Origin of the sequence: Kineosphaera limosa NBRC 100340 (genome assembly GCF_000298215.1) — a bacterium.
In the GTDB taxonomy this organism is placed as follows: Bacteria; Actinomycetota; Actinomycetes; order Actinomycetales; family Dermatophilaceae; genus Kineosphaera; species Kineosphaera limosa.
The window spans coordinates 1-54796 of sequence record NZ_BAHD01000001.1; the positions used below are offsets into that span (position 1 = coordinate 1).

Sequence of the window (54796 nt, forward strand, 5' to 3'; positions counted from 1 at the left end):
GACCGCCTCAGCGGCGACGGACCCCTCGACGGGTTGCTGCAGGGTCTGTTCAGCAACCCCGTCGGCGACTGGTTCTTCATGATCTCGCTGCTGCTCATCGGCGTGGCCTTCATCGCGGGTGCAGGCCTGCGGCTGGCCGGCATCGGCGGTGCGATCCTCATGGCGATGATGTTCTTCGTCGCTCTGCCCACTGCCTCGGCCATGGTCGATGGCGAGTTGGTGCGAGGAGCGACCAACCCGATCGTCGACGCCCACTGGATCGAGGCGCTCGTGCTGCTGATCTGCGCCGCCACGCTGGCCGGTGACACCGCCGGCCTGGGCAAGTGGTGGGCCCGGCAGGGCATCGTCCGCAAGTTCCCCTGGCTGCGCTGAGCTCCCCTGCAGCTGCTCCCGTGCAGCGGCTGTAGCGCTTCATCGAGGACGGCCCGGCGGGCAGCGCGACCACGTCGCATAGCATGACGACTGGTCGGCACCCGCCCGGCCGTTCTGCCGTTCTCCCCAGCTGACAGGGGGCGTCACATCGTGACCGACCACCACCCGACCGCCGTCATCGTGCTCGCCGCCGGGGAGGGGACGCGGATGAAGTCCGCCCGGCCCAAGGTGCTCCACATGATCGGCGGGCGCTCGCTGCTGGGGCACGCGATCGCCGCCGCGCAGGGACTGAGCCCGACCCACCTGGCGGTCGTCGTGCGGCACGAGCGCGATCGCGTCGCCGACCACGTCAAGCAGGTGTGCCCGCAGGCGGTCGTCGCCGACCAGGACGAGGTCAAGGGCACCGGCCGCGCCACCGAGTGCGGGCTGGAGGCGCTGCCGGCCGACCTGAGCGGCACCGTGCTCGTCACGTACGGCGACGTGCCGCTGCTGACCACCACGGCCCTGCAGGAGCTCGTCGTCGCGCACGAGCAGACGGCGTCTGCTGTGACGGTCATGACCGCCCGCGTGCCCGACCCCACCGGCTACGGCCGGGTGCTACGCGACGAGACCGGGCAGGTCGTCGGCATCGTCGAGCAGAAGGATGCCGACGAGGCGCAGCGGGCCATCGACGAGATCAACTCCGGTATCTACGCCTTCGACGCCGCCCTGCTGCGCTCGGCGCTGGCTCAGGTCGGTACCGACAACGCCCAGGGCGAGAAGTACCTGACCGATGTCGTGGGCGTCGCCCACCGCGAGGGCCGGCGCGTCGGCGCGCACGTGCTGAGCGACCTGTGGCAGACCGAGGGCGTCAACGACCGCGTGCAGCTCGCGGCCCTGGGGGCCGAACTGAACCGCCGCGTCGTCGAGCGGCACATGCGGGCCGGCGTCACGGTCGTCGACCCGGCCACCACCTGGATCGACGTCGAGGTCGCCATCGGCGCCGACACGACGATCCTGCCCAACACGCAGTTGCTCGGCGCCACGACGATCGGTGCCAACGCGACCATCGGCCCCGACACCACGCTGACCGACATGGAGGTCGGCGACGGCGCGACGATCATCCGCACGCACGGCAGCCTGTCGGTCATCGGCGAGGGTGCCGGCGTCGGGCCGTTCGCCTATCTGCGCCCGAACAGCCGGCTCGACGCCAAGGGCAAGATCGGCACGTTCGTCGAGACCAAGAACTCCACGATCGGCGCCGGCAGCAAGGTGCCGCACCTGACGTACGTGGGCGATGCGACGATCGGCGTCGGCAGCAACATCGGCGCCGCCAGCGTGTTCGTCAACTACGACGGGGTCAACAAGGCCCGCACCACGATCGGCGACCACTGCCGCCTCGGCAGCGACAACATGTACGTCGCTCCGGTCACCGTCGGCGACGGTGCTTACAGCGGCGCCGGCACGATCATCCGCAAAGACGTGCCGCCGGGGGCGTTGGCGATCAGCGTCGCCCCGCAGCGAAATATGCTCGGGTGGGTGGTGGCCAATCGGCCGGGCACAGCGGCCGCCGAGGCTGCGCAAGCCGCCGCGACGGACGAGGGCGAGGGCGAGCCCGCATGACCAGCCTGAAGCGCACCACCGAGAAGAACCTCATGCTGCTCAGCGGGCGGGCGCACCCTGAGCTGGCCCAAGAGGTCGCCGACTGCCTCGGCATCACGCTCGTGCCGACGACCGCGTACGAGTTCGCCAACAGCGAGATCTACGTGCGGTTCGAGGAGTCGGTGCGCGGCAGCGACGCCTTCGTCATCCAGAGCCACACGGCGCCGATCAACGAGTGGATCATGGAGCACCTCATCATGGTCGACGCGCTGAAGCGGGCGTCGGCCAAGCGGATCACCGTGGTGCTGCCGTTCTACGGCTACGCGCGGCAGGACAAGAAGCACCGCGGGCGCGAGCCGATCTCCGCGCGGCTCATGGCGGACCTGTTCAAGGCGGCCGGGGCGGACCGGTTGATCTGCGTGGACCTGCACACCGCGCAGATCCAGGGCTTCTTCGACGGGCCGGTCGACCACCTGCAGGCGATGCCGATCCTCACCGACTACGTGCACGACAAGTACGGCGATCAGCCGATGACGATCGTCTCGCCGGACGCGGGGCGCATCAAGGTCGCCGAGCAGTGGAGCAAGCGGCTGGACGGGGCGCCGCTGGCGTTCATCCACAAGACCCGCGACATCAGCCGCCCGAACCAGTCGGTGGCCAACCGGCTCGTCGGCGAGGTCGAGGGCCGGCTGGCGATCCTCGTCGATGACATGATCGACTCCGGCGGCACGATCTGCCAGGCCGCCGACGCGATCATGGAGGCCGGCGCCACCGGTGTCGTCATCGCCGCGACCCACGCGATCTTCTCCGACCCGGCGACGCAGCGGCTCCGGGCGAACGTGGCGCAGGAGGTCATCGTGACCAACACCCTGCCGCTGCCGCCGGAGCACCAGTTCGACAAGCTCACCGTGCTCTCCATCGCGCCGCTGATCAGCCAGGCGATCCACGAGGTCTTCGACGACGGATCCGTCACCCGCCTCTTCGACAACGGCGAGTAGCTACCGCGCCTGTCTCCCTAGGGCCGGTCGCCCGGGTTGTTGCGCGTCGAGGGCTGCGGTCGCGGCGCCGGTGTCCGGGAGAGGCGAGGGGCCGGAGCCGGCTGGGTCACCCCGTCGACCTGCACGAACGCCTCCCTGTCGCGCAGGTGCGGGTGGGCCGCCGCCTCCGCGTAGGTCAGCACGGGGGTGACGCAGGCGTCGGTGTCGAAGAAGAGCTGCGCCCACTCGTCCCGGGTGCGGTCGGCGAAGGCGTCGGTCAGGGCTGTGCGCAGCTCACCCCACCGGTCCCGCTCCCATTGGCCGGGCAGGTCGGCGGGGTCGAGCTGCAGTCCGGCGAGCAGCGCGGCAAAGAACTTCGGCTCGATGGGGCCGACCGCCACGTAGCGGCCGTCGGCGCAGGCGTAGGTCGTGTAGAAGGGCGCGGAACCGTCGAGCAGGTTGCTGCCGCGGCCGCTGTGCCAGGCGTCTTGGGCGCGCAGCGACCACTGCATCTGGGCGAGCACGCTGGTGCCGTCGACGATCGCGGCGTCGACGACCTGCCCCCGACCCGACCGCTCCCGCTCCCATAGGGCGGCGAGGATGCCGGTGACGAGGAACATCGATCCGCCACCGAAGTCGCCGACGAGGTTCAGCGGCGGCATGGGTGGGCCGTCGCCGGGGCCCATGTTGTCGAGCACGCCGGTGACCGAGATGTAATTGATGTCGTGGCCCGCGCGGTGGGCCCACGGTCCGTCCTGCCCCCAGCCGGTCATGCGGCCGTAGACGAGCCGCGGATTGCGCTGCAGGCAGACGTCAGGCCCCAGGCCGAGTCGCTCCAGCACCCCGGGGCGAAAGCCCTCGACGAGGACGTCCGCCTCGTCGAGCAACCCCAGCACCTGCGCCACCCCGTCGGCGGATTTCAGGTCGGCGGTGACGATCCGCCGCCCGCGCAGCATCGCGTCGTCGCTCGGGCGGACTCCCGGGAACAGCTCGGGCGTCTCCTCCCGCTCGACCCGCACGACGCTTGCGCCGAGGTCGGACAGCACCATGGCGGCGTGCGGGCCGGGGCCGATGCTGGCGAGCTCGACCACGCGCAGTCCGGCCAGCGGGCCCGCTGCGGGGGAGGGTGAGGCGTGCTCGTCGAGGGGCATGCGCGCATCGTGGGTGGTGCGGGGGCGCCCCGTCAACAGGGTGCGGCCGCGCCACGTCGACAGGGGTGCGGCCGCGCCACGTCGACAGGGGTGCGGCCGCGCCACGTCGACAGGGGTGCGGCCGTGCCTCGCCCCCATGGCACGGTAGGGAGGGCGACGCCTGAGCCGTCGCCTGCAGCGATGCCGGTACCAGCCGCGTCGACGCAGCAGCGGACGAAGGAGTCACAGCACATGGGCAAGCTCGACGGCAAGGTCGCGATCGTCACCGGGTCGGGGCGGGGCATCGGGCGCGAGATCGCGCTGAAGCTCGCCGGCGACGGGGCGGCCGTCGTTGTCAACGACCTCGACGAGGCTCCGGCGGCGGAGACGGTCGCGGCCATCGAGGCGCTGGGGTCGCGGGCGGTTGCCTGCGTGGGCAGCGTGACGGACGACGGTTTCGCGGAGCGTTACGTGCAGGCGGCGGTCGACGCCTTCGGGGGGCTCGACATCGTCGTCAACAACGCGGGCTACACGTGGGACGCGGTGGTGCAGAAGATGTCGGACGAGCAGTGGGACGCGATCCTCGACGTGCATCTCAAGGCCCCGTTCCGCATCCTGCGGGCGGCGCAGCCGGTGATCTCGGCGGCGGCCAAGGCGGCGCAGGCGGCGGGGGAGCCGGTGCCGTGCCGCAAGGTCGTCAACATCTCCTCGATCGCCGGGCTGGGTGGCAACGTCGGTCAGGCGAATTACGCGGCGGCCAAGGCGGGCGTCACCGGACTGACGAAGACGCTGGCTAAAGAGTGGGGCCGGTACAACGTGACGGTCAACGCGGTCGCGTTCGGCCTCATCCTCACTCGCCTGACGACCGGCTCCGCCGGAGACAGCTCGATCGAGGTCGAGGGCCGCCACATCAAGGTCGGGATGAACCCCCAGCTCATGAGCACGATGGAGGCGATGATCCCCCTCGGTCGCGGCGGCACCCCGGCCGAGGCGGCCGGCGCCGTCTATCTGTTCTGCATCCCCGAGTCCGACTACGTCTCCGGCCAGACCCTGGTCGCCGGCGGCGGCTTCGTCATGTGAGTTCGCCGGCCAGCAGCGGGCGTAGGCGCCGGATGGCGTCGCCGATGTCGGCGGCCGAAGGGGTGGCGACGTAGCTGATCCGCAGATGCGGGCTCGGTTCGCCACTGGGGGAGTAGCTGGTGCCCGGCGTCAGCGCGACCCCGGCGCTCAAGGCGGCGGCCGCGAACTGGCCCGCCTCGAGGTGGGCGGGCAGCCGCAGCCACAGGTGGTAGCCGCCGCGCGGGCGCAGCGGCAGCGCGTGCGGTCCGAAAACCTCGCGGACCGCGTCGACGGCGACGGTGCGGCGGTGGGTGAGTGCGGCGGCCAGCGTCGCCAAGTTGCGCCGCCACGCGGGGGCCGTCACCACCTCCAGGGCCGTGAACTGCAGCGGAGCCGGCACGAACATCGTGTCGATGATGTGCGCCGCCCGCAGCCGAGCCATGACGGGACCGCGGGCGGCCAACCCGCCGACCCGCAGGTTGGGGGACGTCACCTTCGTCAGCGACCGAATGTGGATGACGACCCCGTCGGGATCGTCGGCGATGAGCGGCGGCGGCAGGGTGGGTGTGTCGGTGTGCCTCATGTGCCGGGCGTAATCGTCTTCGACGATGAAGGCCCCGTGGCTGCGGGCGATCCGCAGCAGTTCGCGCTGCCGCTGCGGGGTCGTGCAGGCGCCGGTGGGGTTCTGGAAGAGCGGCTGAGTGACGATGATCCGCGCGCGGGTGCGGGCGACGGCCTCCTCCAAGTACTCGGGCACCGGGCCGTGGGTGTCGATCGGCACCGGGATCGGGCGCAGCCCGGTGGCGTGAACTGCGGCGATCGTGCCCGGATACGTCGGTGTCTCGACGATGACCGGATCGCCCGGCTGGCCGAGCGCGCGCAGCACGGTGCCCATCGCGCCCTGCCCGGCGCCGCACACCAGCACGTCGTGCCGGCCCAGGCCCCCGCCGATGTCGGCCGCGAACCAGTCCCGCAACTCCGGCAGCCCACCCACTGGTGGGCGATCCCAGGCCGCCGGCCGGCGCGCGGCGCGGGCTAGGGCGCTGCCGAGGGAGCCGATCGGCTGGAGGTCGGGGTGCAGGTAGCCGCCGTTGAGGTCGGCGACCTCGGGGCCCGGCGAGGAGAGCGTGCCGAGCATCGCCGCCCCGCCGAACGATCGCGCTCCGTGATCGATGCCGGGTGTCGGCGCCAAGGCTGCCTCTTGCCAGGAGGTGTCCCCGACGGCCGGTGCCGGCCTGGTCGCGGTGCGGAAGGTGCCGGCCCCCGGCCGCGACTCCACGAGTCCTCGTTGGGTCAACAACGCCAGCGCCTGGGAGACAGTAGTAGCGCTCACCTCGAACCGCCGGACGAGCTCCCGATGCGTCGGTATCCGCGAACCGGCAGGCAGAGGATCGATCTCCGTCGCGAGAGTGGCGGCCAGTTCAACCGAACTGCTACTGTCATTCATGAGTAGCAATAGTAGCGCTATCGCCCCGACCTCAGTATCGCCACTGGTCGGCGGAACCGCCCTAGCGGGCCTCGGAGTGTTGAGCTTCTCGTTGAGCTTTCCCGCCACAGTTGCCGCGCTCGGCGGCTTCGGACCCTGGACCACCTCGGGTCTGCGTGGGGTGCTGGCAGCCGCGCTCGCGGCAACCGCGCTACTGGCGTTTCGGGTGCCGCTGCCCCAGCGCCGCGACTGGCCCGGCCTGGCCGTCGTCTCTCTCGGCTGCGTTCTCGGATTTCCGCTGCTCACGGCGCTCGCCCTGCAGACCTCCTCGACGGCCCATTCCGCGGTCGTCATCGGAGCCCTGCCCATGGCCACCGCGACCATCGCGGCGCTGCGCACGGGCCGGCATCCGAGTCCGGTGTTCTGGGCAGCGGCTGGGGCCGGAGGCGCCATCGTCGTCGCGTTCGCGCTCACCCAGAGCCACGGCCGGCCCACGCTCGCCGACCTCTACCTGCTGATCGCCCTCCTGGGCTGCGCCGCCGGCTACGCCGAGGGTGGTCGGCTGTCGGCCCACCTGCCGTCGTGGACCGTCATCGCCTGGGCCGTCGTGCTCGGTGCCCCGCTGAATCTGTTGATCTCGGGGGTGGCGCTCGCGCACGAGCCGGTGCACGTCACCTTCACCGCGCTGCTGGGCCTGATCTACATCGCGGCGATCTCCCAGTTCGGCGGCTTCGTCCTCTGGTACCGCGGCATGAGCCTCATCGGCGTGGCCAAGGCCAGCCAGCTGCAACTCGCGCAGCCGCTGCTCACCCTCGTCTGGGCCGTGCTGCTGCTCGGCGAGCACCTCACCCCGGCCGTGCCGCTGACCGCCCTGGCCGTGCTCGCGTGCATCGTCGTCACCCAGCGAGCCCGGGCGGCTTAGGTGCTGGCCGCGCCCCGGGATGTGGATGCCGCGGCCAACAGCAGGTCCGTGTGCCCGAAGTCATCGCCCTTGAACAGCAGTTCCTCGCCGGATTCGGCCGCGAGCGCATAAGTCAGGCAATCGCCGAAGTTCAGCTGGGCCGGGGACCCGGAGCCGCGCCCGTAGCGCCGGTAGGCGGTTCGGGCGCGGGTGGCCTGGCGAGGGGTGACGGGCGCGGTCTCGACCTCTAGTTCGGCCAGAAGCGCGTCGAGTTCCCGGCTGAGCTGCGTCGACCTCCGATCCGCGACAATCCCGGCTTCGGCGATGGTGGCGGCGCTGGCCTGACACTTGCTGGTCAGCATCGCCTCCACAAAGGCCGACCGTTCCGGCTCGTCGAAGACGACGGCCAGCAGCGCCGAACTGTCGACGATCACCGCGGGAGGCCCGTGACGTCGTCGTAGAGATCCTCCACGCGCGTGATGTCGGGTGCGTCGGGGCCGGAGGTGGTGCGGCTGACCTCGACATCGATGCGAGCCAGGCGCCGGTTGATGACGTCCAGTCGCTGCGCACGTCGGTCCTGCGCGGGGTCGACTCCGTGCTGGCTCAGCAGGAGGAGCAGCGCCTCCTCGATCGCGGAGGTCTGCGACTGGCCCGTCACCGCAGCCGCGCGCCGCGCGAGGGCGTGTACTCGCTCGTTCTTGATGTTCAGGCCCACGGTAGAAGGCTACCTGTCAAGGTTCTCTACCGTCTACCGCTCGTTCACCGCCGAGAGTGCTAGGCGGGGCGGGCAGGATGTTGCCCGGTGGGCCGAGCGGCGGAGGGTGGTGCGTGGGGGCTCCGGCCGCCAAACCTTGGGTGCTAGGCGGGGCGGGCAGGATGTTGCCCGGTGCGCCGAGCAGCGGCGGTCGTCGCGCGGGCGACGCGACGGATTTCGGCCCGGAGGCGGGGTGCGGCTAGGATCGTGAGGTTGCCTCGGCGAGGGCCGCGGCGCGACCAGTGAGTCTCCCAGGTCTGCGCTGCGCCGTGATCGACGCGGTGGCGGATCGCCGGCCTGTTGTGGCCGGGCGGGACTGCCGACCGTGCCGCGTCCCGCGTCGAGGCCGCCGCGGCATCCCGGCGACGGGAGCCCCCAGGGGGCGCCGCGAAGCCCGACACAGATCCGCTCACCAAGGAGTTCCCGCATGTCCGACCGCGCCACGCTCGTCACCCAGGAACGCACGGAGTTCGGCAAGGGCGCCGCCCGCCGCATCCGCCGCGCCGACAAGATCCCCGCCGTGCTCTACGGCCACGGCACCGACCCCGTCCACCTGACCCTGCCGGGCCACGACACGATGATGGCCACCAAGGTCGCCAACGCCGTCGTCGAGCTCGACATCGACGGCAAGAAGCAGCTCGCCCTCGTCAAGGACGTGCAGCGCGACCCGATCAAGCCGATCATCGAGCACGTCGACCTCGTCGTCATCCGCCGTGGCGAGAAGGTGCAGGTCGACATCGCCGTGCACACCACGGGCGAGGCGGCCCCCGAGACCGTCGTCACCGTCGACGCCCAGACCGTGCTGGTCAGCGCCGACGCAACCAAGATCCCCGAGAGCGTCGAGGTCTCCGTCGAGGGCATCGAGGCCGGCACGCAGATCCTGGCCGCGCAGCTCGACCTCCCGTCCGGTGTCGAGCTGCTGACCGACCCCGAGACGCTCATCGTCAACATCACCCAGGCCCAGTCGCAGGAGGCCCTGGAGTCCGAGCTCGCCGAAGCCGAGGCCGAGGTCGGCATCGAGCGCGAGGAGAGCGACGAGGAGGCCGCGCAGGCCCCGGCCGAGGCTGCTGCGGAGTCCAGCGACCAGGAGTGAGGTCGCGCCGGGTCGTCCCGGCTCCGCGTCACACGAGGGCGCGCACCCCGACCGGGTGCGGGCCCTCGGCGCGTTCGGGCCACCTACGATGGCGGTCATGGACTCCTGGCTGGTCGTGGGGCTGGGCAACCCCGGCCCGAAGTATGCGGGCAACAGGCACAACGTGGGGGCGATGGTCGTCGCCGAGCTGGCCCGCCGCGGCGGGGTAACCCTCTCCCGGCACAAGACCCGCGCGAGCGCCGGCAGCGTGCGCTTGGGCACTGCGCCCGGAGGTGCGCCGGGTCCGCCGGCGATCGTCGCGGTGCCCAGCAGCTATATGAACGAGTCGGGTGGGCCCGTCTCCGGTCTGTTGCAGTACTACTCGTGCCCCACCGACCGGCTTGTCGTCGTGCACGACGAACTCGACATCCCGTTCGGGCAGGTGCGGCTCAAGCGCGGCGGCGGTGAGGGGGGACACAACGGCCTGCGCTCCATCTCCAATTCTCTGGGCACTCGCGACTATCTGCGCGTACGGGTCGGTATCGGCCGCCCCCCGGGTCGGATGGACGCGGCCGACTTTGTTTTGCGCGATTTTTCGCCGACTGATCGCAAGGAGCTTCCGTTCCTTCTCGACGACGCCGCGGACGCCGTCGAGATGCTGGCCGATAGTGGCCTGACCAGCGCACAGCAGCGTTTTCACGCTCCCTGACATTCGTTCAGAACATTCGATGAAAACAATTCTTGGACAGTCGTTTTCATGTTCTTGGGGTTGGCGGACCCGAGCATTCATATGAGACAGTCGAACGAGTCAGTGCGTTGACGTTCGGCTTCGTCGGGCTGCTTGGGGGAGCGGTTTGGGGTTGGAGCTCGCTGGCGGCAGACACCTATCTGTCGCTTGTGGCCGCACGTTTGTCCCACCCCTGATTTGTGTCCCCGGAGGGTCCGCTTTGTCCGTCCACGAGCGTCAGCAGCACGATGTCTCGCGCCCCCGTCACCGTGCGCGTCGTCGTCCGTCCGTCGAACGTCTCGTCGTCGCCCGCGCGACCGACGAGCCCTTTGCCCCCACCCTGGCGGCCACGGCCGCCGACCGCCCGGCCGCCGGTGCCTGGGCCCGCACCTACCTGCGTCGCGTCGTGGCGCTCGACCTGTTGGTGGGCGTCATGGGCACTGCCCTGGCGACCACGGTGCGCTTCGGCGATCACCCGTCCTCCAGCTATCAGCTGCTGTTGGCCCTCATTCCGTTGGCCTGGGTGGGTGCGTTGTCGATGGCCGGCGCGTACGCCCGTCGCCACCTGGGCGTCAGCGGCGAGGAGTATCGCGCGGTGGGCCGAGCCACCGTCGGGCTGCTGGCGGTGCTCGCGGTCGCGGCCTTCCTGGCCAATGTGCAATTGGCCCGCTTGTACGTGTTGTACCTGCTGCCGGCGCTGTTCGTCGGCGGGCTGCTCGTGCGGCGCTTTCTGCGCGCCTGGCTCATGCGCAAGCGGGTACAGGGGCAGTTGATGCAGCGCACGGTCGTCATCGGCCGGGCCGACGCGGCGACCGCGCTGCTGCGCAGCATCCAGGCCGAACCGAGCCAGGGGCTGAAGCCGGTGGCGGCCTGCGTCAGCGGCCTCGATGCCCACTGGGACGCCCGCAGCACGATCGACGGCGTGCCCGTCATGGGGAGCCCGCGCGACGCCCTGGCCGCAACCGACCTGTACAACGCGGAGGTCGTGGCGGTCGCCTCGCATCCGGATCTAGCCGGTAAGTCGCTGCGTCGGCTGGCGTGGGCGCTGGAGGAGCGCGGCGTCGAGCTGATCGTCTCGCCGGGGCTACTCGACGTCGCCGGGCCGCGCCTGTCCATCCGGCCGTCGACCAATCTGTCGCTGCTGCACATCGAGCGGCCCGCTCACACGACCCGGTCGATGCTGCTCAAGGGTGCGATGGACCGCATGCTGGCCGGCCTGCTGCTGCTGGCGCTGTCGCCGCTGCTCATCACTATTGCGTTGGCGGTCAAGTTCGGGCAGCGCGGCGACCGTGGCCCGGTGTTCTTCCGCCAGCGTCGGGTCGGGGTGCGCGGCGAGCTGTTCGAGATCTACAAGTTCCGCACGATGGTCGTCGACGCCGAGACGCGGTTGGCGGCCTTGGCCAAGCTGAGCGACGGCAACGGGGTGCTGTTCAAGATGCAGGCCGACCCGCGGATCACCCGCGTGGGACGACTGCTGCGCCGGTACTCCCTGGACGAGCTTCCCAGCTCATCAACGTGCTCAAGGGCGACATGTCACTCGTCGGACCGCGGCCGCCGCTGCCGGCCGAGGTGCAGCAGTACGAGCCGGATGCGCTGCGTCGCCTGCACGTGCGGCCGGGCATGACCGGCCTGTGGCAGGTGTCGGGACGATCCGACCTGTCGTGGGAGGAGTCGCTGCGCCTCGACCTGCGCTACGTGGACAACTGGTCACCGATCGGTGACCTGCACATCTTGTTTCGGACCTTTCGGGCGGTTACGGGCGGATCGGGCGCCTACTGAGGGCCATGACCTCGGTCACATATGGGTCTTCAGCGCCTGGTAGATGCGGGGTTATCCCGGAAAGGGGTACGCACCCCTAGTGCGCATCCTGGACGAAATGTACTGTGCCCGTAGTGAGCTCAGCGGCTGGGCTGGTGCGTAACCGACTTCGATTCGCAAAGAGTTGAAGGTTGTGGCATGCTTCGCACCCCGCTAAGGTCACAAGCGTCCAGGACGCTAGTCCAGGACATTGTCATTGGGGGTCCCGGGGGCGGGGTCCTCCTGCCCGCCGGTTCTGAGGCCGGTCCTGCCAGGGAGCTCTACGTGTCCGCTACCGCGCCGCCGCAAGTCAACCCGGTAACCCGTGCGCCCGGTCGACACCGCGCGGCGCAGCGCTCCCGAGATTCGGGAGTTGTCCCTGTTCCCCTCCTGGATGAGGACAGGTCGACTGGTCGCTCAGCGGGTGTGCGCACGTGGCACTCGCGGTACCAACTCAAGCTCATCCCGACCGACCTGATCATTGCGCTCGCGGCAGGGCTGGCGGGCCTGGCGACACAGCTAGATCAAACGCTCCCCGCCTTAGCGTTTTACGCCCTTGGTGTGCCGACTGTCGGACTCGTGTGGCTGTTGGCGCTGTGGATGGCGGATGCCTACGGTCGGCGGCGCCTTGCGCAGGGCAACTACCAGTTCCGCGCGCTGGCCAGAGCTGCACTGGGGATCCTGGCCACTGTGGCGATTGTCGCCTATGTCACCAACCTGGGCTTGTCCCGGGTGTACGTGTTCACGGTGATGTCGATCCTCGTCATCGGTTCGCTCGCCGCCCGCCTCGTGCTGCAGCGGTGGCTGTTGCGCATGCGCTGCCAAGGGCGGCTCATGCAGCGCACGGTCGTCGTGGGGCGCGCGGACTCGGTCAGCGCCCTCATCCATTCGCTGAACTCCGAGCCCGCGCAGGGTCTGCTTCCTGTCGCTGTGTGCGCCACCGATCTCAGTGGCGCTCCGCTGAGCGTCGGCAAGATCGGCGGCGTGCCGGTGCTCGGGCCGCCGACCTTGGCCGTCGATGCCGTCGACCTCGCGGACGCGGAGGTCGTCGCTGTCGCCTCCCACCCCGATCTGGCCGGCCCCGCCTTGAGACGACTGACGTGGGCTCTGGAAGACCGTGGGGTCGAGCTCATCGTCGCGCCGGGTCTGCTCGACGTTGCCGGCCCCCGTCTGTCGATCCGACCCTCGCAAAACCTGTCGTTGCTTCACGTCGAGCGACCCGCCGCCACCCCCGTGCACGTGATCTCCAAATCCATCATGGATACCTGCGTCGCCGCGATCATCGTCGCCCTGCTCAGCCCGGTGCTGGTGGCGATCGCCGTGGCGGTCAAACTCGGCGATGGCGGCCCCGTGTTCTTCCGGCAGCAGCGGGTGGGGGTGCGCGGTCGCCCGTTCGCCATGCTGAAGTTCCGCACGATGGTTGTTGATGCGGAGTCGCGGCTGGCGACCTTGGCGGCCAGCAGCGACGGCAACGCGTTGATGTTCAAGATGAAGGACGATCCGCGGGTGACGGGCATCGGCAAGTACCTGCGCCGTTACTCCCTCGACGAGCTGCCGCAGATGTTCAACGTGCTGCGCGGCGAGATGTCGCTCGTGGGACCTCGGCCGCCACTGGCCCGCGAGGTCGATCAATACGAGCCGGACGCCCACCGTCGCTTGCGGGTCAAGCCGGGCATGACGGGTCTGTGGCAGGTCAGCGGCCGTTCCGACCTGTCGTGGGAGGAGTCGCTGCGCCTCGACCTGCACTACGTGGACAACTGGTCGCCCGCCGGTGACCTGCACATTCTGCTGCGCACGGTGAAGGCGGTCGTCGCGGGGTCCGGCGCCTACTGAGTTGCGGTCCTGCGCCAGACTGCCGTCATGACGCGAACGTTCCAGGGGTCGATCGCTGCCGCCCAGCGGCTTGCCCACCTGGTGCCGGGCGGCGCCCACACCTACGCCAAGGGGCCCGACCAATACCCGGCGGACTGCCCGTTGGTCATCGAGCGCGGTCGGGGCGCGCACGTCTGGGATGTCGACGGCAACGAGTACGTCGAATACGGGGCGGGCCTGCGGTCGGTCATTCTGGGGCACGCGCATCCGCGGGTCGACGAGGCGGTGAGCGCCGCGCTGAGGCAGGGTTTGAACTTCGTGCGCCCGAGCCGGCTGGAGCTGGCCGCTGCGGAAGACTTCTTGGCGGCCGTGCCAACGATGGAGATGGTGAAGTTCGCCAAGAACGGATCGGACGTCACCACCGCGGCGGCCAAGCTCGCCCGGGCGGCCACGGGCCGTGATCTCGTCGCGATCTGCCGCGACCAGCCGTTCTTCTCCACCGACGACTGGTTCATCGGCACAACGCCCATGGCCGCCGGCGTGCCGGAGTCGACGCGCGAGCTGACGGTCAGCTTTCCCTACGGTGACTTGGAGTCGCTGCGGGCGATGTTCGCCCGCTACCGCGACCGGGTCGCCGCGATCCTTCTGGAGGTCGAGGCGGGCGCCAGCACTGCGCCTCCGGGCTACTTGCAGTCGCTCATCGACCTCGCGCACGAGCACGGCACGCTGGTGATCTTCGACGAGATGATCACCGGGCTGCGCTGGGCCCTGGGTGGCGCGCACAGCCTGCACGGCGTGGTGCCCGATCTGTGCACTTTCGGTAAAGCCCTGGGCAACGGCTATTCGGTCTCGGCGCTCGCGGGCCGCCGAGAGATCATGGAGCTGGGCGGCCTCAACACCGACGCCGATCGGGTGTTCCTGCTCTCCACGACGCACGGGGGGGAGAGCACGGGTCTGGCCGCGATGCGCGCCACCCTGCAGGTGCACCGCGAGGAGGAGGTCGCGGCACGACTGATGGCGATCGGCGGACGCCTGCGCGCGGCCGTCGAGGAGGTCGTAGCGGAGGCGGGTCTGAGCGACTACGTGCAGGTGCGCGGCCGGGACTGCAACCTCGTCTACGTCACCCTTGACGGGCAGGGCCAGCCCTCGCAGCCCTTCCGCACACTGTTCATGCGACAATTCATCCACCACGGCGTCGTCGGTCCCAGCTTCGTCGTCAACACCGCCCTCACCGACGCAGACATCGAGGCGACCGCCGCCGCCGTGCGCGCCGCTCTGCCCGTCTACGCTGCGGCGCTGGAAACCGGCGACCCGACCCCGTATCTGGGTGGGGCCAGCGTCAAGCCGGTGTTCCGCGCGAAAGCCTGACCAGCCGATCAGTCGACGTCGGTGAGGGTTGGCAGCGGCACGACGAAGCGGGCGTGCAGGCCGCGGTCGCGCAGGGAGCCAACGACCTCCGGCGCGATATCCCAGGTGAGCACGGCGACCACATCAGGCGCGGCGGCCACCAGCTCCTCGGGAGAGACGATCCGGATGTGCGCGCCGGGCAGCCGCCGACCCTGCTTGCCGGGGGAGAGGTCGGCGACGAGCGGCACGAGGTCGGCGCCGATGCCGGCGACGTTGAGAAAGGTGACTGCCTTGGATCCGGCGCCGTACGCCGCGACGGAGCGGCCGGCCGCCTCCTCCTCCAGGAGGTCGCGCAGGCCGTCGGTGGCCGCTCGGGCCCGCGCAGCGAGGCTTTCGTAGCCGGTCGGCGTGGTCGCCAGCGCGGCTCGTTCCGCAGCCAGGATTCGCTCGACGTCGCCGCTGGGGTGTGCTGGTGCGTGTTCGGTGCGGCGGGCGACGACGACGAGGCAGCCGCCGAAGACGTCCTCCTCCCAGGCGTCGACGACGGTCAGCCCGTGCCGAGCGCAGGCCGCCGACCAGGAGTGCAGCGAGAAGTACAGCGGGTGCCCGTGGCGGACGGTGTCGAACTGGGCGTCGAGCAGTTGGCGCAGGGCGTGGTGAAACTCGATGACGAGCAGCCCGTCGTCGCCGAGCGCCGCGACGCGCTGAGCGAGCTCGGGCTCGAGGTCGTCGGCGTGGATGATCGACTGGTTGTCGATGACGAGCGCGGCACCGCCCTCGACCGCCACCCCGCCGTGGGCGTCCAGTGCGGCGGTCCACGAGCCGCCGTGGTGGCTGGCGAACTCTCGGTAGGTCCAACTTTTGGGCAGGTCGAGACGATCGAGCAGGCGGTCGATCACCTCTACGGCGTGCCGTTGTAGGGTCGCCGATTCGACGGCCAGCGGCTCCTCGGGCGCGGGGGAGTCGTGATCAAGCTGCAGCAGCGCGCACTCGCCGCACAGCAGCAGACCGAGCGGCCACCGCGGATCGGGGCCGGGGTCGTCGGCCGGCGGAAAGTGGTCGCACGCGGGCTGCGGGCCCAGGTCGAGGACGCTCGCCAGGTCGTCGCTGCCGCAGCCGCGGCACCGGGTCACCGGGGTCGCCGCTCCAAGGGTTGCGTCGCTCATCAGGCACCTGCGCTCAGGTCGACGGTCAGCTTCTCCACCCGAAACGCCTCGGCGTAGGGCGCCCGGCACTCCATGCCGCGCAACCGCGCCAGGGCGGAGAACGTCTCGGCGTCCCACCAGTCCTTGCCGCGCTGGCTCACGTAGTGCTCGTCGAGCACGGCCCACTTGGCGTCGATCTGCGCCCGAGTCAGGGGCACATACACGTTGGGGCGGGACGTGCCCAGGTCGCCGTCCCACTTGGGGATCTCGAAGTGCCACACGAGGTGGTCGCGAAAGGCGGTGGGGGCCAACTCGCCGAGCAGCCGGTGGTCCTGATGCGCGTCGTACCGCTGGTGCGTCAGCACGAGGTCCCAGGGCTGGCGCGCCAGGTCGGCGAGCACGTCCTTGACCTCGTCGAAGTGCGACGGGAGCCGGGTGTCGGGCAGGTCGTGCACCGTCACCTCGATGTCGGCGGGGTTGGCCAACGCGGCCAGGCAGGCGCGGGACTCGGCGGCCCGCTCCGGCACTGAGGTCAGGATCACGGCGGCGAACTGTGTGTCGGGCCGCTGCTGCGCGAGCGCGGCGACGGTGCCGCCGGCGCCGATCTCGATGTCGTCGCAGTGCGCGCCGAGCAGCAGCACGCGCAGTGGCCGATCCAGCTGCGGCAGTGGCACATTCAGCATGTCAGCGGCCCGACAGGGGTGCGACCGCAGCGAGTTCGTCGAATCCGGGGACGGGGCCGCCGACGCCGGCCGGGCACGAGGCGGAGACGCTGTCGGTGGCCCAGACCCGCCACGGCGCCTCGCCGGAGCGGGAGAGCTGTTCGAGTTGCTCACGCTCCTTGACCGTGTCGGCCGGCATCCAGAATCCGTCGTAGGGGTAGGCCAGCACCTTGCCCTGGTGGGTGAGGTCGGTGAGGGTGTCGCCGACGAGATCCTTGCCCGGCTGCAGGTGGTCGAGCAGTTCGCGACGCATGACGAAGTATCCGCCGTTCTCGCGGATGTGCATCGTCGACAGCGAGCGGATGTCGGTGACGGTGTGCGCGCCGTTAGGGTCGTCGGCGTCGTCGACGTCGACGATGTGGAACGCCGATTGGGGCGGCACGGCCAGCAACGAGGCGAGGGCGGTGGACCGCTCGAAGCGCTCGATGACCTTGTCCAGCGGCGCGTCGGTGAGCACGTCGGCGTAGTTGGCCATGAAGAACTCGTCGTCGCCGAGGTGCGCGGCGACGCGGCGCAGGCGCTCCCCGATGGGGGTCTCGATGCCGGTGTGTACGAAGGTGATCTTCCAGTCGGCAACGTCCGTGGTCAGCGGCCTGACCTGGCCGTTCTCGATGACGAAGTCGTTGGAGTGGGTTTCGTCGTATTCGGTGAAGTAGCGGGAGATGTGCCGGGCACCGTAACCCATCGCGAGGATGAACTCCTTGTGGCCGAAGTGCGCGTAGTAGCGCATCACGTGCCAGATGAGCGGCCGGTTGCCGACCATCGCCATGGGTTTGGGCAGGTCGTCGACACCGTCGCGCATCCGCATGCCGTAGCCGCCGCAGAACAGCACGACCTTCATGACTGGGCTCCTTCTCCCGACGCTCCGGGTTCGACGATCTGCAGGTGCGGAATGGCGAAGACGAGCTGGCCGCCCCAGTCGGCGACGTAGTGCAGTTGCGCGGAGATCTCGGCGCGCAGGTTCCACGGCAGCACGAGCACGTAGTCGGGGCGGGCGGCCTCGATGGCCTCGGGCGGGAGCACGGGGATGCGGCTGCCGGGCAAGAACTTGCCGTGTTTGTGGTGGTTGCGGTCGACGGTGAACTCGAGCAGGTCGGGCCGGATGCCACAGTGGTTCAGCAGGGTGTTGCCCTTGCCCGGGGCGCCGTAGCCGACGACCCGCTCGCCCTGCTCCTGGGCGTCGAGCAGGAAGCGGAGCAGGTCGCGCTTGACGACACGCACTGCCTCCTCGAAGCCGGCGTGGCCGGCGAGGCTGTGCAGCCCGGCGGCCTCCTCGCGGGCCAGCAACTCGGTGACGGCCGCGCTGGGCTCGCCGGCGGCATCGGCGTGCTGGCAGTAGATGCGCAACGAACCGCCATGCGTGCTCAGCTCGTCGACATCGACGACCGTCAGGCCGCCGAGGGCGACGGCGCGCTGGGCGGTGAGCAGCGTGTAGTACTGAAAGTGCTCGTGGTAGATCGTGTCGTACTGGCGCTCGTCGATGAGCCGCGCCAGGTGCGGAAACTCCATGGTCAGGGTGCCGGTGGGGGCGAGCAGCGCCGCGAGACCCTTGGTGAAGTCGGCCAGGTCGGGCACGTGCGCGTACACATTATTGGCGACCACGAGGTCGGCGCGCCGATGCCGGGTCGCGATGTCGGTGCCGGTGGCCTCGCCGAGAAAGACGACCTCGGTCTCGATGCCTTGCTCGCGCGCGGCGGCCGCGGTGTTGGCTGTGGGCTCCACGCCCAGGCACGGGATGCCGGCGTCGCGGAAGTGTCGCAGCAGGTAGCCGTCGTTGCTGGCGACCTCGACGACGAAGCTGCTCGGCCCCAGCTCCAACCGCTCGATCATCGCCTCGGCGTATCGCCGCGCGTGCTCGATCCACGAGGTGGAGAAGGAGGAGAAGTACGCGTACTCGTCGGTGAAGATCTCCTCGGCGGGGATCACCTCGGGCAGTTGCACGAGCAGGCACTCGTCGCAGATCCGCACGTGCAGCGGATAGGCGCTCTCCCCGCGCTCGCTCTCCTCGCGGGTGAGGATCGCCTCGCAGGGAGGCGATGCCCCCAGATCGACGAAGGTCGTGGTCAGCGGGGCGCCGCAGATGCGGCAGGGGAGCGAGGCTGAAGACTCAGGCATGGTTGGGCTATTCAACCGTCCTGGCGGCCAGGCCCGCCACATAGGTGCGGAGTCGGTCCTCCTCGCTCGCCGGGGTGAACCCGGTGGCGACGATCTTGTTCAGTTGTAGGGCGCTGTGCGTCGGACGTGGTGCCATGTTCTTGCCCTCGCCGTAGACAGCGGTACTCACCGGCGACACGTCGGCGCGGTCGCGGCCGCGCAGCTCGAAGACGTCGGCGGCGATGTCGGCCCAGGAGCGGGCCGGGCCGGTGTTCGTCAGGTTGTAGGTGCCGTAGGCGGGGCGGGTAGCCAGCAGGTGCGCGATGCCTTCGGCGAGGTCGGCGGTGAAGGTGAGGCGGCCGAATTGGTCGTCGACAACCGTCGGGCTGATGCCCTTGTCGGCCAGCATCGCCATCGTCGCCACGAAGTTCTTGCCCTCGCCCACGACCCACGTCGTGCGCACGATGTAGTGGCGCTCGTAGCTGGCGACGATCGCGTCACCGGCCGCTTTGGTCTGCCCGTAGACGCCCAGCGGGGAGAAAGGCTCGTCCTCGTCGTGCTCGGTGGCGACGCCGTCGAAGACGTAGTCGGAGGAGACGTGCACGATCGGGATGCCGTGCTCGCGGGCCCGCGCGACGATGGCGGCGACGCCGGTGACGTTCGCGGCCCAGGCCTCTCGGCGACCCTCGGCGCTTTCCGCGGCGTCGACCGCTGTGTAGGCGGCGGCGTTGACGATCGCCTGCACCTGCGACAGGTCCAGCGCCGCGACCGAGGCCGGGTCGGTGAGGTCGCATTCCGCCCGGGTGAGGGCGCGAACGTCCGGCAGGGTCGTCGCCAGAGCCTGTCCGAGCTGACCGCCGGCGCCGATCATAAGCGTCACCGGTTGCGGCACCAGACGCGACTCGATGAGCAGCGGATGGCTCTTGTCGGCCTCCGAGAGAATGGCGTCGGCCAACGGCACCGGCCAGTCGATGCCGAGGCTCTCGTCGTGCAAGCCCACGAACGTGTACTGGTCTCGGGCCGCCGGACTCCAGTGGTCGTTGACCAGGTAGCTGTAGGCGGTCGCCGGCTCGAGGGTCTGGTAGGCGTTGCCGACGCCCCGGGGCACGAACACCGCTCGGCCAGGGGTGATCTCGCTCGTGACGACCCGCCCGTGGCTCTCGCCCTCGCGCAGGTCGACCCAGGCACCGAAGACCCGGCCGGTGGCTACCGAGACGAATTTGTCCCAGGGCTCGGCGTGGATGCCGCGGGTGACGCCTACCTCGTCGTTGAACGACACGTTCTGCTGCACCGGCCAGAAGTCCGGCAGCCCGAGCGCGGTCATCTTGGCCCGCTGCCAGTTCTCCTTGAACCACCCCCGGTTGTCACCGTGGACGGGCAGGTCGACCAGCAGCAGGCCGGGGATGTCGGTGGTGTGCACGGCGAGATCGGTCACGCCAGAGTCTCTCTCGATCGGGGCAGGGTTTCTGCGCGAAGGCTACTGGCCGGTGGCGGCGTACCTGGCCTCGGTCGCGGCCTTCTGCGGCCGCCACCAGTCCTCGTGCGACCGATACCACTCGATGGTGTCGGCGAGGCCGGAGGGGAAGTCGGAGAATTGCGGCCGCCAGCCGAGCTCATCGCGCAGCCGGCTGGCGTCGATCGCGTACCGCAGGTCGTGGCCCGCGCGGTCGGTCACGTGGTCGTAGGCGTCGGCGGGCTGCCCCATGAGCTGCAAGATCAACTCGACGACGCTCTTGTTGTCCTTCTCGCCGTCGGCTCCGATGAGGTAGGTCTCGCCGATCTCACCCGCCTCGATGATGCGCAGCACCGCGGAAGAGTGGTCGTCGGCGTGGATCCAGTCGCGCACATTCAGTCCCGCCCCGTACAACCGCGGCCGCACCCCGTCGATGACATTGGTGATCTGGCGCGGGATGAACTTCTCGACGTGCTGGTAGGGCCCGTAGTTGTTGGAGCAATTGCTGATCGTCGCGCGCACCCCGAACGAGCGGACCCACGCCCGCACGAGCAGATCGGAGCCGGCCTTAGTGCTCGAGTACGGGCTCGAGGGGTTGTAGGGGGTGCTGGGCGTGAACTTGTCCGGATCGTCGAGTTCGAGGTCGCCGTAGACCTCGTCGGTCGAGATGTGGTGGAACCGCACGTCGTGTCGACGGGCGGCCTCCAGCAGGGCGTAGGTGCCGACGATATTGGTCTGCACGAACGGCCACGGCTCCCGCAGCGAGTTGTCGTTGTGCGACTCGGCGGCGAAATGGACGACGACGTCATGGGAGCCGACGAGCTCATCGACGACCTCCGGGTCGGCGATATCGCCGACGACCAGGCGGCACCGTTGCTCCGGCAGATCCTCCAGCGTGCGGCGGTCGCCGGCATAGGTTAGTTTGTCGAGCACGGTCACGGTGTGCTCAGTGTGTGCCAACGTGTGCCGGACGAAATTGGAGCCGATGAAGCCGGCTCCGCCGGTGACAAGATAGCTGGCCATGCCTTACATCTTAGGCGTGCGCCAAAGGTATCTCTGGCGTGCGTCGATATGGAGTCATGCGCGGAATCATCCTGGCCGGGGGTACGGGCACCCGTCTGCACCCCATCACGCAGGGCATCAGTAAGCAGCTCGTGCCGGTCTACGACAAGCCGATGATCTACTACCCGCTGTCGACGCTCGTGTTGGCGGGCATCCAGGACGTGTTGGTCATCACCACCCCGCACGAGGCGTCAGGTTTCGAGCGACTGCTCGGCGACGGATCCAAATTCGGGCTCGCGATCACGTACGCGCAGCAGCCGTCGCCCGACGGACTGGCCCAGGCATTCACCATCGGCGCCGACTTCATCGGCGGCGAAGAGGTCGCCCTCGTGCTCGGCGACAACATCTTCTACGGCCATGGCCTGGGCACCCAGCTGCAGTTGGTGCGGGGCCTGAACGGCGGGGTCGTCTTCGCGTACTGGGTCGCCGACGCCACCGCCTACGGCGTCGTCGAATTCGACGAGGCCGGCGTGGCCCGCTCCATCGAGGAGAAGCCCGCGGCGCCGAAATCCAACTACGCGGTGCCAGGGCTCTACTTCTACGACAACGACGTCGTGCAGATCGCCCGCGACCTGGCGCCTTCGGCTCGCGGGGAGTACGAGATCACCGACGTCAACCGCCACTACCTGGCCCAGGGTCGACTCAAGGTCAGCGTGCTCGAACGCGGCACCGCGTGGCTCGACACCGGCACCTTCGACTCCCTGCACGACGCCGGCGACTTCGTCCGCACCATTCAGGCCCGCCAGGGGCTGAAGATCGGCTGCCCGGAGGAGGCCGCCTGGCGCATGGGCTTCCTCGACGACGCAGGCCTGTCCCAACGGGCCGACGCGTTGGCCAAGTCCGGCTACGGCACCTACCTGCACGGCCTGCTGGCCCACGGCCGGGGTCGTTGACCACTGCCGTCCGTACGTACGTCCAGATCCTGGCCGTTGTGCTGACTGTCGACGGTTGCTGTCGCGACCGCAGCGCTCGGCAGGGACGGCAACCGCCGCGCCGGCGGTCAGGCCTGCTGGAACTCCGGGACTGGCGCCGCTGACTCGGCCTGCGTCGAGGCGAGGACGCCCAGGCTGGCGGCGAAGGTGAAGAGCATGGACTCGGCCTCGCTGCAGGTGCCGGCGCGGCGGCAGTGGGCCGCGCGCTCGAGCACCGCGGGCACGTCGACGAGGTCGCCCGGGGCCCGCGCCATGAGAGCCGTCAGGGCGTCGAAGGCGCTCGGGTCGCGCAGTACGAACCGGACGTCGACCCGGAAGGCTGCCTTGGCGAAGTCGAGTTGCGCCAACGCCGGATTGTCCTGCGCGAGTCGGGCGAGCAGGCGGCGGACCGGCTGCTTACCGTTACCCGGCGCGACGAAGTCGGCGGGGGAGTGACTCAGGGCCAGTTCGGCGACGCCCGCAGACAGATACGGCGGGCGCAACTCCACCGACTCCTCCATCCACGCGTGATCGCCTTGCACCGTCAGCAGGTAGGCGCCGAGCAGGTCGCGCAGGTCGTCGTCGCGGCGATCCAGGAGCGTGGCCTCGATCGTCGGCACGTCAGGAGTGTGCGCGTCGGCGTCTGCAGCCGAGTCGGGGATCCGCTCGCAGTCGGGTGTCGTCGCGGACTGGGCGGCGGATACGGTCAGGCTCGGCGCGAGCAGACCAGCGACAGGGCGCAGCAGGTCGCCGCGGCCCGTGGGAGTGCCGGAGGCGAGACGCACGAGCGACCTCCAGTAGCCGCGCGCCCAGCGGGGGCCGCGCTCGGCGTCGAACTCCGGCTCACCGAAGGCGGCCCAGTCCAACTCCGTGACCGGGCCGAACAGTCCGGCGCGCGCCGCGAGGATCCGGTAGGAGTCGTAGCCCGCGAACAGCTCGTCGGCGCCCTCGCCTGACAGCACCGCTCGGATCCCCTCGTGCCGCGCGCGGCGCGCCAGGGCCGTCATACCGACCGGGCCGAGGCGCACCAGCGGCACCCGGCGGGTGGCGACGTAGTCGCGCAACACCGACACGGTCTCCGCGGGGGTCACGGTGTGCTGGATGAGGTCGAGGCCGGCGGCAGCCGCGACCTGACGTTGCCGCGCACCGACCACCTCGTCGCCCTCGAGCACCAGGCCGATGCCCCGGTCCGCGCCGAGGCGAGCGGCGATCGTCGCGATGATCGTCGAGTCGATCCCGCCGCTGATCAGGCACGACACCGGGGTCGTCGAGCGCATCCGCGCCCGAATCGACTCAGTCAGCGCGGCCTGTAGTTGCTCCGCGAGCCCCTCGTCCGACTCGGATTCGGCTCCGGCTCGGGCCGCGGCCTGGCCAGCAGTCGCCGGTCGGGTCGCGAAGGCCTGGGCGGCCCACGAGTGCTGCTCGAACGAGCCGTCGGGTTTGGCGACGATCACCTCGCCCGGCGGCACCTGGGAGACGCCCTCGACGGCGGTCTGCCCATCCGTCGGCGCCCAGGTCGTCAACACCCCCCGCAGGCCCGCCGTCGATAGGGGCCAGTCGCCCCCGGCAAGCGCCAACAGGGACTGAAGGTTCGACGCCAAGGCCACCCCACCGGCCACCGGCGCCACGTACAGCGGGGCGATGCCGAAGCGGTCCCGCGCGGCGACGAAGGGCTCGCCGGCCGCGGTCCGCAGAACAGCGGCGAACTGCCCGTCGACAGCTGCGAAGAACGCATCTCCCTCGGCCCGCAGGCCCGCGACCAGCGCCTCGATCTCCGAGGCGCCGGGCAGGCCGAGTCGTTCTTGCAGCGCCGGCAGGTTGAACAGCTCACCGTTGAAGACGCCGAACCCCCCGGCGTCGTCGGTGTACGGCTGATGCGCCGCGCCCTCCTGCCAGTGGATCAGACGGGAGGAGGCGACGATCGCCTGTTGGCTGTGCCACCACGCGGACTCATCGGGCCCGCGCCGGCGCAGCGCCTCCTGCACGACGGCCACGCGCTGCTCCCAGTCGGGGGCACCGCGGGCCGCTTGCACCGCGTCGGGTCCCACGACGACGGCGAAGCCACACACCTCAGATCCGCTCGTACAGCTCGCGGATCGCGCCCAGGTTGCGGAAGTCGGTCGCCTGGGCGTCGTCGAACGCCTCCTCCTCCTGCCCGGTCGCCTCGATGAGCGACTCCAGGATCGCCACGATCGACAGCGAGTCGAGCATGCCGTCGCGCGGCAGATCGTCGCTGGCACGCACCTTCTCGGCGTCGAAGGCGTAGAAGACGTTGTCGAGCAGCTCGATCTCGACCGTGTTCCAGTCGGGCTTCATGGCTGGTCTTTCCCCTTTGCTGGCAGTGCTGGTTCTGCTGGTTGGTGGTGTGTGATGGAGCTGGTCAGGGACGCAGGCTTCGGTTGCGCTGGTAGCGCAGCGAGGCGGCCAGGCCCGTGGCGGCCTGGCGCAGCGCCGCCGCCTTCCAGCCCGGCGCGTGTTCCAGCGCCGCCTGCACGGCCTCGTCGCTGGGAACGCTCTCGCCGTCGCCCACCAACTGACGCAGCACGTCGGCCGGGAGGGCGTAGTAGTAGTCCTCCTGCGACTGCGCCAGCGCGTAGGTGTCGGTCGTGGGGGTGCGCTCGATGATCTGCTGCGGCACGCCCAGCTCGCGGGCGAAGGCATAGACGGCCGGCTTGGTCAGGTCGCCGATCGCGCAGATGTCGGCGGCGTCGTCGCCGTACTTGACGACGAATCCGGTGTCCAGCTCGTCGCCGTTGCTCGCGCCCACGACCGCGTAGCCCAGCGCCTCGGCCTCGGCGTAGGCGAAGAGCATGCGGGTGCGCTGCTTGCGGTTCTGGTACGCGATGAGTGCCCGCAGATCCTCCACGGACATCCGCAGGGTCTTCTCGGGGCTGCCGTGCCGCGGGCCGATCGCCACCTCGTAGACCAGCGCGCCGAGGCGCTTGGCCACGTTGTTCGCGGCGTTCACTGAGTAGGCGTGCGTCGCCGGGTCGTAGCCCGGCTCGTACTTGCGGATGAGCTCGTTGATCTGCTCGATCGGCTGCTGCGCCTCGATGCTCGCCCCGATCGAACGCTCGACGAGCCGCACTCCCGCGTTGCTCGCAGCGGCCTCGACGAAGGCCAAGGTGTCAGGGCCGGTCGAGGTGTCGGGCAGGTACAGCGCGACGACATTCTGCGTGCCGAGCGCCCGCGCGCACAGGTGCAGGACCACCGTGGAGTCGATGCCCCCCGACAGTTGCACCACCGCGCCGCGGCGCCCGAGCCGGTGCACCTGCTCGGTGATCCACTCACACCGCTGCTGTACCGCCTCCGGTGCTGCGACCTCGGTCCCCTCCTGCGTGCTCACCTGCGTCACTTGCCACTCTCCTTAGCCGTCAATCGGTCCACGTACTTGATGTCGAACAGGGCAGCCAAGCTGCCGAACTCGGCGTGCAACGCCCGGCGGATCGGGGCGGTGCTGCGCGGTGCCGGACCGTCGGGCACCAGCTCGACGACCGGCACGACGTCGCCCCCCAGCCGGCCCGGGCGGGTGCTCACGCCGATGAGCAGCGGGGCCACCGCCTCATGCACGATCGCGGCGACGCGGCGCGCGTCCACCTTCGTGCCCGCCACGTTGACCACGTTGTCGGCTCGGCCCGCGTGATGCCACAGTGTTGTGTGTGGCCCTGCGTCGATGCGGTGACCTAGGTCGCCGGTCGGCACCAGCTCGGTGCGCCCCGCGAAGGGCTCCAACGCCTCGTAGGGGGCGCGCAGACAGTAGGTCATCGCGTGCTCGCTGCGGGCCAGAATCGGCCGGGAGTCCGATCGGTCGTCTCGCGAGGTCGGCTCGCCCGCAGAGTTCGCGTCGCCGGCACGGGTGTCCGCCGGCGGCGCGTCATCGGCGAGCGCGAGCGTGACCCCCGGGATAGGGCGGCCGATGAGGCCCTCGGTGAAGTCGCCCGCCGGACCGTGCCAGGTGGCAAGGCGCGGCCCCATCTCCGCCTGCCCGTACATGTTCGTCAGCTGCAGCCGCGGGAATCGGCGCGCCAACGCGGTAGCCGAGGTGCCGGAGAGACGCCCACCCGCGATGAGTAGCCGCCCGAGCCGGTCGCCGGGGATCGTCGACGCCAGTAGCAGCGGAGTGTGCTGCGGCAACGCATAGAGGGCCAGCGGCTTATCGTCGTCCGCCAGCAACGGCTCAAGCCCCGGCAGGCCCCAGTCGGCGTCGGTGAAGGTGACGGGCAGGCCGGCGAAGTGGTGGGAATTGACGATGCTCAGCCCATAGGCGAAGCGCATCGGCGGAAGCGCGGCCCACACGAACTCGCGACCCAACTCCAGGACGTCGCTCACCGCCTGCGCGTGCGAAAGCACCTGCTCGCGCCGGTAGACCACGCACTTGGGTGAGCCCGTCGACCCCGAGGTGTGGTAGGCGAACACGGCCTCGGGCTCAGGGTCGGGCAGCACCGCCGCGCTGTCGCTCGGCGGATCGGTGACGCTGTGTAGGTCGGCGTTCTCGTGCAGGTCGGTGACGAGCAGCGGATCGGGGGCGAGTGCGGTCAAGGTGGCCGTCACCCGCTTCAGACCCTCGAAGGCCGCGCGCGGACGCACCACGATCGAACGGCCCTCGCCCAGCGCCCGCAGGTAGGTGGTCAGCGCACCCGTGGTTGCAGGATCGGTGTGCCGCACCGCCGGCGTGTGGTCGAGGGCGCGGGTCGCGGGCGTGAGCGTCATCGGTTGCCGGCACCTTCTGCATCGGCGCGGCGAGGCGCCAGCGCGGCCAAGGCGGCGGTGCGCTCGCGCAGGAGGCGCAGGGTGGCGTGCTGCGCACGCTGGGCGAACAGGCTGTGGTCGACGTCGACATCGCGCACGACGGTCAGGGGCAGCCCGCGTTTGCGCGCCCGGCGCAGCGACCGACGGCCGCCCTTGCCCACCCAGATGCGGTGATCGTGCGGGCCGTAGAGAAGCGTGAGGATGAGGCTCGCAGGCACCTGCCGCAGCATCGGGTCGGCCAGATCCAAGGGCACGTCGTGACGCAGCGCCGAGCGCAGCCGCGGATAGCGGATGGCGAGCTCGGTGAACGCGTAGTCCTTGGCGCGGGCGATCCGCTCGCCCAACGTCAGGGCCGGCGCGGACTCTTGGGCCTCCTCCGGCTCGGCGGCCTCGTCGGCGCTGGGGGCCGGAGCGCTGCGATCGGCGGCTTCTTGCCCGTGGTAGTGGGCGTAGAAGGCGTCGGTGTAGACGGCGGGGTCGGGGTGCCAATGCACGGTGTTGACGCCGAGAAGCTCGGTCAGCGGGGCCTCGTAGCCCGGGCCGGCGGCCCGCATGAGCGCCCACGCTCCGGCGCACACGCCTACCGCGAGCACGGGCAGGCCCGTACTGGCCAGCTCGCGCACGGCGGTCGCGACATCCTCGATCGCCTCCGGCACGTAGGGGCGCGGCTCGGGGGCCAGGTCGGGATCGGCGTCGTCGCCGATGCCGCCGCGGTCGGCGCGCAGCGACACGACGCCACGAGTCGCAAGGTCGCGAGCGGCGCGGGCCCACATGCTGCCCGGCCCGGCCTTGACCTCGGCGCCCATCGCGGTGAACAGCACCGCGACCTGCGGGTCGCCCGCAGCAGCCTGGGTGCGGATCGCGGGCAGGCGGTTGGGGCCGACCTCGCAGAGCGTCTCGGTGATGTCGATCGGCGCGCCGTCGGGCCCGGGCTGTCGCACGGTGGCGACCGTCTGCGGCTGCCACGCCGGCAGAGGCCTGGCCGGACCGAGCCGCAGCCCTGCGACGATCTCGGTGAGCACCGACAGCGGCACGTGCGCGAAGTACGGGGCGCCCAGCACGAGGCGCATGGCCGCGCGACGGTCGGGCTCGGTGCGGATGGCGTCGTCGGGACCCAGCTGAGCGGGTTTGGGTGCCGCTAATCCGCGAACAGAGGCGACCTGTTCGGGGTCAAGTACCGCACCGTCCAACTCCACCTGTCCGGGCCCCGTCGGGACGGGCACGGAGGTGCGGCGGATGAGCGCGTGGTTACGGACGAAAGCTGCGCCGGATACCGGCTCCCAGTAGAGGCGTTGCCCGGGGCCGGTCAGCTCGCGCGGCACCCGCGCGAGCACCGCCGCACCCAGCCGCAGACCGACGATGTGGACGGGCGCCTCGGGGCCGACAATCCGCCGGGCGTGTGCGACGACGGCCGCGAGCTCCTGCTCCCAGGCAGCTGCCGGATCGGTCGCGGCCGCTCCCGTGGCGCTGGTGGAGTCGCCGTCACCGGACCAGGAGAACGTGTAGGCGAGCAGGCCGGCCTCGCGCGCGCGAGCGGCCAGAGCACGGGTCGTGCGGAACGAGACAACCGCCTCGCGGTCGAAGGAGGGGGCGATGACCAGGGCGCCACGAGCCTGCCGGTCGTCGGGCTCGTCCACCCGCACGGACAGCCAACGTTCGCCGACGGGCAACCAGGTCAACACGCGATGCTGCAGCCGGGCGGATCGCTGCGACGCCTCCTCGGGCTGCTCGACCGACCGAGCCGATGCCGACCTCAGATCCAGCGCCATGATGTGCCCCCAATACGGAAAAATGCGGAACTGCCAAAGCAGCGCCGCTGGTGTTCCCGGTCCCCAATTGCTTCGATCCGGTAGCGCTCGCGTTCCCCATGCGCCACTCGGCTCTGCCTTTGACACTAGCAGCGCCGACTGTGGGCTGTGGGCGGGAACTTGGACGCTTGTCTCAGAGTGCCGTACGTGCGCTGCGTTGGAGGCTCCCCGTTGGACGGTTAGACGGACTGCCGGGACGGGTTGTCGGTGCTGGGATCTACCCTGGGCGCTGTTCCGCTCGACTCCTCGCGAAGGCCCGTAACTCCATGTCGTTGTCCCGGTTGCTGCCGGCGCTGTCCCAAGACCGCGCGCTGGCTCGTCTGCTCGAGTTGGCCGTGCAGGCCCGCGCCCATCAGTTCGTCGACGTCACCGTCGCCGAGGGGGCGCGGCCGGCGGTGCTGGCTGCGCTGACAGGGCCGTTGTCCGAGGGCGACCCCGTCGTCGAAGCACCGGTCGGCAACGGCTCGTCGCCGGAGCAGGCCGCGCCCGTGGTGCTCGCGGTGACCGCCACCAACCGCGCCGCCGAAGATCTCGCCGGTGCCCTGGCCGCCTACTTGCCCGCCGGGGCGGTCGCCGACTTCCCGAGTTGGGAGACTCTGCCGCACGAACGGCTCTCCCCGCGCAGCGACACGGTCGGGCGCCGGCTGGCCGTGTTGCGACGCCTGGCCCACCCCGGTCGCGTGGGGGCGCCCGACGGACCGCTACGGATTGTTGTGGCCCCCGTGCGCTCGCTGCTGCAACCCATTGCCAAGGGTCTGGGTGACCTGGCTCCGGTGTACCTCGAGGTCGGGGGCGAGTACCCGCTGGGCGAGGTCGTCGAGGCGCTCGTGGCCGCCGCGTACACGCGGACCGACCTCGTCGAGCGGCGCGGCGAGTTCGCGGTGCGCGGCGGGGTGCTCGACATCTTTCCGCCGACCCACGACCAGCCGCTGCGGGTGGAGTTCTTCGGTGACGAGGTCGAAGAGATCCGGCCGTTCAAGGTCGCCGACCAGCGCAGCCTCACTGCCGAACAGACGGGCCAGGCGTTGCCGACGAGCCTGTGGGCGCCGCCGTGCCGCGAGATCCTGCTCAGCGACGACGTCCGGGCCCGCGCCCGCGACCTCGCCGACCGGTTGCCCGGGGTCGCCGACATGCTCGGCAAGCTCGCCGAGGGCATCGCGGTCGAGGGCATGGAGTCCCTCGGTCCCGCTCTCGTCGAAGGTATGGAGTCGCTGCTCGACGTGCTGCCGCGCGGCTCGGTCGCCGTGCTGCTGGACCCCGAGCGAGTGCGCACCCGTGCCCACGACCTCGTCGCCACCAGCGAGGAGTTTCTCGAGGCCAGCTGGTCGAACGCGGCCGCCGGCAACGCCATCCCCGTCGATCTGCGCGGCCTGTTGGGGCAGGGCAGCTACCACACGCTCGCGCAGGTCCGCGCGTACGCGGCGGCCCATGGCGTCCCCTGGTGGTCCCTCAGCTCGTTCGCGCACGCCCCCATCGACGCCGAAACCGCCGACGGCTCGGCCGACGGTGCCGCCCCTGACGGTCCGGCGGCCCTCGCGCACGAGGGGGACGACGCGGACACGCTGTATCTGCGCACCGACATAACCCCGGTCACCGCCTACCGCGGCAACACCGAGCAGGCGCTGAGCGATGTGCGCGGCTGGGTCGACGCTCAGCACGCCGTCGTGCTCGTCACCGCCGGTGCGGGCCTGGGTAAACGCGTCGGCGAGGTGCTCGCCGAGAAGCAGATTCCCTATCGGCAGACGCCGGATGCGCAGCCCGAAGCCGGTCTGGTCGACGTCACCAGCGCCCTCGTCGGACACGGCTTCCAGTCGCCGAGCGCGGGCCTCGTCGTGCTTACCGAGGCTGACCTCATCGAGGGCAGCGGTGCTGCGGCCTCCACCAAGGACATGCGCCGCATGCCCAGCCGCAGGCGCAACCAGGTCGACCCGCTGTCGCTGCGCCCCGGCGACCACGTCGTGCACGAGCAGCACGGCGTCGGTCGGTTCGTGCAGATGATGCAGCGCACCGTGCAGGGCGCCACCCGCGAGTACCTCGTGCTGGAGTACGCCCCGAGCAAGCGCGGCCAGCCCGGCGACCGGCTGTTTGTGCCCACCGACCAGCTCGACCAGGTGACCCGCTACGTCGGTGGTGAGGCTCCCACGCTCAACAAGCTCGGCGGCTCGGACTGGGCCCAGACCAAGTCGCGGGCCCGCAAACACGTCAAGCAGATCGCCGGCGAGCTCATCCGCCTCTACAGCGCCCGCATGGCCACCAGCGGGCACGCCTTCGGCCCCGACACCCCCTGGCAGCGCGAGCTCGAAGACGCGTTCGCCTACATCGAGACCCCCGACCAGCTCTCCAGCATCGAAGAGGTCAAGGCCGACATGGAGAAGGAGGTCCCGATGGACCGCCTGATCTGCGGCGACGTCGGCTACGGCAAGACCGAGATCGCGGTACGCGCCGCGTTCAAAGCGATCCAGGACGGCAAGCAGGTCGCCGTACTCGTGCCGACAACCCTGCTCGTGCAGCAGCACTTCCAGACGTTCTCCGAGCGGTATGCGCAGTTCCCCGTCGTCGTCAAGGCGCTCTCGCGGTTCCAGAGCGACAAGGAGGCCAAGGCGGTCATCGACGGGCTCGCCGACGGCAGCGTCGATCTCGTCATCGGCACCCACCGCCTGCTGCAGCCCAGCGTGCGTTTTAAGAACCTCGGCCTCGTCGTCGTCGACGAGGAGCAGCGCTTCGGGGTGGAACATAAAGAGCAACTCAAGGCGATGCGCACCAACGTCGACGTGCTCGCGATGTCGGCCACACCGATCCCGCGCACCCTGGAGATGGCGGTCACCGGCATCCGGGAGATGTCGACGCTGGCGACCCCGCCGGAGGAGCGGCACCCGGTGCTGACCTTCGTCGGTGCCTACGACGAGAAGCAGATCGTCGCCGCGATCCGCCGCGAGCTACTGCGCGAGGGCCAGGTGTTCTTCGTGCACAACAAGGTGAGCTCGATCGAGAAGGTCGCCTCCCGCATCCGCGAGCTCGTGCCCGAGGCCCGGGTCGCCACCGCCCACGGCAAGATGGGCGAGCACCGGCTCGAGCAGGTCGTGCTCGACTTCTGGGAGAAGCGCTTCGACGTGCTCGTCTGCACGACGATCATCGAGACCGGCCTGGACATCTCCAACGCCAACACGCTGATCCTCGACCGCGCCGACACCTTCGGGCTCTCCCAGCTGCATCAGTTGCGCGGGCGCGTCGGGCGCGGCCGCGAGCGGGCGTACGCGTACTTCCTGTACCAGCCCGAAAAGCCGATGACCGAAACCGCACACGACCGGCTGGCCACGATCGCCAGCAACACCGACCTCGGTGCCGGCATGCAGGTGGCCATGAAGGACCTGGAGATCCGCGGCGCCGGCAACCTGCTCGGCGGCGAGCAGTCCGGGCACATCGCCGGCGTCGGCTTCGACCTGTACGTGCGCCTCGTCGGCGAGGCCGTCGCCAACTACCGCGGCGACGGGGAGACCGCGCCGGTCGAGGTGAAGATCGAGTTGCCGGTCGACGCGCACCTGCCGCACGAGTACGTGCCGGGGGAGCGGCTGCGGCTGGAGGCCTACAAGAAGCTGGCCGCCGTGCAGGACGAGGCCGAACTCGCGGAGATCCGCGCCGAGTTGCTCGACCGCTACGGGCCCATGCCGGAGCCCGTGGAGGTTCTCTTCGAGGTCGCGCGGCTGCGCACCCTGGCCCGCCGCGCAGGCGTCGCCGAGATCGGGGTGCAAGGCAACCGCATCCGACTCTCGCCCGTGGAGCTGCGCGAATCGCAGCAGCTGCGGCTCGAACGGCTCTACAAGGGCACCCTCGTCAAACCCGCCATCCGCCAGATCCTCGTGCCCGCGCCGAAGACCGCCCCCGTCGGCGGCCGCCCGCTGCGCGACCGCGAGATCCTCGAATGGGCCGGCACCCTGCTCACCGAGGTGCTCATCGACACCCCTGTCGGCGCCCGCTGACCGGCGGCTCGCGACGGGTGCGAGCCGACCGACAGCCCCAACCCGGCCAGGCCTGCGTGAACGCGCGGCCTCGTGTTGTTGAACCCCAAATGAACCAACCAGGGGTGCCGTGGGCTGCCGCTGCCAAGTGATCCAGGCCACACCCAGCGACTTCGCAGGGTGCTGACCCCTTCGACCGGGCCGGGTGAGGCGCCCGTCGCGGCAGGGAAATTCGCTGGTCAGCGCCCCATCGGACGGCGCCGCCGCGCGCTCTTCTTGCGCGGCATGGATGCAAGGACGCGCAGGCCACCTGGCGTTTTTCCTTAACCTGAACGCGTCTTGGACGAACGTTCCGGACGAGCGGTGAGAACTGGGGAGGGCTCATCGCAGCGCAGGCGGGGGGCCGGCGTGGACACGTCATCGGGGGAAATCATGGCAATCACGACAGAGACGGAGCAGTGTCGCTCCCGCCTGGATAGCCAGGCACCGAAGCTGCACCGGGCACGGGTCGTTGACGATCCTGCACCGAACGCCACCGGCAGCCGGCGCGCTCGCGGTTGGCATGTCTCGTACCTACAGCGCGTCGTACCGCTCGACATCATTGTCGCCCAGCTCGCCACGATCGGTGGGGCCCTGACCCGCACGGGGGAGGGGGAGGCCGTGGCGTACCTCGCCTTCGCGCCGGTCGTCGTCGTCGCCTGGCTCCTGCTGCTCACCGGCAGCGATGCCTACGGGCGGCGCCGGGTGACCATCGGATCCGAGCAGTTGCGCGCCGTCGGGCGCGCGGCCGTCCTCGGCGTCGCCGTCGTCGCCGTTCTCGCCTACGGCACGCACTTCGCGGTGGCCCGCAGCTTCCTGCTCGTCACGGTCGCCGTCCTCGTCGTGGGCAGTGTGTCGGCGCGGCTCGGCGCCCGCGCCTGGCTGCGTCGACGGCGCAGCCAGGGCAGGCTCGCCCAACGGGCCGTCGTCGTCGGCCGCGCCGACTCGGTGGCCGAGCTCATCGCCAGCCTGCGCGACGACGCCTACCAGGGTCTGCTCCCGGTCGCCGCCTGCGCGTCGCCGGTCGAGGGGTCCGACGGCCCGATTACGGGCAGCATGATCGGCGACTCCATCGACGACGTCGCGGTCATCGGCCGCCCCGACAACGTGCTCGAAGCCGTCACCCAGTGCCACGCCGAGGTCGTCGTCGTCGCGGCGCACCCCGACCTGTCCGGGCCTGTGCTGCGTCGCCTCACCTGGGCGCTGGAAGAGCGTGGCATCGAACTCCTCGTCTCGCCCGGCATTCTCGACGTCGCCGGGCCTCGGCTGTCCATCCGCCCGAGCACCCAGCTCTCGCTGCTGCACGTCGAGCGGCCGGCCCGCCCGCGCTTCCACGACCTCGCGAAGGCCGCGATCGACCGCGTCGCCGCAGCTCTCCTCCTCCTGCTCATCGCGCCGGTCCTTATCGCAGTGACGATCGCCATCCGCCTCGACGACGGCGGCCCGGTCCTCTTCCGGCAGCGCCGGGTCGGGGTGCACGGCGAACACTTCTCGATGTACAAGTTCCGCACGATGGTGCCCGACGCCGAGGCGCGCCTCGAGGCGCTGCTGCAGGCCCAGCAGTTCGAAGGGGTCCTCTTCAAGATGGACCGAGACCCGCGAATCACCCGGGTCGGCGGGTTTCTGCGGCGCTACTCGATCGATGAGCTCCCGCAACTCCTCAACGTGCTCTTCGGTCAGATGTCGCTCGTCGGGCCCCGACCGCCGCTGCCGCGCGAGGTCGACCAGTACGAGCCCGATGCTCTGCGCCGCCTGCGGGTCCGCCCCGGCATGACCGGACTCTGGCAGGTCAGCGGCCGCTCCGACCTCACGTGGGAGCAGTCCCTGCGGCTCGACCTGCACTACGTGGACAACTGGTCGCCCCTGGGTGACCTGCACATTCTCTGTCGCACGGTGAGCGCGGTCTTCCGCGGCTCCGGCGCCTACTGACACGCAACACCAACGGATTGGGACCAGGGGGAGAAGGAACGACATGACGATGACAAAGGGGGCGGCGCAGGTGACGGGAGAACCTGCGGCCGCCGGCAGGCCGCCCACACTGGTGGGGGTGCACAAGCCGATGAGCGGTGCACCCGCCTACTCGCGCTATATCAACCGGCCGTGGGGGCGGCGCATCGCGCTGCAGGCCTACCGGTTCGGTCTGACGCCAGACCAGGTGACGGCGATCAGCGCCTTGTTCACCCTCAGCGGGCTGCTCGTGCTTGCGCTCGTGCCGTCGCAGGTGTGGACCGGCCTGGCCGTCGCCGCCCTGCTCGCCACCGGCTACGCCGTCGACTCCGCGGACGGGCAGCTCGCCCGGATGCGCGGCGGCGGTAGCCCCGCCGGCGAGTGGCTCGACCACATCGTCGACGCGTTCAAGGGCAGCGCGATCCACCTGCTCATCGCGATCCACCTCTACCGGTTCACCGACCTGCCGCACGCCGTGCTGCTCATCCCGCTGGCCTTCGCGGTCGTCGACACTGTGCTCTTCTTCGGGCAGCTGCTCACCGACTTCCTGCGCCGGCTCAACCCGGTAGGGGCCCCGGCGAAGCAGACCTCGACCTCGGCATGGCGCTCGCTCGCCGCGCTGCCCTCGGACTTCGGGCTGCTGTGCTGGCTTTTCGTCCTCCTACCGTGGGCGGGGCTCTTCGTTCCCGTCTACGCGCTGCTGGGGCTGGCGTGCGCACTCTTCCTCGCCGCCTCGCTCGTGCGGTGGCGACGTGGATTCATCGCGGCCGCCGGGCAGCAGGCGCGAGCGGCGCAGCACGAGGGGGCGCGGGCATGACCGGCACGACACCAGTTCGCGGCTACGTCTCGGGCGTCTTCGACATGTTCCACGTCGGGCACCTCAACATCGTGCAGGGCGCCCGCCGCCAGTGCGACTACCTCATCGCGGGCGTCGTCACGGACGACGTCGTGCTGCGCGCCAAGGGCAAGGAGCCGATCATCCCGCTCGAGGAGCGGATGGCGATCGTCGCCGCGCTGCGCGGCGTCGACGAGGTCGTCATCGACCGGCACGTCGACAAGTTCGAGACGTGGCGCGAACTGCGCTACGACGTGATCTTCAAGGGCGACGACTGGCGGGACACTCGTCGGGGTCGCCTCCTGGAGACCGAGCTCGCCGAGGTCGGCGCCCGGATCGAATACCTGCCGTACACCCAGCACACGTCGAGCACCAAGCTGCGTGAACTCGTCGACCGCGCGCTCGCAGGACCGCGCCTGGGGACGGTGTCGGCATGAGCACGCGCACTCCGCTCGACACCCGCCCTACCGTCCGGCTGCTCGGCACCCACGGGGTGCCCGCCGCCTACGGCGGTTTCGAGACGGCGGCCGAGCAGATCGGCTACTACCTACGCGACCGCGGCTGGCGCGTCGTCGTCTACTGCCAGCAGCCCGGCTCCGGCCAAACCCACACAGATGTGTGGCGCGGGATGGAGCGCGTGCACCTGTACGAGGAGCGCGAGGGTTGGCTCGGCACCGCGTCGTTCGACCTCGCGAGCATCAAGCACGTGCTCGCTCACACCGGCGAGAACGGCCCGATCGACGTCTGCCTCACCTTTGGCTACAACACCGGCGTCTTCAACCTCGCCCAGCGACTGCGCGGCATCCCCAACGTCATCAACATGGACGGGATGGAGTGGACCCGGCGCCGCTGGGGCGTGGTCAAGCAGGGCATTCTGCTGGCCAACGAGCGGTTCGCCGGCGCCGTCGGAGACGTCCTCGTCGCCGACCACCCGGTCATCGCGCGCTACCTGTCCCGACACTTCGGAGCGCGGCGCGTCACGACGATCACCTACGGCGGAGTACCCGTGCACCACGCGTCGACGCAGCTGGTGCGCGACCTGGGCCTGGAGCCGGGTGGGTACGCCAACGTCATCTGCCGACCCATCCCCGAGAACTCACTCGTCGAAATCGTTCGAGGCTGGTCGGCTCGCCACCGCGGCATGCCGCTCGTCGTGTTGGGCAACTTCACCCGCGACGACGACTACCACCGCGAGGTGCTCGACGCCGCCGGCGACGAGGTCGTCTTTCCGGGCGCGATCTACGACCCCGCGACCGTCCAGGCCCTGCGCTTCCACAGCGCCCTGTACTTGCACGGGCACACGGTCGGCGGCACCAACCCCTCGCTCGTCGAGGCCATGGCCGCCGGCAGCGCCGTCGTCGCCCACGACAACCACTACAACCGGTGGGTCGTCGATGCCGGTGCCCGCTTCTTCCGCACCGAACACGACCTCGACGACACGCTCACCGCGCTGCTTGCCGACCCGAGCGAGCGGGCAGCCATGGGCCGCGCCAGCCGCGACCGCTTCGAGGCCGAATTCACGTGGGAGCGCATCGGCTCCCAGTACGAAGAAGCCCTGCTGCGCGCCCTGCGCCGGCACGGCCACACGCTGACGCTGCCCTCCTCGTCGGCCGAACAACACACACAGCACGTCACGACACAGGCGCACGGAGGGGTAGTCGCATGATCACAGTTGCATTGGCAGGACTCGGCAAGATGGGGCTCTCGCACCTATCGATCATCCGCCCGCATCCGCTCGTCGAGAGCATCGCCGTCTGCGATCCGTCGGCGCCCTTCCTGGGCGTGCTCGCCGGGCGTACCGACGTCGCAACCTTCACGGACTACGAGCGCATGCTCGATGAGGCGCGGCCCGATGCCGTCGTCATCGCGACGCCGTCGTTCCTACACGCCGACATGGTCCGCGCCGCCCTGAGCCGCGACATCCACGTGTTCTGCGAGAAGCCGCTCTTTCTCGACACTGCCGACGGCGTCGAACTGACCGCTGTGGCAGCTGAGCGAAGGCTTGTCACACAGGTCGGCTACCACAACCGCTTCGTGGGCACCTTCGCTGAAGCCAAGCGCCTGCTCGAGCTCGGCGCCATCGGCACGGTGACCAAGGCCCTGGCCGAGGCCTACGGGCCGGTTGTCACCAAACCCACCAAGGGCGGCTGGCGCGACCAGCGCGCCGCCGGCGGCGGCTGCCTCTACGACTACGCAGCGCACCCGGTCGACCTGCTCACCTGGTACTTCGGCCCCGTGGTCCGGGCTTCCGGCAGCCGCCTCGACGGTGTCTTCTCGACGCAGGTTGACGACACGGTCTCCTCGACGTTGGAGTTCGGCTCCGGGACGAGCGCTCAACTGTCGGTCAACTGGTCGGATGAGTCGCAGCGCAAGATGACGACGAGCGTCACGCTGTGGGGCACCAAGGGGCGTATCAAGGTCGACCGCCAAGAGATCCAGGTCTTCCTGCGCCCCGGCGCCGAGGTGCCGCAGGGGTACACGGACGGCTGGAACGTGCGGTACACGACCGAGCTCATGCCGGCGCCGTGGTTCTACGTGCGAGGTGAGGAGTACAGCCACCAGATCGACACCTTCGTGCGCCGGGTCGAGGCAGCCCGCGCGAGTGCGCCCGGGACGGGTGCCGGTCTCGAGGGCGTCAACACCTTCGCCTCGGCGAGTGTCACCGACGAGGCGCTCGCGAAGATCCTCGCCGACTCTCGCGGCGAGTCGACGGAGAACCAGACGCGGCCGGCACCACGTCGAGTCGCGCCGGCGGCCCCGAAACGAGGCCTCCTCGGGGGGCTGCGGCGCGCTCTCCTGCGGGCCGTCCTCGCAGCGCCCAGATCCCGGGCTCGTCGCGCGGCGCCCCCGGCCAGCCCGGCGGCGCGTCCGAGCGCTCCCGCTCCGATCGCTCCCGTCACCCCGACCGACACCGCGAGCACCACACTGGCCGCTGTCACACCGATCGCCCCGGCCGCTGACACACCCACCGCCACGACCACCCAGGGGGGTACCCGATGACCACGCAGACCTCGACCCACGCTCCGCTGCCGCGGCTCATGCTCGGCGACAACCAGTTCTTCGGCGTCAACCACATGTCCGAGGAACGCGCCCGCGCGCAGCTCATGCGCTTCCAGCGGGACGACGCGATCGCCGACGTGCTCGCCACCGCGTGCGAGCTCGGCATCTCGACGTTCATGTGCACGACGCACGACCGGATGGCGCAGGTGAGTGACCTCGTTCGGGCCGACCCGGCCCGCTACCCGGGCATCAGCTTCCAGCCGTGCATGCCGTATGCGCACAAGTACGCCAACGCGGTGACCGAAGACGGCTTCCTCGGCGCGATCAAGCGCTTCTTGCCCTCCGACGGCCTGCTGGGCACCACCTTGCGGGGTGCCAAGTCCGTGGCCACCGGCGACGTCGACGGCCTGGCCACTCTGCTCGTCGACGCCGAGATGAAGATGTTCGAGGGGCTCTCGACCCCGGTGATCTGGCTGCAGAACGTCATCGTCGACCTGCTCGTCGGGCTCGGCATGGACGACGCGCTCGCTGTCTTCGCCGCGCACGTCGAGAACAAGTACGGCGCGCAGGCCGGCTTCATCACGATGAATCTGCCGCAGACCCTCGACGCCCTCGACCGGGCCGGCGTCGTCAACCCGGTCGTCTGCGCCAACATCAACAAGGCCGGTTTCCGGATGTCGGGCGGCATCGAGGCCTACCAACAGGCCCTGCAGCAGCGGCCCTTCCGCGGCGTCGCGATGTCGATCTTCGCCTCCGGGGCCATCCCGCCGCGGGAAGCAATCAGTTGGATCTGCCAGCAGCCGAATATTGAGTCGGTGGTGTTCGGTGCGTCGAGCCGCGCCAGCTTGACCTCCACGAAGGAGCTGATCGATGAGTACTGGGTCGGCCCACGGCCTCTCGGGGCGCAGACAGCGGCCTGAGGAAAGTGATCGCGTGCTGCCTCCGACGGACAGCGGGCCGATCTGGCCCAGCATGACTGTCGGGGAGCAGATCGGAGGGGTCTCGTGACACTCGACGCACTCGTCCTTCTTCTGTGGCGCCGCGCCTGGGTGCTGGTGATCGGGGCGATCCTGGGCGCCAGCGCCGCCTTCGGCGCCACTTCGATGATGACGCGGGTCTACTCGGCCACTGCGACAAGCTTCGTCACGGCCGTTCCCGCCCCCGGCAAAGCCGCCTCCTACGAGAGTGCCCAGTTCGCCGTCTCGCGGGCCAAGTCCTATCCGCAGCTGCTCAAGAGCCCCGAGGTGCTGCAGGCAGTCATCACCGAACTCCGCCTGTCCGACACGGTGCCCGAGCTCGCCAAGGCCCTGTCCGCCGAGAACCCTGTCGATACGTTGCTCGTTCAGGTGACCGCGGAGGCGGGGTCCGCGGAGCAGGCCGCGCAGATCGCCAACTCCGCGGCCAAGCACATGTCGCTGCGTATTCAGGAACTGGAGACCAGCGGAGGTAAGCGGACCTCACCCGTCGACGTGCAGGTCGCCGTGCCCGCCACGGCTCCGCAGGTCGCTGCGTGGCCACGGCCCGTCGTCAACTACGTGCTCGGCGGGGTCGTCGGCGGCGTATTCGGTGCCTTCATCGTGCTCGCTGCCGACGCGCTGCAGCGCGCTCGCCGCGCCCGGGATTCGGCCCGCGCCAAGGCGCGCTCCGCACGCACGTCCCGGGCCGACGCCCACGAGCAGCAGGCGAAGGCCGCCGCGACGGGCACTGCGTCGAATGCAGCGTTGTCAGGAATGGCGAGAACGAGCGCCCGAACAGGGGCCGCCGGGAGCGGCGGCCTGACGACGACAACCGGCCTCGGCGGAACGACCGGGCTGTCCTCGTCCGGCGCCGACCCCGCAGCCCCGACGGCCGCACACAGCATGCCGCCTCTGTCCATCTCCCGTTGACGATGCCGACCCCCGTCGACGGCGCCCCAGGCTCGTCAACCGTCGACAAGGTAGCCGCACCCGGCACCGACGCCTCGGGCGAGCCGGATCAGGATCGGTTCGCCGCGCCGCACCTGGCGCTGACTCTGCTCCTGCTCGTCATCGGCGTCGTGCCGTGGCGCGCAAAGGCGTACTTCGACGGTTCAGGCGACCCGGTCGTCTTCGCAAAGGCCGCGGTCATCCTCGCTGCTCTCTGCATCGCGCTCGCGCCCCGGGACACGGCGGTCCAGCTGCGTCGGCATCCGGTCGCGGCGGCGCCTCTCCTCTTTGCAGGGTTGTATCTGCTCATCACCTGTCTCGGCGCGTTCACCGCCGGCGGCATCGTCGCGACCGGCGTCGTCGCGGCGCGCGTCGCCCTCGTCGTGGCGACGCTCACGTTGCTCGCGAGCCGATACGGCATCGAGCGCGTCGCGGCCTGGCTCTACCGCGTCCTGCTGGCCGTCGTCGTCGTGTCGGTCGTCACGGGTCTCCCCAGCCTCGCCAGCGGGCGTCTGCACGGAGGGCTGCCACCCCTGCATGCCAACGAGATTGCTCTGCTGGCCGGATTGTGTCTCGTTTGGATCTGGGCGCGATTCGTGCGCGGGGAAGAATTGGCGCGGCACTATCCGAGCGCCGCGGCACTGCTAGGAATCCTCCTGCTCACCGGCTCACGGACCGGGCTCATCGCAGTCGTCCTCGCCCTGGTCGTCATGCTGACCCGGCTGACCCGGCTCAGCTACTCGGCGCTGGGCGTCGGACTCGCCGCGATCCCCATCGTCACCTACCTGCTGCTGTCGACCGATGCCGCCGAATCCACTCTCTCCCGCGGCGGCTCCGAGGAGGTCGGCACACTGAGCAACCGGACCATTGCTTGGAGTGCGGCGATCCATGGGGTCAACTCCTGGCACAGCGCCCTGCTGGGCAGCGGTCTCGCGACGAAGAAGATCCCCGTGCCCGGCCAGTGGTGGAACACCCAGATCCTCGACAGCAGCTGGGTGTCCGCCCTTGTGCAGGCGGGGATCTTCGGCTTCGCCACTGTTCTGATCTGGTTCGTGGTGACGCTCGTCGCGGCGCTGTGGCACCGGGGTCCCTTGGCCACAGTCTGGATCGGGTGGATGAGCTTGCTTGCCGTGCGCGGGGTGCTCGAGAGCGGGCTGTTCGACGCGACCACGTCGTTCATCGCGTTCTTCGTGGCGTCGCTGGGATGCTGGCGGTTCACACGCGACGCCGAGGGTGATCCAGCGACGGTCCAGCCGCAGATAAGGCCGTGAGCAGCCAGTAGCGCTCGGTTTCGGGTAACCCCGAGACGGAGTCGAGGCGCCCGTGCGGTGAGTAGAGCAGCTCGACCTGGGTGCCATAGGCGCCGACGCATCGAGCCTTGTGTGCGAGATCGACACCCGCGGTGACCTCCAGCGCGCGCAAGCCGTGCTGCCCAACAAGGTCGGTGACGCTGCGGTCCGCCGGTGCTCCCCACAGATACGGGACCTCCTCGTAGAGCACGACCCCACAACCCTCCTGTGCCAGCGGCACCAGGGCGTCGCGGACGAACAGGTGGTCGACGTGGGCCGCCGGCAGGGTGTTGCGGGCCATCCACCGGGCCCGGGCGTTCAGCAGCGCTTGGCCGGCGGGTCCGACGAGCTGGCGCAGCCGACGTCGGCGCGCGCCGCCCGGGGTGCCGAAGACGGCGGATGTCGGCGGCGGTGCGCCGGCGCCGGCGGGGACCGCGACGATTCCGTTCCCGACTTCATTGAGCCAGGAGCGCACCGCCTCACGGATCGTGTCGGCCTCCGCGGCGGGGCGGGGGCCGTCGAGGTATTGCTGGTCGATCAAACCCAGAGAATGGTGGGCGCACCCGGACCGTCGCATCGCCTCGTCGTTCTCCGCACGCCGCAACGCCATTGCCTCGGCTGAATCGCGCAGCGAGCACACGAGATCCCATGACGTGACGACCGGCCGCTCGGGCTCGCCGTCGAAGACCGTCAGTACGGACGTGCTCGTGCCGGAGGTGGCCAGCGCGAAGGCAGACAGGAGCGCGTCGTCGAGGTGCGGCGCGACGACGAGCACCGGCAGCGAGCCGACGAACGCCGGAAGGCTTGGGGTCACGCTTGAGCCCCCCTCGGATCGCCGGGGGTGGTGACCCTGACCCGGCGTAGCGAGATCGGGCCGCGCCGACCGTCGCGGCCGATGTGCACGTAACCGCCGCGGTATGCCGTGTGCGTGCTCTTCAGCACCTCGACCCCGGCTCGGGAAACGCTGATCGAGGTCGGGGTGACGGCAATCCCCAAGCGCTTCCACCCCGGGACAGGCACGTCGACGGGTGTCGGTTCGATGCTCGCCTGCGCGAGGGTGCGCCGTGTCGGGGTGGTCCCGCCGTCGTCGGCGAGCAACGCCGCGTAGCCGTCGGGGCGCAGCACCACCCGATAGCCGGTCGAACCGGCCTCGGCGGTCGGACCGACGTACCGGTCGTCAGCACGGCCGAAGGCGACCGTCAGTGCGTGCTCGGGGGTCGCGGGCGCATCGAAGCGGTAGTCGAACTCGAGCTGATAGCTCCCGTCAGGCGGCGCGACGGGGCAGAGCTGGCCGAGCAGCAGGTACGACGACTCGCCGGGCACGTCGAGCCGGATGACGCCCGCATCGGTTGCCGGATCGCCCCACCGCACGCCGAACTTCTCGCTGTAGGGAAAGCGGGTCAGCTCGCCGCTGGCCAAGGCGCCCTTGGCCCAGGTGTCGGCCTGGGCCGAAGCAGTGGTGCTGCTCACGTATCCGATGTCGGGGGTGATCAGGCCCTGAGCGCCGAGGGACAGGAAGTGCAGGGCCTCGCTGCGCCGCATCACCGGGTACATCCAGACCGGCACTCCGCGGCCAACCACACGCGAGACGATGCGCGGGTCGATAGGCGCGTTGTCGACGACCGCGGGTAGCACGATGACGTCGCGTGCGCGGTCGAGGTCACGCAGCACCGGATCGAGCCGGGCGGGTGCGAGGTCGGTGGCGGTGCCGGCGTACATGAAAATCGGCACCTTCGCGGCCCGCGCCTGGGCGACGCGCGCTGTCGCCGGCAGGTGCAGCTTGGCGTAGATCCGGCCGTTCAGACCGTGCGCGGCCGCGGCCTTCATCATCGGTTTGAAGGCGTTGTCGTCCTTGGCTTCCAGACACAGAATGGCGTGCGGTCCGATCTGCGCGAGCACGTCGTCGAGCAAAGGGATCTGGGGTCGGCCGTCGCCCTGCCACCGCGGCCCGAGGCGGGGGATGTCGATGCGTCCCTTGGCGAGCACCGCCGAAGGCTGCTCGGCGACTGGCCCGGTGAGCGTCGTCGTTCGGTCATAGGTCGCGTCGTGCAGGCAGATAAGGACGCCGTCCGACGTCATTCCGATCGAGATCTCCAGACACGTCGCGCCCCAGTCGAGTGCGGCGTGATAGGCCTCGAGTGAGTGCTCCGGCAACACGATTCCCGCGCCCCGGTGGGCGATATAGAAGGGGGGGCCGCCCGCGCGCCAGTCGGCGACGCTCGCCGGCGGCTTGGTGGCGATAGGGTGGCCGCCCGTGAGATTCGCTGCCCCGTCGGGGATCTCGGGCGTGGCAGTAGCCCTCCCGGGCCACAGGTCGAGCGCCCCGCTCATCCCCGCACCCACGGCGCCGACGACGCCCAGGCCGACGACCCCCAGCCCCAGGACCGCGCGGCGCGAAACGGCCGACCCGGGCGTCTCATCCCGCTCGACCATGAGTTGTGCCCCCGCCGTCGGCTCGTCCCGGTCCTGCGCTTCTGCGGACCGATGCTGCACACCTCATCGGCCGCCGCGGGCAGATTCCCACCCCCGCGCGGGTCACTCCTGCATACGAGCCGACACTTCGGCCCTGACCAGCGGCGTTCCGCCCGTAAACAGCGGGCCGAACCGCACAGGACGAAGCGTCTGAGATACAACGGCGGCCATGTGCAGGCGCCTGAGATACAACGGCGCACTCACGGGGCTGGGCAATTCGATGACAGCGGGTAAGACTTGAACGAACGTCCTAGGCAGGCGTCCGCGAGTGGGACTCAGTGGACGCGGCGGATGGGGATCGACTCGGGGGAGTCGGGATCCGCTCAGCTGCCGGGCATGAAGGGGGACCACCATGGAGGGTGTGCAGCGCCGTGCGCGCGAGGCATCGAAGACCGTGTCGTCGAGCCGTGTGTCACTTTTGGGCCGGTCAACAGGTCGGTTCGTCGCCGGCCTCGCAGCTGTCGCGCTCAGCGCCTCTCTTGCCGCCTGCGGAGCGACCGACCCGGCCACGACACCGCCCGGCGCTGCGACCGCAACAGCCGCTTCGAGCTCCCATCAGACGCCCGCCGCCACATCCAACGGGTCCGCATCGGCCACGGCGAACGCCGACTCGACCCCGAGCGCCGTCGAACCGTCCGCACAGAGTGCTGGGGGACTGCGGGCCCGACCCACGCCTTCGCGCACATCGCGACCCAGTGGGATGCCGGGCGACCGTGCCGTCGGCAAGGCGCGTCGGCCCGGAGCGTCCAGCGCTACGGCCCCGGAGCAGCAGCCGAGTGCCGCGACCCCGGCCACGCTGACCGGTAGCGTCGTCTACCCCGATGGCACGCGCGTGCGCATCGTGCAGATCGCGCGCGGCGCCCAGACCGCACAGGGTCCTGGGGCCTTTCCCGGTCAAGCGTTCGCCGCCGTCGAGGTCGAGGTGACCGCAGGCAACCAGCCGATCGACCTCAACCGCGTCGTGGTCACGGCGCTTGCGGGCACCCCGCAGGTCGTCGTCGCCCCCGTCTATGTGCCCGAGGCCGAGACGGCCGACTTCACCGGCCGGATCGCCGCCGGGGCGAAAAAAGCGGCGCGCTACGCCTACGCAGTCCCTAAGGGCCCAACATCGCTGCGCCTTGTCGTTGACATCGACGCAACCCACGCGAACGCGGTCTTCAGCGGACCGCTGGCCTGACCATGTCGAAGGCATCAGCCGGCATGACGCCGGTCCACGCCGCGACTCCGAACGCGCCTGCCGGGCGACCCCGGGCCGCGCGGCTGCGGCGCACCCTCACGGCGCCCGGCGCCGTCGCACTGCTTGCCCAGGTGTGGCAGGCCGCGGGCAGCTTCGCGATCCAGGTGCTCGCGGCGCACCTGCTCGGCGCGTCGGGGTTGGCGATCGTCAGCCTGTGCTTCGGCATCGTCATCCTTGCGACGGCGGTGAGCAGCGGCATCGTCGGCGATTCGCTAACCGTTCTGGACCGCCGCGACCCGGTGATTCGCGGGGGACTGGTCGCCTGGTTGCTCCTGGTGGCCGCGACCGGCGCGGTCGTCGGCGCACTCGGGATGATCCTGTCCGGCACGCTCGCACCGTTGGGCGCGCTGGCCTTCGCCGCCGCACTCGTCGCCTTCATGGTCGAGGACATTGTGCGGCGGACACACATGGCCCTGCTGCGGTTCGCGAACTTGCTGCTCATCGACGCGGTCGCCCTCATCGGCGCACTCATCATCGTCGGCATCGCCGCGACGACCGGGGACACATCGGTGACGACCTTCCTTCTGGCCATCGCGGGCGGGCAGGTCGCGGGAGCCCTCGTCGGCTGGGTGCTTCTGCCGCGTGAGGAGCGCCGCCTCGGCGCGCCGCGATCGGCCGGGGTTCGCGCGGTCGGTGCCTTCGGCCTGTGGCGCGGTGCCCAGGTGGCGCTGACGCCGCTCATCCAGACGGCCGCCCGCATCGTCGTTGTAGCGGCGGTGGGCGCCAGCGTCCTCGGGCACATCGAGGCCGGTCGCATCTACATGGCACCGGCGATGCTCGCCGTGCAGGGCTTCGGCTCCTATCTGTTCGCCACGTACGCCCGCCGAGCCGACGCCCCACTGGGCGAGCTGACCCGCCTTGCCGGGCGCTCTGCCGCGGCCCTGTCCGCGGGGGCGCTCGCGCTCGGCGCGGTGGCCGTCTTGCTGGTGCCGGTGCTGGGCCCGCTCGTCAGCGGATCGAGCTTCATGATCGACCCGGTCGTCGTGCTCGGGTGGGCGAGCGTTGCGGCGGCCGCCGCCTGGCTACAGCCGTTCGCGAGTCTGGCCGCGACGCGCGGCGCGCAACGACGGGTCTTCGCGGTGCGCCTCATCGACGCCATCGCCGCGCCGAGCGCGCTGTGGGTCGGGCTCGCCTGGCTCGGGCTGCCGGCCGAGGCCACCCCGTTCGTGCTGGCGGCCGGGCTGGTGCTCGCCGGCGGGCTCGTGCGGCTGCTTGTGCTTCGGCCGCTGGCCAGTGCCCACGAGGCGATGCCGCGGGGGGCCGCAGCGCCAACGCCCTGAGGGGCACACAGATTTGCGCGTGAGCGGGAGGTTTGCGCGTGGAAGGGGAGGGAACACCAATGGGGGGAATCATGAACGGATTCACAGGGGCGAAGCATCTGAGACAAGCCCTGGCAGTAGCGCTCGGGGTGGCGCTGGCCGTACCGAGCGCAGGAGCCGTGCTGGCGAGTTCGGCTCAGGCGGCACCTGTCGCCGCCGCCGTGGCCGCGCAGGCAGCCGCGACACCGACGACGGTGACCGCCGACGCCCTGCCGACATGGCAGGTCAATGGCGTCGTGTGGAAGCAGGCGGTCGCCGGTACGACGGTGTACGCGGTCGGCAGCTTCACCAAGACCCGTCCGCCAGGCGTCGCCGAGGGTGGCGCCGGTGAGGTCGACGCGAACAACATCGTCGCCTTCGACATCACGACAGGAGAGCGTGTCGCCTCCTTCGCGCCGCAGCTCAACGGCCAGGCCTTGGCGGTCGAGGTGTCACCGGACAAGTCGACGGTCTACATCGGCGGTGACTTCACCATGGTCGACGGGCAGGCCCGCAACCACGTCGCCGCGTTCAACGCCGCGACGGGGCAGCTCACCTCATGGTCCCCCTCGATCGACGGCCAGGTGCGCAGCCTCGTCACCATCGGCGCGCAGGTGTACGCCGGCGGGAACTTCCGCTCCGCCTCGGGTCAGCCGCGCAGCCGCCTCGCGGCCTTCGCGGCCGACACCGGAGCCCTGCGGCCGTGGGCACCCGTCGTCAACGACGGCTTCGTGTGGACGATGACGGCGACGCCGGACGCCTCCGCGCTCGTCGTCGGTGGGTCGTTCACCCAGCTCGGCGGCACGCCCCAGTACGGCATGGGCAAGATCGACGCGAGCACCGGGCAGGTGCAGCCCTGGGCGGCCACCAGCCGGATCCGCACCGCGGGATCCAACGGAGCGATCACGAGCTTGCGCGCCGACGGGAGTCAGATCTACGGCGCGGGATACGCCTTCGGCAACGGGGCCGAATTCGAGGGAACCTTCGCCGCCGACCCCGCCACGGGAGCCATCACCTGGGTCAACGACTGCCTCGGTGATACTTACGACGTCTACCCCTTCGCCGGGGCGCTGTACGCCGTGAACCACGCCCACGACTGCTCCGTCGTCGGGGGCGTGCCGGACACCGAGCCGCGCAACCGCTGGCAATCGGCCCAGGCGAGCTCGCTCACGGCGACCGGCATGAACACCGTCAAGGACCAGTACGGATGGGACTTCACTGGGCTGCCCAATGCGGGCATCCTCGCGTGGACCCCGAGTATGGCGTTCGGCACTGTGACGAGCGCCCGTCAGGCGGCGTGGACCATCGTCGGCTCGGGCGACTACCTTGCCTTCGGCGGTGAGTTCCCGCGCGTCAACGGGGTCGCTCAGCAGGGCCTCACCCGTTACGCTCTGCCCGCCTCAGCGCCGCGCAAGTCGGGGCCGATCTACGTGCCGGGCTCCGACCCGGTCGCGACCTCGACCGAGTCCGGCAACGTCCGAGTCTCCTTCGCAGCGCTGTGGGACCGCGACGACGCCCGTCTGACCTACGACTTGTTCCGCGACAACACTCGGGTGACGACACTCGCCGACATCGAGAGCACCTACTGGAACCAGCCGAACCTCGGCTTTTCCGACACGGGCCTGACGCCGGGAGCCACCCACCGCTACCAGGTGCGCGCCACCGACAGCGCCGGCAACATGCAGTGGAGCGCCCGGAGCGCGCCCGTCACGGTATCTGGCACCCCGGCACCGCCCATGTCGCCTTATGAGCGTGCCGTTCGTGTCGCCGGTGCGGCACACCTGTGGCGGTTCGCCGAGGCCAGTGGGTCCAGCGTCGCTCAGGACGCGATCGGGTACGCCGACGCCAATGCGTCGTCCGTGTCATTCGGGGTGGGCGGCGCTATTACCCCGGCGAGTCCCGCGGCGAATTTCGGCGCCGGCAGCCGGCTGACGACGCGCGGCGGCGAGCACAGCGGTGACGCCGTGAGCGTCGAGGCCTGGGTGCGGACCGCGAACAACTACAACCGCGGCGGCAGGATCGTGGGCTTCGGCGACAGCCCGAGGGGCACGAGTCTCATTCGCGACCGTGTCCTTTATGTGGACAACAACGGTCGGGTGAACTTCTCCGTGATGACGGACCAGCGCTTTACTGCGCGCAGTTCGGCGCGTGTGAACAACGGACAGTGGAATCACGTCGTCGGCACCTACGCCGACGGACAGCTCACCGTCTACGTCAACGGCGCTGTCTCGGCGCAGGTCCAGAACGTGCCGGCGCCGCGGCAGTACCTCGGCTACTGGCGCCTCGGGGCGGACAGCATCAACGACTTCGCCAACCGGCCGTCGAATCAGTCGATCGTCGGCTCGGTCGACGAGGTAGCTGTCTACCCGACCGCTCTGCCGCTCGCCCGGGTCCAGGCGCACCGTCAGGCCGGGCTGGGGGCGGCCCAGAACGAGCTGCCCGTCGCCGCGTTCACCTCGACCGTCACCGGCCTGGGGGTCTCGGTCGACGCCTCGGGCTCCAGCGACCCGGACGGAACGATCGCCAGCTACGCGTGGACCTTCGGTGACGGGGCGACGGGGACCGGTGCCAACGCCACCCACACGTATGCGGCCGCCGGCAGCTACGACGTGACGCTCACCGTCACTGACGACAAGGGCGCAACCGCGACGAAGACGACGAACGTCACCGTCGCTGCACCTCCGGAGCCGGTCGACCCGGTCGCCGCCTTCACCTCGACCGTCACCGGCCTGGCCGTCGCGCTCGACGCCTCGGGCTCCAGCGACCCGGACGGAACGATCACCAGCTACGTGTGGACCTTCGGTGACGGGGCGACGGCCACGGGTGCCAACGCCACCCACACCTACGCGGCCGCCGGCAGCTACGACGTGACGCTCACCGTCACCGACAATTCCGGCGCTACGGCGACCAAGACCGAGTCGGTGACCGTTGCCGCGCCATCGGTCTTCGCGACCGACGCCTTCGAGCGCACCGGCAACGGCAACTGGGGCACAGCCGATCTCGGCGGGGCGTGGAGCCACACCGGCCCGGCTACCCGCTGGTCGCTCTCCGGCAGCGCCGGTGTGGCAACCCTCGGGGCGGGCAACGGGCACTACGCCCGACTGCCGATCGAGCAGGCCGACAGCGACGCGACCGTGACGGTCTCGACCGACCAGGCACCCTCGGGAGGCGGCCAGTACTTCTCGGTGCTCGGGCGCTATCGCCCCGGCGCCGGGGACTACCGGTTTGTCCTTCGGATGACCAGTGCGGGCGCGGTAACCGCCGCCCTCACCAAGTCTGTCGCTGGAGCCGAGAGCACGGTGCAATCGGCCGTGACCACCCCGATCACCTACGCGGCGGGCGACACGCTCGTGGCGCGGTTCGAAATCACCGGCTCGGCGCCGACGACCCTCCGCGGCAAGGTGTGGAAGAAGGGCGAGGCGGAGCCGGCCGACTGGACGGTAACCGCGACCGACGCCACAGCGGACCTCGCAACGCCGGGCGCCTTCGCGGTCTACCCCTACATCAGTGGGAGCGCGACCAACGTGCCGGTCGCGTACGCCATCGACGACGTGCGCGTCACCCCGGTGTCGCCGTGAAGACCGTGACTGCGGCGCAGCCCAGGCTGCTGGTCGTCAACCCAGCCGCCGACCTCTACGGGTCGGATCGGATGCTGCTCGAGGCGGCGGCCGGGGCGGTTGAGCGCGGCTGGCACGTCGACGCCGCTCTCGGGGCCCACGGGCCGTTGGCGGACGCTCTGACTGCCGCCGGCGTCTGCCTCCACCACCTCGAAGCGCCGGTGCTGCGCAAGGGCGACCTCAACGTTGCCGGGCTCGGGCGGCTCGTCGCGCGCACCGCGCGAACGACAGTCGCCATCGGCGCGCTGGTCCGCCGGGCCCGACCGGATGTCGTCTATGTCAACACCGTGACGATGCCCTGGTGGCTCGTCGTGGCCCGAGCCATGCGTGTGCGAAGTGTCGTGCACGTGCATGAGGCGGAAGCAGCACTGTCGACGCCCCTGCAGGTGGCGCTCACTGTGCCGCTTCGGATCGCGAACACGGTGGTCTTCAACAGCCGCACCTCCCGGGCCGTCGCCACGGCGGTCCCGGGGGCCGGTCGGGGTCTGGCGGCGGCGCCGGTCGTCCTCAACGGGCTCGCCGGTCCGGCGCCGACTCCGCCGCGCGAAACGTTGGCCGAGGGCCCCCGGCTGCTCTACGTCGGCCGTCTCTCGCCCCGCAAGGGGGTCGATGTTGCCGTCGAGGCGGTCGGACTGCTGCACCAACGGGGTATTCCGGCTCGACTCGACATCGTCGGCGCAGTCTTTCCGGGTTACGAGTGGTTCGAGGCCCAATTGCGCCAATCGATCGCGGCGGCCGGGCTGCAGGAGGCAATCACTCTGCACGGCTTCCGGGAGGATGTCGCAGCCCTGCGAGCGGTCACAGATATCGCCTTGGTTCCGTCGGTGGCCGACGAGTCCTTCGGCAACGTCGTCGTTGAATCGCTGTTGGCCCAGCGACCGGCTGTCGTGGCCGACCAGGCTGGGCTGCGCGAGGCGAGCGAGGGCTTCGGCAGCGTCGCGGCGACCCGTGCCAGCGACGCCGCCGACCTGGCCGACGGCATCGCCACCGTCGTCGCCGAGTGGTCGAAGTGGCGCAGGGCGGCCATCCAGGACTCCGAACTCGCCCGCAGACGCCATGCACCGTCCCACTACTGCGATGAGATCGTCCGGGTGCTCGCCGGAACCGAGGTTCCCCAGGTCGAAGTGGGACCCGTGGTGACGGCGCCGGCAGGAGGGTCGCCCGCGACCGAGGTTCACGCGAGTGAGGCTGCGTGACGCAGGTTTGAGGCGAGGGCGCTCGTGATCGAGCCGGTTCATCCGGCGAGGTCGCGAGCGCCCTTTGTCGTGCCCATCGCCGGTGGCGCCCTGCCGTGATGTCGACATCCGGACCCGGCACACGAGAGTGGGTCGAACGTTCGACTCGTACCCTCGAGGCAGGGGACTTTGGGTGACATGCCGCGGGGACGCGGGGCGTCGACCCGGGGGTATCGCGGTAGGGGACCACGATCCAGGCGACCCCGGGGGGATGTCATGGGGACGACTGTCATGAGGGGCGCTGCCGTCCAGCCCGAGGGGCTTGAGGCCCAGGGCTCGAGCGGCAACGAAGCGAGCGGGCTCGAGGCCGTGGGGCTGCGACCCTCCGGACCGCCGCCCGGAGCCGGTAACCCGCCGCCGAGCGGTCGGGGGCTGAAGCGCGGTCGCTGGCGCCGCCTGGTTGCGGTGATCACCGCATTCGTCGCGCTGGTTCTGCTCGGGCTCGGCGCGGGCTACGTGACCATGCTCGGACTCACCTTCAGCACCAACGTCAAGCACGCGCGGCTGTTGCCGGTCGCGGGGGAGGACGGTGTGCCGGCGGGCGGCGCCCAACTCCCGGCATCGGCGGCAGGGGCGATCAACGTGCTGCTCATCGGCTCGGATCCGCGGGCTTCGGGGGAGCGCGGCCGCTCCGACGTCATGCTGCTGGCCCACGTGCGCGCGGACCGGTCGGCCATCGACCTCGTGCACTTTCCGCGGGACCTGTACGTGCCGATCCCCGGGCGGCCGGGCCGCGACAAACTCAACGCCGCCTACTCCTATGGCGGCGCGCCGCTGCTCGTCAGCACCCTGCAGCACCTGCTCGGCACGCGGATCGACCACGTGGCGATGATCGACATGGGCGGCTTCCGCGACATGATCGATGCGCTCGGCGGGGTCAGCGTGCACGTCGAGGAGGCGAGCCCGGGATTCGCCGTGGGCGTCATGGACATGAACGGGGAGCAGGCGTTGCGGTTCGTCCGCGAGCGCAAGAGCCTCTCGCTCGGGGACATTTCCCGCGGCTACCGCGAACAAGCCGTGATGCAGTCGCTCGTGGAACGCGCCTTGAGCCGGCAGACGCTGACCAACCCGCTGGCCTTCAAGCGTTTCGTCGAGACGGCCAGCGCCCACCTGACGCTGGACGAGTCCCTGACGCTGGACTACCTGCGCGACCAGGCCCTCTCGATGCGCGACCTCCGCGCCGGCGACGTGCGTACTCACACGGCCCCGTACAGCGGCTTCGCGACGACGCGCGGCGGCGCCTCCATCGTCGTCGCCGACGAGCCCGGCATCGCCCGCCTCGGCGAGGCGCTGCGCAAGGACGCGATGGCGCAGTACCGGTAGGGCCGCGGACCGGTGTTGGCTGGCCGTTCGACTCATCCATAGGGTGAGACGGCTCGAGCCGAGTTTTCGCCGGCGAAGGCTGCCGCGCTGCTGGATGCCGTTTCAACTGCCTTAGCGGTCAGCGAAATATGCCGATGCCGTGTGGCAGCCAGCCGGGGCTCGATAATGGAAATGTCAGGACATCTTGAGGTGCCGTTCAGCCGGCCTAGTAAGGCGTGAGTGCCGGGGATGGTGCTGAATACGGCGCGTACAAGGTCCGGCTCACTCACGAGGGCGAGACGCTCGTCGAGACAGCCGCCTTCACCGTCGTCTCACAGCAGTTAGTCCTAGGAACTCGGCCGCGCTCGCGGATCTCCCGGGTGCGGCCGAGTTGTCGCTTCCTTGAACATTCGTCGTCTTGGCTCGCTGGTGCGATGTGGCGCTGCGGTAAGCCATCGACGCGAGTGATGCGTCGGCGGCGCACCATCTCGGCGCGATGTGACGCAGATCACCTCGTCTCGGCTCCGAGCTGGCGGCCCAGATTGCCTGTGACGCAACGGAACTCACAGCGCTAATCAGGCATCTGAATCTACTTGTGCGGCAATGGGATTCAGCAATTAATAGCGTTGCTAATACTAATTATGTTCGATAGTGTTTCCGTATGGAACCCACCGCAGCGGACCTCGTGACCTGGCTTGATGCCGGGTCCGCGACGCTGCTGCGGCACGCCGGGGATCTGACTCGGTTGGGTAGCGACGACCTGGCCGGGCTGGCCGCTGGCGCGGCGAAGATCGTGAATGCTGCGAAGGCGTTTCAGGCGGCTGTGGTGATGGAGGCGCGGGAGCGTGGGGTCATCGCGGCCTCGGACAATCCGAAGACGGCCGCGTGGGTCGAGCAGTCGTGCCGCGACGCCGGAGTGCCGCTCGCTCCGGCGCAGGCCCGCGGGCTCGATGAGGTCTCCCGCACGTGCTCGACCCCCGATGTCGCCCGGCTCAAGGACGCGGTCGTCGCCGGAGAGTGCACCGTGGAATCGGCGGCGATCATCGCCTCGACGTACCGGCGGTTGTCGCCCAAGGTCGACGTCCGCGGCTGGGACACCGTGCTGGACCAGCTGATCGGCTGGCTCGGTGAGGGCGCGACCCGTAAGAACATTGCGGAGTTCGAGGACGTGCTGCTGTCTCAGTACGGCACCCAGACGACCCTGGAGGACGAGCACGAGCAGAAGCGCTCGAACCGGACCATGTCGGCGTTGACGCTGAACGCCAAGACCGGGATGTTCGAGTCCAAGATCGTGATGGATCCGGTCAACGAGGCCGTGTTCAGCGCCGCCCTCCATGCCTTGTCCAAGCCGCACGTCGACCCAGACACCGGCGAACACGACCCCCGCACCCCGGGCACCCGCCGCCTGGACGCGCTGGTGACGATGGCCAAGCACGCGACGAACCCGGACAAGACCTTCCGCGGCAGCGGGGCCGCCGCGCGGATCATCGTGACGATCCCGCTGGCCGACCTGGTCGGGGGCCTGCGCACGTCGAGCCTGGCCGAACAGCTCGGGCTGTTCCCGACGATTGCGGAAACGACGGACGGCGCCCATCCCGGCGATTTCGCACCGACCGCGACAGCGACCGACATCGACACACCCGCCACCTGCGACCGAGGTGACGGCCACGCAGGCAGCCCTGGCAACGGACCATGCTGCGGGCACGGCACGCTCGCAGCCAGCAGCACAGGCGCTCTCAGCGCGGGCGTGCTGAGCCCCGGCGACC

Annotated in this window: 41 protein-coding genes and 2 pseudogenes; 26 read left to right on the forward strand and 17 right to left on the reverse strand. The window is 70.3% G+C overall.

What is annotated here, in order from left to right; all coding sequences use genetic code 11:
* From KILIM_RS00005 to KILIM_RS00015, 3 genes and pseudogenes are all read left to right on the forward strand, one after another.
* Positions 1–372 (forward strand): annotated as a pseudogene (locus KILIM_RS00005) (DoxX family protein); the annotation flags it as partial.
* A gap of 150 nt (positions 373–522) precedes the next feature.
* Positions 523–1974, forward strand: a complete 1452-nt coding sequence (gene glmU, locus KILIM_RS00010; protein WP_006590533.1) for a bifunctional UDP-N-acetylglucosamine diphosphorylase/glucosamine-1-phosphate N-acetyltransferase GlmU — start codon at positions 523–525, stop codon at positions 1972–1974.
* The gene (locus tag KILIM_RS00015; protein WP_006590534.1) at positions 1971–2951 is read left to right on the forward strand and encodes a ribose-phosphate diphosphokinase; all 981 of its coding nucleotides are present in this window, start codon (positions 1971–1973) and stop codon (positions 2949–2951) included. Before glmU ends, KILIM_RS00015 begins: the two co-directional genes overlap by 4 nt.
* 17 nt (positions 2952–2968) lie before the next feature.
* Here the strand turns inward: KILIM_RS00015 and KILIM_RS00020 are convergent, their stop codons facing one another.
* Complete coding sequence (locus tag KILIM_RS00020; RefSeq protein ID WP_006590535.1) at positions 2969–4081, reverse strand: CaiB/BaiF CoA transferase family protein; 1113 nt, start codon at positions 4079–4081, stop codon at positions 2969–2971.
* A 231-nt stretch (positions 4082–4312) separates the two neighbouring features.
* On the opposite strand from KILIM_RS00020, the gene KILIM_RS00025 reads away from it, so the two are divergent.
* The gene (locus KILIM_RS00025; protein ID WP_006590536.1) at positions 4313–5140 is read left to right on the forward strand and encodes an SDR family NAD(P)-dependent oxidoreductase; all 828 of its coding nucleotides are present in this window, start codon (positions 4313–4315) and stop codon (positions 5138–5140) included.
* Here KILIM_RS00025 and KILIM_RS00030 read toward each other — a convergent pair.
* A complete protein-coding gene (locus KILIM_RS00030; RefSeq protein WP_040561724.1) occupies positions 5133–6566 on the reverse strand; it encodes an aminotransferase-like domain-containing protein in 1434 nt (477 codons plus the stop codon). The two genes, KILIM_RS00025 and KILIM_RS00030, sit on opposite strands and share 8 nt — an antisense overlap.
* Here KILIM_RS00030 and KILIM_RS00035 point away from each other — a divergent pair.
* Positions 6565–7467: a DMT family transporter gene (locus KILIM_RS00035; RefSeq protein WP_083875786.1), complete on the forward strand. Its 903-nt coding sequence runs from the start codon at positions 6565–6567 to the stop codon at positions 7465–7467. The two genes, KILIM_RS00030 and KILIM_RS00035, sit on opposite strands and share 2 nt — an antisense overlap.
* Here the strand turns inward: KILIM_RS00035 and KILIM_RS00040 are convergent.
* On the reverse strand, positions 7464–7880 hold the full coding sequence (locus KILIM_RS00040; protein WP_006590539.1) for a type II toxin-antitoxin system VapC family toxin: 417 nt from the start codon (positions 7878–7880) through the stop codon (positions 7464–7466). The genes KILIM_RS00035 and KILIM_RS00040 overlap by 4 nt on opposite strands.
* Positions 7877–8161 carry a type II toxin-antitoxin system VapB family antitoxin gene (locus tag KILIM_RS00045; RefSeq protein ID WP_006590540.1) on the reverse strand — a complete coding sequence of 95 codons (285 nt, stop codon included), beginning with the start codon at positions 8159–8161 and terminating at the stop codon, positions 7877–7879. The genes KILIM_RS00040 and KILIM_RS00045 overlap by 4 nt, the downstream gene beginning before the upstream one ends.
* A 466-nt stretch (positions 8162–8627) precedes the next feature.
* On the opposite strand from KILIM_RS00045, the gene KILIM_RS00050 reads away from it, so the two are divergent.
* From KILIM_RS00050 to KILIM_RS00070, 5 genes and pseudogenes are all read left to right on the forward strand, one after another.
* Positions 8628–9293: a 50S ribosomal protein L25/general stress protein Ctc gene (locus tag KILIM_RS00050; RefSeq protein ID WP_006590542.1), complete on the forward strand. Its 666-nt coding sequence runs from the start codon at positions 8628–8630 to the stop codon at positions 9291–9293.
* A 97-nt stretch (positions 9294–9390) separates the two neighbouring features.
* On the forward strand, positions 9391–9981 hold the full coding sequence (gene pth / locus KILIM_RS00055; protein WP_006590543.1) for an aminoacyl-tRNA hydrolase: 591 nt from the start codon (positions 9391–9393) through the stop codon (positions 9979–9981).
* A 556-nt stretch (positions 9982–10537) separates the two neighbouring features.
* Positions 10538–11778 (forward strand): annotated as a pseudogene (locus KILIM_RS00060) (sugar transferase).
* A gap of 444 nt (positions 11779–12222) precedes the next feature.
* Positions 12223–13629: a sugar transferase gene (locus KILIM_RS00065; protein ID WP_006590546.1), complete on the forward strand. Its 1407-nt coding sequence runs from the start codon at positions 12223–12225 to the stop codon at positions 13627–13629.
* A gap of 27 nt (positions 13630–13656) precedes the next feature.
* Positions 13657–14976, forward strand: coding sequence for a glutamate-1-semialdehyde 2,1-aminomutase (locus KILIM_RS00070; RefSeq protein WP_006590547.1), 1320 nt, complete (start codon positions 13657–13659; stop codon positions 14974–14976).
* Between the two features lie 8 nt (positions 14977–14984).
* Here KILIM_RS00070 and KILIM_RS00075 read toward each other — a convergent pair whose 3' ends face one another.
* Genes KILIM_RS00075 through rfbB form a run of 6 tightly spaced genes read right to left on the reverse strand, consistent with a single transcriptional unit; the run spans position 14985 to position 21392 of the window.
* A complete protein-coding gene (locus KILIM_RS00075) occupies positions 14985–16121 on the reverse strand; it encodes a class I SAM-dependent methyltransferase (RefSeq protein ID WP_006590548.1) in 1137 nt (378 codons plus the stop codon).
* Positions 16121–16783, reverse strand: coding sequence for a PIG-L deacetylase family protein (locus tag KILIM_RS00080; protein WP_006590549.1), 663 nt, complete (start codon positions 16781–16783; stop codon positions 16121–16123). The genes KILIM_RS00075 and KILIM_RS00080 overlap by 1 nt, the downstream gene beginning before the upstream one ends.
* Before the next feature lies 1 nt (position 16784).
* The gene (locus KILIM_RS00085; RefSeq protein ID WP_006590550.1) at positions 16785–17663 is read right to left on the reverse strand and encodes a glycosyltransferase family protein; all 879 of its coding nucleotides are present in this window, start codon (positions 17661–17663) and stop codon (positions 16785–16787) included.
* Positions 17660–18937 carry a class I SAM-dependent methyltransferase gene (locus KILIM_RS00090; protein ID WP_006590551.1) on the reverse strand — a complete coding sequence of 426 codons (1278 nt, stop codon included), beginning with the start codon at positions 18935–18937 and terminating at the stop codon, positions 17660–17662. Before KILIM_RS00090 ends, KILIM_RS00085 begins: the two co-directional genes overlap by 4 nt.
* A 7-nt stretch (positions 18938–18944) precedes the next feature.
* Positions 18945–20351 carry a sugar nucleotide-binding protein gene (locus KILIM_RS00095; protein WP_006590552.1) on the reverse strand — a complete coding sequence of 469 codons (1407 nt, stop codon included), beginning with the start codon at positions 20349–20351 and terminating at the stop codon, positions 18945–18947.
* 42 nt (positions 20352–20393) lie between these two features.
* The gene (rfbB, locus tag KILIM_RS00100) at positions 20394–21392 is read right to left on the reverse strand and encodes a dTDP-glucose 4,6-dehydratase (RefSeq protein WP_006590553.1); all 999 of its coding nucleotides are present in this window, start codon (positions 21390–21392) and stop codon (positions 20394–20396) included.
* A gap of 56 nt (positions 21393–21448) precedes the next feature.
* On the opposite strand from rfbB, the gene rfbA reads away from it, so the two are divergent.
* Complete coding sequence (gene rfbA, locus KILIM_RS00105) at positions 21449–22324, forward strand: glucose-1-phosphate thymidylyltransferase RfbA (RefSeq protein ID WP_006590554.1); 876 nt, start codon at positions 21449–21451, stop codon at positions 22322–22324.
* Between the two features lie 107 nt (positions 22325–22431).
* On the opposite strand, the gene KILIM_RS00110 is transcribed toward rfbA, so the two are convergent.
* The 5 genes from KILIM_RS00110 to KILIM_RS00130 form a co-directional block, all read right to left on the reverse strand.
* Positions 22432–24411: an asparagine synthetase B family protein gene (locus tag KILIM_RS00110; RefSeq protein ID WP_006590555.1), complete on the reverse strand. Its 1980-nt coding sequence runs from the start codon at positions 24409–24411 to the stop codon at positions 22432–22434.
* 1 nt (position 24412) lies between these two features.
* Complete coding sequence (locus tag KILIM_RS00115) at positions 24413–24658, reverse strand: hypothetical protein (protein ID WP_006590556.1); 246 nt, start codon at positions 24656–24658, stop codon at positions 24413–24415.
* 64 nt (positions 24659–24722) lie between these two features.
* Positions 24723–25697, reverse strand: a complete 975-nt coding sequence (nadE, locus tag KILIM_RS00120; RefSeq protein ID WP_006590557.1) for an NAD(+) synthase — start codon at positions 25695–25697, stop codon at positions 24723–24725.
* Positions 25694–27052: an AMP-binding protein gene (locus KILIM_RS00125; protein WP_006590558.1), complete on the reverse strand. Its 1359-nt coding sequence runs from the start codon at positions 27050–27052 to the stop codon at positions 25694–25696. The genes nadE and KILIM_RS00125 overlap by 4 nt, the downstream gene beginning before the upstream one ends.
* Positions 27049–28860, reverse strand: coding sequence for a hypothetical protein (locus KILIM_RS00130; protein WP_006590559.1), 1812 nt, complete (start codon positions 28858–28860; stop codon positions 27049–27051). Before KILIM_RS00130 ends, KILIM_RS00125 begins: the two co-directional genes overlap by 4 nt.
* A gap of 305 nt (positions 28861–29165) precedes the next feature.
* On the opposite strand from KILIM_RS00130, the gene mfd reads away from it, so the two are divergent.
* The 9 genes from mfd to KILIM_RS00175 all read left to right on the forward strand — a co-directional run bounded on the left by mfd (position 29166) and on the right by KILIM_RS00175 (position 41851).
* Complete coding sequence (gene mfd / locus KILIM_RS00135) at positions 29166–32876, forward strand: transcription-repair coupling factor (RefSeq protein ID WP_006590560.1); 3711 nt, start codon at positions 29166–29168, stop codon at positions 32874–32876.
* 411 nt (positions 32877–33287) lie between these two features.
* Entirely contained in the window at positions 33288–34823 is a 1536-nt protein-coding gene (locus KILIM_RS00140; RefSeq protein WP_006590561.1) for a sugar transferase, read from the forward strand.
* A gap of 43 nt (positions 34824–34866) precedes the next feature.
* Positions 34867–35658, forward strand: a complete 792-nt coding sequence (locus KILIM_RS00145) for a CDP-alcohol phosphatidyltransferase family protein (protein WP_006590562.1) — start codon at positions 34867–34869, stop codon at positions 35656–35658.
* Positions 35655–36113 carry an FAD synthase family protein gene (locus KILIM_RS00150; protein WP_006590563.1) on the forward strand — a complete coding sequence of 153 codons (459 nt, stop codon included), beginning with the start codon at positions 35655–35657 and terminating at the stop codon, positions 36111–36113. Before KILIM_RS00145 ends, KILIM_RS00150 begins: the two co-directional genes overlap by 4 nt.
* Entirely contained in the window at positions 36110–37342 is a 1233-nt protein-coding gene (locus KILIM_RS00155; RefSeq protein WP_006590564.1) for a DUF1972 domain-containing protein, read from the forward strand. The genes KILIM_RS00150 and KILIM_RS00155 overlap by 4 nt, the downstream gene beginning before the upstream one ends.
* Positions 37339–38676, forward strand: coding sequence for a Gfo/Idh/MocA family protein (locus tag KILIM_RS00160; protein ID WP_006590565.1), 1338 nt, complete (start codon positions 37339–37341; stop codon positions 38674–38676). Before KILIM_RS00155 ends, KILIM_RS00160 begins: the two co-directional genes overlap by 4 nt.
* Complete coding sequence (locus tag KILIM_RS00165; RefSeq protein ID WP_006590566.1) at positions 38673–39596, forward strand: hypothetical protein; 924 nt, start codon at positions 38673–38675, stop codon at positions 39594–39596. The genes KILIM_RS00160 and KILIM_RS00165 overlap by 4 nt, the downstream gene beginning before the upstream one ends.
* A gap of 84 nt (positions 39597–39680) precedes the next feature.
* Complete coding sequence (locus KILIM_RS00170) at positions 39681–40562, forward strand: YveK family protein (protein WP_006590567.1); 882 nt, start codon at positions 39681–39683, stop codon at positions 40560–40562.
* A gap of 2 nt (positions 40563–40564) precedes the next feature.
* Positions 40565–41851, forward strand: coding sequence for an O-antigen ligase family protein (locus tag KILIM_RS00175; protein ID WP_006590568.1), 1287 nt, complete (start codon positions 40565–40567; stop codon positions 41849–41851).
* Here the strand turns inward: KILIM_RS00175 and KILIM_RS21895 are convergent.
* Both KILIM_RS21895 and KILIM_RS00185 read right to left on the reverse strand, forming a co-directional pair.
* On the reverse strand, positions 41796–42683 hold the full coding sequence (locus KILIM_RS21895) for a PIG-L family deacetylase (RefSeq protein ID WP_006590569.1): 888 nt from the start codon (positions 42681–42683) through the stop codon (positions 41796–41798). The genes KILIM_RS00175 and KILIM_RS21895 overlap by 56 nt on opposite strands.
* Positions 42680–44302 carry a glycerophosphodiester phosphodiesterase gene (locus KILIM_RS00185; RefSeq protein ID WP_040561726.1) on the reverse strand — a complete coding sequence of 541 codons (1623 nt, stop codon included), beginning with the start codon at positions 44300–44302 and terminating at the stop codon, positions 42680–42682. Before KILIM_RS00185 ends, KILIM_RS21895 begins: the two co-directional genes overlap by 4 nt.
* A gap of 739 nt (positions 44303–45041) precedes the next feature.
* On the opposite strand from KILIM_RS00185, the gene KILIM_RS00190 reads away from it, so the two are divergent.
* The 6 genes from KILIM_RS00190 to KILIM_RS00215 all read left to right on the forward strand — a co-directional run.
* On the forward strand, positions 45042–45518 hold the full coding sequence (locus tag KILIM_RS00190; RefSeq protein ID WP_040561727.1) for a hypothetical protein: 477 nt from the start codon (positions 45042–45044) through the stop codon (positions 45516–45518).
* Between the two features lie 2 nt (positions 45519–45520).
* Positions 45521–46858 carry a hypothetical protein gene (locus KILIM_RS00195; RefSeq protein WP_051988564.1) on the forward strand — a complete coding sequence of 446 codons (1338 nt, stop codon included), beginning with the start codon at positions 45521–45523 and terminating at the stop codon, positions 46856–46858.
* A 71-nt stretch (positions 46859–46929) separates the two neighbouring features.
* Positions 46930–50454, forward strand: coding sequence for a PKD domain-containing protein (locus KILIM_RS00200; RefSeq protein WP_157551355.1), 3525 nt, complete (start codon positions 46930–46932; stop codon positions 50452–50454).
* Positions 50451–51689: a glycosyltransferase gene (locus tag KILIM_RS00205; RefSeq protein ID WP_006590574.1), complete on the forward strand. Its 1239-nt coding sequence runs from the start codon at positions 50451–50453 to the stop codon at positions 51687–51689. Before KILIM_RS00200 ends, KILIM_RS00205 begins: the two co-directional genes overlap by 4 nt.
* Positions 51690–51959: 270 nt before the next feature.
* Positions 51960–53051 (forward strand): LCP family protein, encoded by a 1092-nt coding sequence (locus KILIM_RS00210; RefSeq protein ID WP_051988566.1) that lies wholly within the window; start codon positions 51960–51962, stop codon positions 53049–53051.
* A 640-nt stretch (positions 53052–53691) separates the two neighbouring features.
* On the forward strand, positions 53692–54796 hold a 1105-nt coding region (locus KILIM_RS00215), incomplete at its 3' end, for a DUF222 domain-containing protein (protein ID WP_006590576.1).

Bases quoted from the DNA above. Each gene is read 5' to 3' on its own strand.
- KILIM_RS00125 (WP_006590558.1), bottom strand. From the start codon at position 27,052: ATGACGCTCACGCCCGCGACCCGCGCCCTCGACCACACGCCGGCGGTG.
- rfbA (WP_006590554.1), top strand. From the start codon at position 21,449: ATGCGCGGAATCATCCTGGCCGGGGGTACGGGCACCCGTCTGCACCCC.
- KILIM_RS00195 (WP_051988564.1), top strand. From the start codon at position 45,521: ATGTCGAAGGCATCAGCCGGCATGACGCCGGTCCACGCCGCGACTCCG.
- KILIM_RS00140 (WP_006590561.1), top strand. From the start codon at position 33,288: ATGGCAATCACGACAGAGACGGAGCAGTGTCGCTCCCGCCTGGATAGC.
- KILIM_RS00075 (WP_006590548.1), bottom strand. From the start codon at position 16,121: ATGAGCGACGCAACCCTTGGAGCGGCGACCCCGGTGACCCGGTGCCGC.
- KILIM_RS00210 (WP_051988566.1), top strand. From the start codon at position 51,960: ATGAGGGGCGCTGCCGTCCAGCCCGAGGGGCTTGAGGCCCAGGGCTCG.
- rfbB (WP_006590553.1), bottom strand. From the start codon at position 21,392: ATGGCCAGCTATCTTGTCACCGGCGGAGCCGGCTTCATCGGCTCCAAT.
- KILIM_RS00050 (WP_006590542.1), top strand. From the start codon at position 8,628: ATGTCCGACCGCGCCACGCTCGTCACCCAGGAACGCACGGAGTTCGGC.
- KILIM_RS00175 (WP_006590568.1), top strand. From the start codon at position 40,565: ATGCCGACCCCCGTCGACGGCGCCCCAGGCTCGTCAACCGTCGACAAG.
- KILIM_RS00200 (WP_157551355.1), top strand. From the start codon at position 46,930: ATGAACGGATTCACAGGGGCGAAGCATCTGAGACAAGCCCTGGCAGTA.
- pth (WP_006590543.1), top strand. From the start codon at position 9,391: ATGGACTCCTGGCTGGTCGTGGGGCTGGGCAACCCCGGCCCGAAGTAT.
- KILIM_RS00070 (WP_006590547.1), top strand. From the start codon at position 13,657: ATGACGCGAACGTTCCAGGGGTCGATCGCTGCCGCCCAGCGGCTTGCC.
- KILIM_RS00145 (WP_006590562.1), top strand. From the start codon at position 34,867: ATGACGATGACAAAGGGGGCGGCGCAGGTGACGGGAGAACCTGCGGCC.
- KILIM_RS00090 (WP_006590551.1), bottom strand. From the start codon at position 18,937: ATGCCTGAGTCTTCAGCCTCGCTCCCCTGCCGCATCTGCGGCGCCCCG.
- KILIM_RS00080 (WP_006590549.1), bottom strand. From the start codon at position 16,783: ATGCTGAATGTGCCACTGCCGCAGCTGGATCGGCCACTGCGCGTGCTG.
- KILIM_RS00085 (WP_006590550.1), bottom strand. From the start codon at position 17,663: ATGAAGGTCGTGCTGTTCTGCGGCGGCTACGGCATGCGGATGCGCGAC.
- KILIM_RS00025 (WP_006590536.1), top strand. From the start codon at position 4,313: ATGGGCAAGCTCGACGGCAAGGTCGCGATCGTCACCGGGTCGGGGCGG.
- KILIM_RS00130 (WP_006590559.1), bottom strand. From the start codon at position 28,860: ATGGCGCTGGATCTGAGGTCGGCATCGGCTCGGTCGGTCGAGCAGCCC.
- KILIM_RS00020 (WP_006590535.1), bottom strand. From the start codon at position 4,081: ATGCCCCTCGACGAGCACGCCTCACCCTCCCCCGCAGCGGGCCCGCTG.
- KILIM_RS00015 (WP_006590534.1), top strand. From the start codon at position 1,971: ATGACCAGCCTGAAGCGCACCACCGAGAAGAACCTCATGCTGCTCAGC.
- KILIM_RS00030 (WP_040561724.1), bottom strand. From the start codon at position 6,566: ATGAATGACAGTAGCAGTTCGGTTGAACTGGCCGCCACTCTCGCGACG.
- KILIM_RS00150 (WP_006590563.1), top strand. From the start codon at position 35,655: ATGACCGGCACGACACCAGTTCGCGGCTACGTCTCGGGCGTCTTCGAC.
- KILIM_RS00185 (WP_040561726.1), bottom strand. From the start codon at position 44,302: ATGGTCGAGCGGGATGAGACGCCCGGGTCGGCCGTTTCGCGCCGCGCG.
- KILIM_RS00165 (WP_006590566.1), top strand. From the start codon at position 38,673: ATGACCACGCAGACCTCGACCCACGCTCCGCTGCCGCGGCTCATGCTC.
- KILIM_RS00035 (WP_083875786.1), top strand. From the start codon at position 6,565: ATGAGTAGCAATAGTAGCGCTATCGCCCCGACCTCAGTATCGCCACTG.
- KILIM_RS00160 (WP_006590565.1), top strand. From the start codon at position 37,339: ATGATCACAGTTGCATTGGCAGGACTCGGCAAGATGGGGCTCTCGCAC.
- KILIM_RS00115 (WP_006590556.1), bottom strand. From the start codon at position 24,658: ATGAAGCCCGACTGGAACACGGTCGAGATCGAGCTGCTCGACAACGTC.
- KILIM_RS00190 (WP_040561727.1), top strand. From the start codon at position 45,042: ATGCCGGGCGACCGTGCCGTCGGCAAGGCGCGTCGGCCCGGAGCGTCC.
- KILIM_RS00155 (WP_006590564.1), top strand. From the start codon at position 36,110: ATGAGCACGCGCACTCCGCTCGACACCCGCCCTACCGTCCGGCTGCTC.
- mfd (WP_006590560.1), top strand. From the start codon at position 29,166: ATGTCGTTGTCCCGGTTGCTGCCGGCGCTGTCCCAAGACCGCGCGCTG.